This window comes from Pseudomonas sp. BF-R-19 (genome assembly GCF_019956445.1).
In the GTDB taxonomy this organism is placed as follows: Bacteria; Pseudomonadota; Gammaproteobacteria; order Pseudomonadales; family Pseudomonadaceae; genus Aquipseudomonas; species Aquipseudomonas fluorescens_BH.
This window is the reverse complement of the sequence record NZ_JAHBDN010000035.1, coordinates 1-57,671: the sequence shown is the minus strand read 5'-3', so window position 1 is coordinate 57,671 and position 57,671 is coordinate 1. Positions and strand designations below refer to the sequence as shown.

The 57,671-nt window shown below is 60.4% G+C and carries 50 protein-coding genes and 1 pseudogene; 34 read left to right on the top strand and 17 right to left on the bottom strand.

Going from position 1 to position 57,671, the window contains the following annotated elements; translation table 11 throughout:
- Positions 1-290: 290 nt before the first annotated feature.
- Positions 291-3,203 (bottom strand): aminotransferase, encoded by a 2,913-nt coding sequence (locus KGB28_RS05425; RefSeq protein ID WP_223443145.1) that lies wholly within the window; start codon positions 3,201-3,203, stop codon positions 291-293.
- A gap of 226 nt (positions 3,204-3,429) precedes the next feature.
- Between KGB28_RS05425 and rfbC the strand changes: the two genes are divergently transcribed.
- From rfbC to KGB28_RS05405, 4 genes are all read left to right on the top strand, one after another.
- A complete protein-coding gene (gene rfbC, locus KGB28_RS05420; RefSeq protein ID WP_223443142.1) occupies positions 3,430-3,975 on the top strand; it encodes a dTDP-4-dehydrorhamnose 3,5-epimerase in 546 nt (181 codons plus the stop codon).
- Positions 3,976-4,068: 93 nt separating this feature from the next.
- Entirely contained in the window at positions 4,069-5,877 is a 1,809-nt protein-coding gene (locus KGB28_RS05415; RefSeq protein WP_223443139.1) for an ATP-binding protein, read from the top strand.
- The gene (locus KGB28_RS05410) at positions 5,874-7,268 is read left to right on the top strand and encodes a sigma-54-dependent transcriptional regulator (protein ID WP_223443128.1); all 1,395 of its coding nucleotides are present in this window, start codon (positions 5,874-5,876) and stop codon (positions 7,266-7,268) included. Before KGB28_RS05415 ends, KGB28_RS05410 begins: the two co-directional genes overlap by 4 nt.
- A gap of 40 nt (positions 7,269-7,308) precedes the next feature.
- Positions 7,309-7,764, top strand: a complete 456-nt coding sequence (locus KGB28_RS05405) for a YiiD C-terminal domain-containing protein (protein WP_008003181.1) — start codon at positions 7,309-7,311, stop codon at positions 7,762-7,764.
- Positions 7,765-7,930: 166 nt separating this feature from the next.
- On the opposite strand, the gene cysQ is transcribed toward KGB28_RS05405, so the two are convergent.
- Both cysQ and nudE read right to left on the bottom strand, forming a co-directional pair.
- Positions 7,931-8,758: a 3'(2'),5'-bisphosphate nucleotidase CysQ gene (cysQ, locus tag KGB28_RS05400; protein WP_223443126.1), complete on the bottom strand. Its 828-nt coding sequence runs from the start codon at positions 8,756-8,758 to the stop codon at positions 7,931-7,933.
- Positions 8,755-9,321 (bottom strand): ADP compounds hydrolase NudE, encoded by a 567-nt coding sequence (gene nudE, locus KGB28_RS05395; protein ID WP_056726899.1) that lies wholly within the window; start codon positions 9,319-9,321, stop codon positions 8,755-8,757. The genes cysQ and nudE overlap by 4 nt, the downstream gene beginning before the upstream one ends.
- Positions 9,322-9,409: 88 nt before the next feature.
- Between nudE and yrfG the strand changes: the two genes are divergently transcribed.
- Entirely contained in the window at positions 9,410-10,072 is a 663-nt protein-coding gene (gene yrfG, locus KGB28_RS05390; protein ID WP_150755608.1) for a GMP/IMP nucleotidase, read from the top strand.
- 90 nt (positions 10,073-10,162) lie between these two features.
- On the opposite strand, the gene lysM is transcribed toward yrfG, so the two are convergent.
- The gene (lysM, locus tag KGB28_RS05385; RefSeq protein ID WP_150726478.1) at positions 10,163-10,603 is read right to left on the bottom strand and encodes a peptidoglycan-binding protein LysM; all 441 of its coding nucleotides are present in this window, start codon (positions 10,601-10,603) and stop codon (positions 10,163-10,165) included.
- Positions 10,604-10,731: 128 nt separating this feature from the next.
- Here lysM and KGB28_RS05380 point away from each other — a divergent pair, with 128 nt between their 5' ends.
- The 4 genes from KGB28_RS05380 (at position 10,732) to KGB28_RS05365 (ending at position 15,757) form a co-directional block, all read left to right on the top strand.
- Positions 10,732-11,619, top strand: coding sequence for a LysR family transcriptional regulator (locus tag KGB28_RS05380; RefSeq protein WP_223443123.1), 888 nt, complete (start codon positions 10,732-10,734; stop codon positions 11,617-11,619).
- 92 nt (positions 11,620-11,711) lie between these two features.
- Complete coding sequence (gene fdhD, locus KGB28_RS05375; protein ID WP_150726476.1) at positions 11,712-12,566, top strand: formate dehydrogenase accessory sulfurtransferase FdhD; 855 nt, start codon at positions 11,712-11,714, stop codon at positions 12,564-12,566.
- Positions 12,563-14,911 carry an FdhF/YdeP family oxidoreductase gene (locus KGB28_RS05370; protein ID WP_223443120.1) on the top strand — a complete coding sequence of 783 codons (2,349 nt, stop codon included), beginning with the start codon at positions 12,563-12,565 and terminating at the stop codon, positions 14,909-14,911. Before fdhD ends, KGB28_RS05370 begins: the two co-directional genes overlap by 4 nt.
- A gap of 354 nt (positions 14,912-15,265) precedes the next feature.
- Positions 15,266-15,757: a glycine zipper domain-containing protein gene (locus KGB28_RS05365; RefSeq protein ID WP_223443117.1), complete on the top strand. Its 492-nt coding sequence runs from the start codon at positions 15,266-15,268 to the stop codon at positions 15,755-15,757.
- A 65-nt stretch (positions 15,758-15,822) separates the two neighbouring features.
- Here KGB28_RS05365 and KGB28_RS05360 read toward each other — a convergent pair whose 3' ends face one another.
- From KGB28_RS05360 to KGB28_RS05350, 3 genes are all read right to left on the bottom strand, one after another.
- Positions 15,823-16,245 carry an acyl-CoA thioesterase gene (locus KGB28_RS05360; protein WP_223443115.1) on the bottom strand — a complete coding sequence of 141 codons (423 nt, stop codon included), beginning with the start codon at positions 16,243-16,245 and terminating at the stop codon, positions 15,823-15,825.
- Between the two features lie 176 nt (positions 16,246-16,421).
- The gene (locus KGB28_RS05355) at positions 16,422-17,648 is read right to left on the bottom strand and encodes a 3-hydroxyacyl-CoA dehydrogenase (RefSeq protein WP_223443112.1); all 1,227 of its coding nucleotides are present in this window, start codon (positions 17,646-17,648) and stop codon (positions 16,422-16,424) included.
- A gap of 246 nt (positions 17,649-17,894) precedes the next feature.
- Complete coding sequence (locus KGB28_RS05350) at positions 17,895-19,829, bottom strand: ATP-dependent DNA helicase RecQ (RefSeq protein ID WP_223443109.1); 1,935 nt, start codon at positions 19,827-19,829, stop codon at positions 17,895-17,897.
- Between the two features lie 540 nt (positions 19,830-20,369).
- Here KGB28_RS05350 and KGB28_RS05345 point away from each other — a divergent pair.
- From KGB28_RS05345 to KGB28_RS05335, 3 genes are all read left to right on the top strand, one after another.
- On the top strand, positions 20,370-20,660 hold the full coding sequence (locus tag KGB28_RS05345; protein ID WP_056726907.1) for a hypothetical protein: 291 nt from the start codon (positions 20,370-20,372) through the stop codon (positions 20,658-20,660).
- 434 nt (positions 20,661-21,094) lie between these two features.
- Positions 21,095-21,391 (top strand): hypothetical protein, encoded by a 297-nt coding sequence (locus KGB28_RS05340; protein ID WP_223443106.1) that lies wholly within the window; start codon positions 21,095-21,097, stop codon positions 21,389-21,391.
- 290 nt (positions 21,392-21,681) lie between these two features.
- On the top strand, positions 21,682-22,035 hold the full coding sequence (locus KGB28_RS05335; RefSeq protein ID WP_223443104.1) for a DUF1493 family protein: 354 nt from the start codon (positions 21,682-21,684) through the stop codon (positions 22,033-22,035).
- Positions 22,036-22,131: 96 nt separating this feature from the next.
- Here the strand turns inward: KGB28_RS05335 and KGB28_RS05330 are convergent, their stop codons facing one another.
- From KGB28_RS05330 to KGB28_RS05320, 3 genes are all read right to left on the bottom strand, one after another.
- Positions 22,132-23,673, bottom strand: coding sequence for a phosphoenolpyruvate carboxykinase (locus KGB28_RS05330; protein WP_223443102.1), 1,542 nt, complete (start codon positions 23,671-23,673; stop codon positions 22,132-22,134).
- A gap of 180 nt (positions 23,674-23,853) precedes the next feature.
- On the bottom strand, positions 23,854-24,756 hold the full coding sequence (hslO, locus tag KGB28_RS05325; protein ID WP_150726443.1) for an Hsp33 family molecular chaperone HslO: 903 nt from the start codon (positions 24,754-24,756) through the stop codon (positions 23,854-23,856).
- Positions 24,757-25,200: 444 nt separating this feature from the next.
- Complete coding sequence (locus KGB28_RS05320; RefSeq protein ID WP_223443099.1) at positions 25,201-25,608, bottom strand: RNA-binding S4 domain-containing protein; 408 nt, start codon at positions 25,606-25,608, stop codon at positions 25,201-25,203.
- A 234-nt stretch (positions 25,609-25,842) separates the two neighbouring features.
- Between KGB28_RS05320 and KGB28_RS05315 the strand changes: the two genes are divergently transcribed.
- Together KGB28_RS05315 and rimK are read left to right on the top strand one after the other, a co-directional pair.
- Positions 25,843-26,304 (top strand): ATP-dependent zinc protease, encoded by a 462-nt coding sequence (locus tag KGB28_RS05315; protein WP_191624865.1) that lies wholly within the window; start codon positions 25,843-25,845, stop codon positions 26,302-26,304.
- Positions 26,301-27,206: a 30S ribosomal protein S6--L-glutamate ligase gene (gene rimK, locus KGB28_RS05310; RefSeq protein WP_007972871.1), complete on the top strand. Its 906-nt coding sequence runs from the start codon at positions 26,301-26,303 to the stop codon at positions 27,204-27,206. The genes KGB28_RS05315 and rimK overlap by 4 nt, the downstream gene beginning before the upstream one ends.
- Positions 27,207-27,360: 154 nt before the next feature.
- On the opposite strand, the gene KGB28_RS05305 is transcribed toward rimK, so the two are convergent.
- Positions 27,361-28,674: an ATP-binding protein gene (locus KGB28_RS05305; RefSeq protein ID WP_150726446.1), complete on the bottom strand. Its 1,314-nt coding sequence runs from the start codon at positions 28,672-28,674 to the stop codon at positions 27,361-27,363.
- A 115-nt stretch (positions 28,675-28,789) separates the two neighbouring features.
- Positions 28,790-29,530 carry a two-component system response regulator OmpR gene (ompR, locus tag KGB28_RS05300; protein WP_007972873.1) on the bottom strand — a complete coding sequence of 247 codons (741 nt, stop codon included), beginning with the start codon at positions 29,528-29,530 and terminating at the stop codon, positions 28,790-28,792.
- Positions 29,531-29,890: 360 nt separating this feature from the next.
- Here ompR and KGB28_RS05295 point away from each other — a divergent pair, with 360 nt between their 5' ends.
- The 7 genes from KGB28_RS05295 to tauD all read left to right on the top strand — a co-directional run bounded on the left by KGB28_RS05295 (position 29,891) and on the right by tauD (position 38,294).
- Positions 29,891-32,215 carry a Tex family protein gene (locus KGB28_RS05295; protein WP_223443097.1) on the top strand — a complete coding sequence of 775 codons (2,325 nt, stop codon included), beginning with the start codon at positions 29,891-29,893 and terminating at the stop codon, positions 32,213-32,215.
- Complete coding sequence (locus KGB28_RS05290) at positions 32,215-32,598, top strand: PaaI family thioesterase (RefSeq protein WP_007972875.1); 384 nt, start codon at positions 32,215-32,217, stop codon at positions 32,596-32,598. Before KGB28_RS05295 ends, KGB28_RS05290 begins: the two co-directional genes overlap by 1 nt.
- A 258-nt stretch (positions 32,599-32,856) precedes the next feature.
- Entirely contained in the window at positions 32,857-34,440 is a 1,584-nt protein-coding gene (gene gshA / locus KGB28_RS05285; RefSeq protein ID WP_223443096.1) for a glutamate--cysteine ligase, read from the top strand.
- A 235-nt stretch (positions 34,441-34,675) separates the two neighbouring features.
- Positions 34,676-35,653 carry a taurine ABC transporter substrate-binding protein gene (gene tauA / locus KGB28_RS05280; protein WP_223443094.1) on the top strand — a complete coding sequence of 326 codons (978 nt, stop codon included), beginning with the start codon at positions 34,676-34,678 and terminating at the stop codon, positions 35,651-35,653.
- 15 nt (positions 35,654-35,668) lie between these two features.
- Positions 35,669-36,463 carry a taurine ABC transporter ATP-binding subunit gene (tauB, locus tag KGB28_RS05275; protein WP_223443092.1) on the top strand — a complete coding sequence of 265 codons (795 nt, stop codon included), beginning with the start codon at positions 35,669-35,671 and terminating at the stop codon, positions 36,461-36,463.
- Entirely contained in the window at positions 36,460-37,293 is an 834-nt protein-coding gene (gene tauC / locus KGB28_RS05270) for a taurine ABC transporter permease TauC (RefSeq protein WP_154910735.1), read from the top strand. The genes tauB and tauC overlap by 4 nt, the downstream gene beginning before the upstream one ends.
- Positions 37,294-37,451: 158 nt before the next feature.
- Positions 37,452-38,294, top strand: a complete 843-nt coding sequence (gene tauD / locus KGB28_RS05265; protein ID WP_223443091.1) for a taurine dioxygenase — start codon at positions 37,452-37,454, stop codon at positions 38,292-38,294.
- Positions 38,295-38,454: 160 nt separating this feature from the next.
- Here tauD and KGB28_RS05260 read toward each other — a convergent pair.
- Positions 38,455-38,715, bottom strand: a pseudogene (locus KGB28_RS05260) (aldo/keto reductase); the annotation flags it as partial.
- Positions 38,716-38,808: 93 nt separating this feature from the next.
- Complete coding sequence (locus KGB28_RS05255; RefSeq protein WP_223443089.1) at positions 38,809-39,699, bottom strand: LysR family transcriptional regulator; 891 nt, start codon at positions 39,697-39,699, stop codon at positions 38,809-38,811.
- Positions 39,700-39,832: 133 nt separating this feature from the next.
- Here KGB28_RS05255 and KGB28_RS05250 point away from each other — a divergent pair, with 133 nt between their 5' ends.
- A complete protein-coding gene (locus KGB28_RS05250; protein WP_223443087.1) occupies positions 39,833-40,573 on the top strand; it encodes an SDR family oxidoreductase in 741 nt (246 codons plus the stop codon).
- A 166-nt stretch (positions 40,574-40,739) separates the two neighbouring features.
- Positions 40,740-41,000 (top strand): hypothetical protein, encoded by a 261-nt coding sequence (locus tag KGB28_RS05245; RefSeq protein WP_223443084.1) that lies wholly within the window; start codon positions 40,740-40,742, stop codon positions 40,998-41,000.
- 8 nt (positions 41,001-41,008) lie between these two features.
- Here the strand turns inward: KGB28_RS05245 and betT are convergent, their stop codons facing one another.
- Positions 41,009-42,964 carry a choline transporter BetT gene (gene betT / locus KGB28_RS05240; RefSeq protein ID WP_223443255.1) on the bottom strand — a complete coding sequence of 652 codons (1,956 nt, stop codon included), beginning with the start codon at positions 42,962-42,964 and terminating at the stop codon, positions 41,009-41,011.
- Between the two features lie 393 nt (positions 42,965-43,357).
- Positions 43,358-44,284 carry a serine O-acetyltransferase EpsC gene (gene epsC, locus KGB28_RS05235; RefSeq protein ID WP_223443082.1) on the bottom strand — a complete coding sequence of 309 codons (927 nt, stop codon included), beginning with the start codon at positions 44,282-44,284 and terminating at the stop codon, positions 43,358-43,360.
- A gap of 190 nt (positions 44,285-44,474) precedes the next feature.
- Here epsC and KGB28_RS05230 point away from each other — a divergent pair, with 190 nt between their 5' ends.
- The 11 genes from KGB28_RS05230 (at position 44,475) to KGB28_RS05180 (ending at position 56,022) form a co-directional block, all read left to right on the top strand.
- Positions 44,475-45,467 (top strand): D-cysteine desulfhydrase, encoded by a 993-nt coding sequence (locus tag KGB28_RS05230; protein ID WP_223443079.1) that lies wholly within the window; start codon positions 44,475-44,477, stop codon positions 45,465-45,467.
- Positions 45,468-45,762: 295 nt separating this feature from the next.
- Entirely contained in the window at positions 45,763-46,563 is an 801-nt protein-coding gene (gene tcyJ / locus KGB28_RS05225; RefSeq protein WP_108216115.1) for a cystine ABC transporter substrate-binding protein, read from the top strand.
- Positions 46,563-47,228, top strand: a complete 666-nt coding sequence (gene tcyL, locus KGB28_RS05220) for a cystine ABC transporter permease (RefSeq protein ID WP_223443077.1) — start codon at positions 46,563-46,565, stop codon at positions 47,226-47,228. Before tcyJ ends, tcyL begins: the two co-directional genes overlap by 1 nt.
- Positions 47,229-47,232: 4 nt before the next feature.
- Positions 47,233-47,988, top strand: coding sequence for an L-cystine ABC transporter ATP-binding protein TcyN (gene tcyN / locus KGB28_RS05215; RefSeq protein ID WP_223443075.1), 756 nt, complete (start codon positions 47,233-47,235; stop codon positions 47,986-47,988).
- Between the two features lie 486 nt (positions 47,989-48,474).
- The gene (locus tag KGB28_RS05210; RefSeq protein ID WP_223443074.1) at positions 48,475-49,239 is read left to right on the top strand and encodes a hypothetical protein; all 765 of its coding nucleotides are present in this window, start codon (positions 48,475-48,477) and stop codon (positions 49,237-49,239) included.
- A gap of 267 nt (positions 49,240-49,506) precedes the next feature.
- Positions 49,507-50,739: an SfnB family sulfur acquisition oxidoreductase gene (locus KGB28_RS05205; RefSeq protein ID WP_223443072.1), complete on the top strand. Its 1,233-nt coding sequence runs from the start codon at positions 49,507-49,509 to the stop codon at positions 50,737-50,739.
- A gap of 38 nt (positions 50,740-50,777) precedes the next feature.
- Positions 50,778-51,971 (top strand): SfnB family sulfur acquisition oxidoreductase, encoded by a 1,194-nt coding sequence (locus KGB28_RS05200; RefSeq protein ID WP_223443069.1) that lies wholly within the window; start codon positions 50,778-50,780, stop codon positions 51,969-51,971.
- Positions 51,972-53,324, top strand: a complete 1,353-nt coding sequence (locus KGB28_RS05195; RefSeq protein ID WP_223443067.1) for an LLM class flavin-dependent oxidoreductase — start codon at positions 51,972-51,974, stop codon at positions 53,322-53,324.
- 130 nt (positions 53,325-53,454) lie between these two features.
- A complete protein-coding gene (locus KGB28_RS05190; RefSeq protein ID WP_223443064.1) occupies positions 53,455-54,264 on the top strand; it encodes a MetQ/NlpA family ABC transporter substrate-binding protein in 810 nt (269 codons plus the stop codon).
- 2 nt (positions 54,265-54,266) lie between these two features.
- On the top strand, positions 54,267-55,388 hold the full coding sequence (locus KGB28_RS05185; protein WP_223443061.1) for a methionine ABC transporter ATP-binding protein: 1,122 nt from the start codon (positions 54,267-54,269) through the stop codon (positions 55,386-55,388).
- Positions 55,378-56,022: a methionine ABC transporter permease gene (locus KGB28_RS05180; protein ID WP_223443058.1), complete on the top strand. Its 645-nt coding sequence runs from the start codon at positions 55,378-55,380 to the stop codon at positions 56,020-56,022. The genes KGB28_RS05185 and KGB28_RS05180 overlap by 11 nt, the downstream gene beginning before the upstream one ends.
- A gap of 75 nt (positions 56,023-56,097) precedes the next feature.
- On the opposite strand, the gene KGB28_RS05175 is transcribed toward KGB28_RS05180, so the two are convergent.
- Positions 56,098-57,671: RHS repeat-associated core domain-containing protein (locus tag KGB28_RS05175; protein ID WP_317853288.1), on the bottom strand; the 1,574-nt coding region annotated here is incomplete at its 5' end.

Sequence of the window (57,671 nt, the reverse complement as noted above, 5' to 3'; positions counted from 1 at the left end):
TCAGGACTCCGGAGTGACATTGATACCTGACAGAAATGGAAGCGCATTGGTACACGCCGTGGACTGGCCACTTTATATCCGATAAATATCGGCTTTTAAAGCACCTTACATCCAGAGTTACAAAAACAATTGATAAATAGCCGATATCAATCGAACTAAAAGCACCATTCATGTGGGAGCGGGCTTGCTCGCGAAAGCGGCATTCCAGGCGCAATATTTGCGTCGGATGTACCGGCCTCTTCGCGAGCAAGCCCGCTCCCACATTGGCCCGCATTTACAGGGGGATGTAGTTACAACCCTTCCGCGAGCACCTTCGACAGCATGTCCACGAAGAAATCCACGCTCTGGCGCGAGGTGACCATCGGCGGCTTGATCTTGAGGATGTTCAGGTAATCGCCGGTCGGCTGCATGAATATCCCCAGCTCGCGCAAGCGATCGCACAGTGCGGTGGTTTCTTCGGTGGCCGGCTCCAGGGTTTCGCGGTTGCGGATCAGTTCGACGCCCAGGTAGAAGCCGGAACCGTGCACCGCGCCCACTAACGGATGAATATCGATCAACGCTTCGAGGCGCCTCTTGAAGTGCCCGCCAACGACCTGGGCGTTCTCCCAGAGTTTTTCCTCTTGCATCACATCCAGCACGGCCATGCCGACCTGGCAACTGACCGGGCTGCCGCCGGCGGACGAGAAGAAGTAACCCTCGGCCTCCAGCGCCTCGGCGATTTCCCGGCGGGTGATGACCGCGCCCAGTGGCTGACCGTTGCCCATGCCCTTGGCCATGGTGATGATGTCCGGCACCACGCCCTGCTCTTCGAAGCCCCAGAAGAAATCGCCCATGCGCCCGTAGCCCACCTGCACTTCGTCGGCGATGCACACACCGCCCCTGGCCCGGACCATGGCATAGACTTGTTTCAAATAACCTGGTGGCAGCGAGATACCGCCGGCGTTGCCATACACCGGTTCGCAGATGAAACCGGCCAGTTGGTGTTTCTGCTCGGCGATTTTCGCGAGGTTGTGTTCGACGCTGCGCACATAATCCGGCGCGCTGTCTGGGCCGCGGAATTCACCGCGATAGGTGTTTGGCGCGGTCACCGGGTGCACCCAGTCCGGGCGGCTGCTCAAGGCCTTGGGGTTGTCGGCGATCGAGGTCGACACCGAATCTGCGCCCACCGTCCAGCCGTGATAGGCCTCCAGCACGCTGAGCATGTCGCGGCCGCCGCTGTAGGCCCATGCCAGGCGAATCGCCAGGTCGTTGGCCTCGCTGCCGCTGTTGACCAGGAACACGCGGTCCATGCCGTCAGGGGACAACTCCAGCAAACGTTCGGAGAACTCGGCCACGGCTGCGTAGTTGAAGCGCGAGTTGGTGTTGAGCAACGACCACTGGCGGCTGGCGACGGCGGCCATGCGCGGATGGCCGTGGCCCAGCACCGCCACGTTGTTGAGCATGTCGAGGTAGGAGCGGCCCTGCATGTCGATCAGATGGTTGCGCCAGCCGCGTTCGATGCGCGGCGGATCAACGTAATAGTGTTTTTGCGTGCGGGCGAAGCTGGCATCGCGCCGGGCCAGCAAGGTCGGGCCGTCGAGCTCGGCTTCGGCGTCACAGGCCAGCCCCAGCAACGCTGCCGGCGAAGGGCACAACGCTTGCCAGGCCGCCGCGCGCGAAGGCGTACAGAACAGCGGCGCATTGATCGACGCGCCACGGCACAACTGCACGATCAATGGCCCGCTGACCGAGCCCAGCACTTGGCCTTTGACCAGTGCCGCGCCGCTGTGCAGCGACGGCGTAACACCCCAAAGCCGCACGCTCAATTGCGGGCCGTCCAGTTGCAGCACGCCCGCCGATGGGTGATGCACCACCCCGGCAAACGGCGCTTCGACCGTTGTGCCCTGAGGCACACGCAACTCGACGTGCAACGGGCAAGTGTCCGGTTCAGCGGCGCTGTCCGGGCGGGTGTGGGACAGGCGGTATTGCCCGTAACGACTGGCCGCCAGGCCATGTGCCGCGGCCGCCTCATCCAGCAGGCGCTGATCGACGCCCTCCTGCTCCCAGTTCCCCGCTTCGAAATGCGGACTGAGCACGCCCAGGTCGATCAGCGCGAACTCACGCCCCACCAGGCTCGGCAACAGCGGCGCGAAGCCTTCGCTGCCGATGGTGGGCAGGTGCTGGCCGACGGCGGTGAGGATCGCCGCTTCCATCAGCGCCAACGGCACCGACGTGGCCACACGGAAGATTTCCCACTCATGGACCAGGTTGTCGCGGCTGTAGGCATTACCCGGATCGATGCTGACCTGCTGTTCGCCGCTGAGCACCAACACCGCCGCGCGGGCGACGATCAGCGGCCACAGCGCCAGCAGCTCTTCGTGCTGCAACGGGTTGACCGCGTGATAGGCCTGTATCGCCGGCAAAATGCAGAACGGATCGCCCTCGCCATGATGCAGCAGCGCGGCGCAGGTCACCGACAGATCGGTAATGCGCCAGGTGCGCACCAGGTCGCCGAAATCGATCACACCTTGCAACTGCCAATGGCGCTGAGCATCGCGCTGCCACACCACGTTGTCGTCGGTGATGTCCATGTGGATGGCCTGAACCGGCAGTTTGTCCTGCAATGGCTGCAAATGCCGCTCGGCTTGCCCGGACGCTTCGACGATCAGCTTGCGCTGGGCCTCATCCTTGATCACCGGCAGCAAGTGCGCGATCAGGGCGTGAGCATGGCGGGCGTCCCATTGCAGGGTTCGCACCAGCCCCGGATGGTCGAAATCCGCCAGGGCCAGGTCCATTTCACCGCACAGGCGACCGAAGCCGGACACCACCGTCGGGCTGAAATGACCGAGGCTCGTCAGCGGCTGGCCTTCGATGTAGTCGAGCAGGCGAACGTGCACCGCCTGGCCACCCACGTCCAGCGACAGCAGGTCTGCACCGTTTTTCGTTGCGATAACACGCGGCACCTGTACATCCGGGTGCTCGCCCAGATGCTTGAGCCCGGCATGTTGCGCCTGAAGTTCCAGTACCGAGTAGTCGCCACGGCAGATTTTCAGGACGAAACGTCCCCGCTCGCTGTCGACGCGGTAGTTCAGGTCTTGCTGGCTGCCAAGGGCCTGCAACCTGCCGCTGAACCCGTAATGCTCTTCAAGCAGCCCTAGCGCTTGCTCCGCAGACACCTGCGGGCTGGGCAAACTGGCGCGATGAATCAACGTGGCAAGCGGCATACAACGACCCCTGAAATTTTATTAGGCGCCTATATCGCCACTGGTTCGGGCGATACGCAACCCCCCCGGAAGCCGGTATGAGGTCATTTGTGGGACGGCACCGAATAGCGGTGACGAGTGGCATGGTGAAGACAGTTGCTCCCACAGGTTTTGTTCTGGTACTCGCCTCGATCAGCACTTTGCGCAAGAATGGCGGCCATCAAACGCCTGTTACTGGAGAAACACCATGAATGTAGTGACCACCGACCTGCCCGGTGTTCTGATCCTCGAACCCAAGGTCTTTGGCGACGAACGTGGTTTCTTCTATGAGAGCTTCAACGCCAGGGCTTTCAAAGAGGCCACCGGACTGGACACTGAATTCGTTCAAGACAATCACTCCCGTTCGCAGAAGGGCGTGCTGCGCGGTCTGCATTACCAACTGGAAAATACCCAGGGGAAACTGGTTCGCGTCACGGTCGGTGAAGTGCTGGACGTCGCCGTAGACGTCCGTCGCAGCTCGCCGCACTTCGGTAAATGGGTCGCTGTGCGCCTGTCTGCCGCCAATCATCGCCAACTCTGGGTCCCGGAAGGTTTCGCCCACGGGTTCGTGGTCTTGAGCGAATTTGCCGAGTTCCTTTACAAAACCACCGACTACTACACGCCATCGGCCGAGCGCAGCATTCGCTGGGACGACCCGGACCTGGCCATCGACTGGCAACTGGAAGGCACGCCGCAGCTGTCGGCGAAAGATCAGGCCGGAGTATTTTTCAAGGACGCCGACGTCTTTGCCTGAAAGGCCGGCTGAAGCTCGCCGATCAAGATGCAGCTGACCCAAGGCGGGCAAGCCTAGGCATAATGCGCCTGTACCCACAGGCGCATGCTGCTCATGAAACCGACTCTCCCTCCCAGACCCCGTTGGCGCAGCCTGGCCCTGCTGGCACTGTGCCTGGCGCCGTTGCTGTGGCCGCTGGAGCATCTCGCCGAGCGTTACTACCGCAGCGAGCTGGCCAGTCAGAATCGTCAGACCCTTGACCTCTACGTCGCCAACCTGCTGGGTACCCTGCACCGCTATGAAGTGTTGCCGCAGATCCTCGGCGACCTGCCGGCCTTGCGCGCCGTGCTCGGTGCGCCGGACGATGGTGTCACCCAAGGCAACGCCAACCGCCTGCTGAAAAACATCGCCACCCAGACCGGTGCCGAAGTCATGTACCTGATGGACGCCACCGGCAAGACCCTGGCCGCCTCCAACTGGGACAAACACGACAGTTTCGTCGGGCGCAACTTTTCCTTCCGGCCGTATTTCAGCGAAGCCATGGCCGGGCGGCTCGGGCGCTTTTTCGGCCTGGGCACGACCTCCGCCAAGCGCGGTTACTTCTTCGCCGCCGGCGTGCGCGCCGGCGAAAAAATCGTCGGTGTGCTGGTGGTCAAGGTCGACCTCGACCACACCGAAAGCCTGTGGGGCAAAACCCCGGAACAACTGCTGCTGACCGACCACAATGGCGTGGTCATTCTCACCTCGCGACCGGAGTGGCGATTCCGCTCGACCCGCCCGTTGAACGAAGAAGAAAGCAAAGCCATCACGGCGATCCAGCCCTATCCAACCCGCGATCCCAAACCGCTGAAGCTCAACCCCAATGCCTGGCTGACCCAGACCCAGCAAATCGCCGAAACCGGCTGGGACGTCAGCATCCTCGCCCCGCGCACCTTGATCGACCGCCCGGTGCGCACGGTGGTGGCCATCGGTGGCGCAGCGTTGCTGGTGTTGATGCTGCTGCTCGGCCTGATGATGCAGCGCCGTCGCCATTACCTCGAACGCATCGCTTTCGAAGCCAAGGCCCGTCGCGAGCTGGAAGGCCGGGTCGCCGAGCGCACCAGCGACCTCGAAGGCCTGAACCGGCGCCTGAAACAGGAAGTGCTGGAGCGCGAACAGGCTCAGCAGGAGCTGGTCCGCGCCCAGGATGATCTGGTGCAGGCCGGCAAATTGTCGGCACTGGGCACCATGTCGGCGAGCATCAGCCACGAACTCAATCAGCCGCTGGCAGCGATTCGCAGCTACGCGGAAAACGCCGAAGTGTTGCTCGATCACCAGCGCACCGACGATGCCCGCGGCAACCTCAAGCTGATCAGCGAATTGACCGGTCGCATGGCCTCGATCATCGCTCACCTGCGCGCCTTTGCCCGGCGCGATCGGCATGCTCCGGAAAGCGTCGCCCTGCAACCGGCGCTGGACGATGCCCTGGCCTTGCTGGCCAAGCGTCGACGCAGCATGGAAGTCGAGCTGATCCGCGACTTGCCCGCCGCCACCCTGTGGGTCGAGGCCGGGGAAACCCGCCTGCGCCAGGTACTCGGCAATCTGCTGGCCAACGCCCTGGATGCCCTGACGGAAAAAGGCCCGCCACGTAAACTCTGGCTGAGTGCCCAATCCACGGCCGATGGCGTCAACCTGTACATTCGCGACAATGGCCCCGGTTTTTGCATGGAAGCCCTTGGGCGCGCCAGCGAGCCGTTCTACACCACCAAGACCCGCACCCAGGGCCTCGGCTTGGGGCTGGCGATTTGCGAAACCCTGATGCGCGCCTTCGGCGGTGAACTGTCGTTCGCCAACCACAAGGAGGGCGGCGCCCTGATTACCCTGAAGCTGCGCGCAGGCGCACCGGGCGTGAGCCTGCAACCGTCCGAGGACCGAAGTGCATGACCATCGACAACCGCATTCAGGTCGTGTTGATCGACGACGATCCCCACTTGCGCCAGGCCTTGAGCCAGACGCTGGATCTGGCCGGCCTGAAAATCCTGCCACTGGCCGAAGCCAAGGGCCTGGCCGCGCAACTGGAGCGCGACTGGCCAGGGGTGGTGGTCAGCGACATCCGCATGCCCGGCATGGACGGCCTGGAACTGTTGACCGAACTGCACGCCCAGGACCCTGAGCTACCGGTGCTGTTGATCACCGGCCACGGCGATGTGCCGCTGGCGGTGCAGGCCATGCGTGCCGGGGCCTATGATTTTCTGGAAAAACCCTTCGCCAGCGACGCCCTGCTCGACAGCGTGCGCCGCGCATTGGCCCTGCGCCGTTTGGTGCTGGACAACCGCAGCCTGCGGTTGGCCTTGAGCGACCGCAACGAGTTGAGCACGCGGCTGGTTGGCCACTCACCTTCGATGCTGCGCCTGCGCGAGCAGATCGGTGCACTGGCGGCGACCAGGGCCGACGTGCTGATCCTCGGCGAAACCGGCGCTGGCAAAGAAGTCGTGGCCCGGGCGCTGCACGATTTATCCAGCCGTCGCAACGGTCCGTTCGTGGCGATCAACGCCGGTGCCCTGGCCGAATCAGTGGTTGAAAGCGAGCTGTTCGGCCATGAGCCCGGCGCCTTCACCGGCGCGCAGAAACGTCGCATCGGCAAGTTCGAATTCGCCAATGGCGGCACGTTGTTCCTCGATGAAATCGAAAGCATGAGCCTGGATGTGCAGGTCAAATTGCTGCGCTTGCTGCAAGAGCGAGTGGTCGAACGCCTGGGCGGTAATCAACTGATCCCGCTGGACATCCGCATCATCGCCGCCACCAAGGAAGACCTGCGCCAGGCGGCGGATCAAGGGCGTTTCCGTGCCGACCTGTATTACCGCCTGAACGTCGCGCCGCTGCGGATTCCACCGCTGCGCGAACGGGGCGAAGATGCGCTGATGCTGTTCCAGCATTTTGCCGATGAAGCCAGTGCCCGCCACGGCTTGCCGCCCCATGAACTGCAACCGGGGCAACGTGCCTTGCTGCTGCGCCACACCTGGCCCGGCAACGTGCGCGAGCTGCAAAATGCCGCCGAGCGTTTTGCCCTCGGGCTGGAACTGGAACTCGACCACAGCACGCCGGATGGTGGCGCTGGCAACAGGGTCGAAGTCGTCAGCGGCGGTTTGAGCGAGCAAGTGGAGAACTTCGAAAAAACCCTCATCGCCGCCGAACTGGCACGTTCGCACAGCTCTGTGCGCAGCGTCGCCGAAGCCCTCGGCATTCCACGCAAGACCCTGCACGACAAACTGCGCAAGCACGGTCTGAGTTTCACCGACAGTGGCGCCTCGGCCCACCCTGACGATCTCGACTGAGCTACCGTCCAATCATCCACTTCAAGCCAGAGGCCCCTGAATGAGCCGCGACAGTCGACAACTGGAATCCGTTCTTCATCACGACATTCCCCTCACCCGGGACATGGGCCTCAAAGTGCTCGACTGGCATGACCAGCAACTGCGCCTGCACTTGCCGCTGGAAGCCAACGTCAACCACAAGAGCACCATGTTCGGCGGCAGCCTGTATTGCGGCGCGGTCCTGGCCGGTTGGGGCTGGCTGCATTTGCGCCTCAAGGAAGAAGGCATTACCGACGGGCACATCGTGATTCAGGAAGGGCAGATCAGCTATCCGCTGCCGGTGACGGGCGATGCCAACGCCATTTGCCAGGCGCCGGACCCGGTGATCTGGAAGAAATTCCTGACCACCTTCCAGCGATACAGCCGGGCGCGGTTGACGCTGCATACGCGGGTCGTCAATGAAGGCCGTGATGAGGATGCGGTGAGGTTTGTCGGGCAGTACGTGTTGCACCGCTAAACCAGGGCCACCGCAAAACCTGTGGGAGCGAGCTTGCTCCGGGCGGCGCTCCGACGATGGGGTCGTCAAAGCCAACATTGAGTTGCCTGACACACTGCCATCGTCGGAGCGCCGCCCGGAGCAAGCTCGCTCCCACAAGGAGTTGCATCAGCGCTCGGGAACGATCTTATGCGCGTGCCAATTCCAGCAACTTCTGCCGCCAGGCCGCCTTCGCCGGCAATGCCAGGAAGAACGCGTTCAACAGCGACTCCCGCGCCGGATAGCTGAACGACTCACCACTCAACTCCAGCACCTCACCGCCTGCGCCTTCCAGCACACCTTGCGCTGCCGCCGTGTCCCACTGGGAAGTCGGTGCCAGACGCGGATAGCAATCCGCCGCCCCTTCGGCCAGCAGGCAAAACTTCAACGAACTGCCGATACTGGCCAGTTGCAGCTCGCCAAGGCTGGCGCTCAACCCGGCCAGCAAGCGCTCCTGCTCCGGGCTCGAATGACGACGGCTGGCCACCACGGTGAACATCTCTCCGGGCGCTAATGCATCACGCACCTTGATCGCCACGGGCGTACCACCTTTATCGCCGCGCCAGGCACCGAGGCCGACGCCACCGACATAGAAGCGCCCGTTGGTCGGCATCGACACCACACCGAACACCACCCGACCGTTTTCGATCAAGGCGATGTTGACGGTGAACTCTTCGCTGCCGTTGATGAATTCCTTGGTGCCATCCAGGGGATCGACCAGCCACCAGCGCTGCCATCCGGCCCGCTCGCTTTGGGGAATGTTGGCGTCCTCTTCGGAGAGCACCGGGATGCTCGGATCGAGCGCCGTCAGCCCGGCCAGAATCAGGTGGTGCGCGGCCAGGTCGGCAGCGGTCACCGGCGAGTCATCAGCCTTTGCCGTAACGGCCGTGCCTGTGCGCCAGAACGGCAGGATCGCGTCACCGGCCTGCAAGGCCAGTTCAATCACCGGCGCCATCAACGGATGCGGGAAATTCATGGCTGGAACGCTCCGCGCTGAGTCAACAGGTCTCGGGCCAGGTACAGCGCCGCCAAGGCACGGCCTTCGGTAAATTGCGGGTTTTGCGCCAGCGCCGAAAGCTCACGCAGATTGACCTTGTCCACTCGCATCGGCTCTGGCTCGTCGCCTTCCAGACGCTCTTCGTAGAGGTCGGTAGCCAGCACCACTTGAATCTTCTGGCTCATGTAACCGGGAGACAGCGACAACTCGGTCAGGTGCTCCAGTTGCCGCGCGCCAAAACCGGCCTCTTCCTTGAGTTCACGCTCGGCTGCCGCCAATACGTCTTCACCCGGCTCGATCAAACCCTTGGGCAATGACATTTCATAGGCATCCGTGCCGCCGCAATACTCCTCGACCAGCACTGCATGCTCGGCATCGAGCATCGCCACGATCATCACCGCGCCGTACCCGGCGCCCTTGCCGACCAGGCGTTCATACGTGCGCTCCACGCCGTTGGAAAAGCGCAGCTTCATCTCTTCCACGCAGAACAATCGACTGGTGGCGACAATTTCGCGGGCGAGTATGGTGGGTTTCTGGCGCATGCAAAGCTCCTTGGCGTGAACGCGCTACTATAACGCGGCTTTCCCGATTGTTTACGCCAGAAATCTTTCTACTGCCCGAGACGTTGCCATGCCTTCATTACCCTGGTCCGACATCGATACTGTTCTGCTGGACATGGACGGTACGCTGCTGGACCTGCATTTCGACAATCACTTCTGGATGGAGCACTTGCCCCAGCGTTACGCCGAACTGCACGGGGTCAGCCGGGCCATGGCCGAGATGGAATTGCAGCCGTTGTTCGAGCGCAATGCCGGCCAGTTGCAGTGGTACTGCCTGGACTTCTGGAGCGCCGAACTGAAACTGTCGGTGCGCGACCTGAAACTGGAAACCGCACACCTGATCGCCCTGCGCCCGGATGCCGACACCTTTCTGGCGGCGATCAAACGGGCCGGCAAGCGCGTGGTGCTGATCACCAATGCCCATCGGGATGCGCTGTCGTTGAAGCTGGAAAAAATCGAACTGGCGCCCTACTTCGAACGCTTGATCAGTTCCCATGACTACGGCTTCCCCAAGGAAAACCCGCAGTTCTGGGATGCGCTGCAAGCCGATATCGATTTCGATCCGGCGCGCAGCCTGTTCATCGACGACACCTTGCCGATCCTGCGTAGTGCACGGGACTTTGGCGTGGCACATTTGCTGGCCGTGCGCGAGCCGGATAGCCGCAAGGGGCCGAAGGATACGGCGGAGTTTGCAGCGGTCGGGGATTATCGGGATTTGATTGCGGGGCTCTAGACCGAGTTGCCTGCTTCGCGAGCAAGCCCGCTCCCACATTTGATTGTGGGAGCGGGCTTGCTCGCGAAGGCCATCACGCGGTTTGACGACTTACTCAGGAATCCGCAACGACTGCCCCGGATAGATCTTGTCCGGGTGCGACAGCATTGGTTTGTTGGCTTCAAAAATCTTGTTGTACTGGTTGGCACTGCCATACACAGCCAGGGATATGGCGCTGAGAGTGTCGCCCTTTTTCACGACCACGAAGCGCGCGGCAGCAACGACCGGCCCGGTCACGGTAATCTGATCATCCACACTGCCAACCCCGGCGATATTGCCCACCGCCAGCAGGATCTTTTCCTTCTCTTCCTGGCTCGCCACTTCGCCGGTCACCGTGACCTTGTCGCCATCGACCGTCGCTTGCACATTCGGGTTACCCAAGCCGACCTTGCTGATGTGCGCCTTCAGTTGCTCACTGGCATTGGCGTTGCCTGGCGTCAGCAAATCCAGCAATTTTTCGCCTGCTTCCTTCACAAAGCTCAAAAGACTCATGGTGCACTCTCCTTGGGTTTCGGGTTCCAGACGTCAAAGCCTAGACCACGGTCGTCACCTGCGAATCCAACCCGACCAATGACCCCGCTTGCGATAGAATCCGCACCTTCCCAACCCCTGGAGCGCAGATGGACATCAAGCAGCTGAAATTCCTCATCGCGCTCGACGAAACCCGCCATTTCGGCCAGGCCGCCGCACGCTGCCACATCACCCAACCAACCCTGTCCATGCGCCTGCGCAGCCTCGAAGAAGAACTTGACCTGCCGCTGGTCAATCGCGGCCAGCGCTTCGAAGGCTTCACCGCGCCGGGCGAGCGGGTGCTGGCCTGGGCGCGCACCGTACTGGCGGCCTACGACGGCCTATACGCCGAGGCGGCCGCCTGTCGCGGCAGTCTGGTCGGTACGTTGCGGCTGGGCATGGTGCCGCTGTCGAGCTTCGATCCGCTGCCGCTGCTGCAACGCTTGCACGCCGAACATCCGAACCTGCGTTTCGAACTCTCGGCACTGAGTTCCGAGCAGATCCTCGAACAGCTGGCGAACAATCGCCTGGACCTCGGTGTTTCCTACCTGGAACGCCTCGACACCGAACATTTCGACTCCCTGGCCTACAGCGAAACCCGCATGGGCCTGCTCTACGACCAACGCTTCTTCACCTTTGGCGAGGCGCCGCTGAGCTGGGAATCGTTGATCGAACTGCCACTGGGCATGCTCACCAGCGGCATGCACTTTCGCCAATCCATCGACCATAACTTCCACAGCCGCGGCCTCACCCCACAACCGCTGTTGCAGACCGACGCCGTCCATCAGCTGTTACAAGCGGTGCACGGCGGCCTGTGTTGCGCCGTGATGCCGCTGGACGGTGGCCTCGAAGGGCTGACCGAACACCTGCGCCTGCAACCGATCGAGAACGCCCAGACCCTTGGCCGACTGGGGCTGATCATGCGTCGCAGCGCACCGCGCTCGGCGCTGGCAGAAGCCTGTTTCGCGATCTATCAGCAATCGCTGATTGGTACTTGATCGACGGCATCTATCGGCAGATCAGTAATAGCGATTAGACGCGACAAGTTGTCACGCCTAGTCTTAAAGCTGACCAATCCGTCGGTGATGCCATGAACACCAAGCGCCCAGCCTGCGCGGCGCCTGCCCTCGAAACGCCCGCACCCGCCGCCAGCCAGACTTACAGTTACTGCAATCTGCGTCGTACCGAAACGGATAGCGCCGAATCGGCCAGCACCGCGCTGGCCGAGGAAGTCGCGCTGGCGATTGCCTTCAACGGCATCAGCCAGGCGGTCATGCTGGTAACGCCCACGGACCTGGAAGATTTCATCGTCGGCTTCAGCCTGGGCAGCGGCATCATCCAGGACGCCACGGACATCTACGACCTGCAACTCAGCGGCTCGGGTTCGGCGCAATACGCGCAAGTGACCATCGCCAACCGCGCGTTCTGGAACCTCAAGCAGCAGCGTCGGCAGCTGGCCGGCACCAGCGGTTGCGGGTTGTGCGGCGTGGAAGCGCTCGAGCAGGCGTTGCCGGACCTTCAGGTATTGCCCGGCGCCCCGTTGCCGCCAGTCGAATGGCTTGATGGCCTGCGCGAGCGCATCGGCGCCTTCCAGCCCTTGGGCCAGCATTGCGGTGCGGTGCATGCCGCGGTGTTCATGAATGACAAAGGTGAGTTGTTGCTCGGCCGCGAAGATATCGGCCGGCACAACGCCCTCGACAAACTGATCGGCGGATTGATCCGCCAGAAGATCCCGACCGCTGGCGGGCTGGCGATTGTCACCAGCCGCTGCAGCCTCGAATTGATCCAGAAAGTCTTGCGCGCCGGCATCCAGACCCTGGTCAGCCTGTCGTCACCCACCGGCCTGGCCGTGCAATGGGCCCGTCGCCACAACCTCAATCTCATCCATCTGCCACAGAAGAATGCACCGCGGGTCTACAGCCCAACGTTGGAGAATCAAGCGTGAGTCAACACCGTCAAGCCGATCAGAAACCCGTCCCTCGCTTCAAGCCCTACAAAGGCCCGGCCGGTGGCTGGGGCGCACTGATCAGCGTGGCCCAGGCCTGGTTGACCAGCGACAACGCGCTGAAAAACTTGCGCATAATGCTCAAGACCAACCAGAACGGTGGCTTCGACTGCCCGGGTTGCGCCTGGGGTGATTCTCCGGAAAAGGGCATGGTGATGTTCTGTGAGAACGGCGCCAAGGCGGTGAACTGGGAAGCGACCAAACGTCGTGTCGATGCCAAGTTCTTCGCCAAACACAGCGTCACGTCCTTGCTGGAGCAAAGCGACTATTGGCTCGAATATCAGGGCCGCCTGACCGAGCCGATGAGCTATGACGCCGAGACCGATCGCTACAAGCCGATCAGTTGGGACGCCGCATTCACCCTGATCGCCAAACACCTGAACGGCCTGTCGAGCCCGGATCAGGCCGAGTTCTACACCTCGGGCCGGGCGAGTAACGAAGCGGCGTACCTCTATCAGCTGTTCGTGCGCGCCTACGGCACCAACAACTTCCCTGACTGCTCGAACATGTGCCACGAGGCCAGCGGTGTCGCTTTGTCGCAAAGCGTCGGGGTCGGCAAAGGCACCGTGACCTTCGACGACTTCGAACACGCCGATGCGATTTTCGTCTGGGGCCAGAACCCCGGCACCAACCACCCGCGAATGCTCGAACCGCTACGCGAAGCGGTAAAACGCGGCGCGCAAGTGGTGTGCATCAACCCGCTCAAGGAGCGTGGCCTGGAGCGTTTCCAGCACCCGCAGCACGCGCTCGAAATGCTCACCAACGGCGACAAGCCGACCAACACCGCGTTCTTCCGCCCGGCCCTGGGCGGTGACATGGCGATCATGCGCGGCATGGCGAAATTCCTTCTGCTGTGGGAGCGCGACGCGCAGAAAACCGGTGCCCCGGCGGTGTTCGACCATGACTTCCTCAACGAGCACAGCGTCAACGTGCTGGATTACCTGGCCGTCATCGACGACACCTCCTGGGAGCAGATCGTCGAGCAGTCCGGCCTGAGCCTGGTGGAAATCGAGCAAGCCGCGCGCATGTACGCCAAAGGCAAGAACGTGATCATGTGCTGGGCCATGGGTATCACCCAGCATCGTCATTCCGTGGCGACCATCCAGGAAATCGCCAACCTGATGCTGCTGCGCGGCAACATCGGCCGGCCGGGTGCCGGCCTGTGTCCGGTGCGTGGCCACAGCAACGTGCAGGGCGACCGGACCATGGGCATCAACGAATGCCCTCCTGTTGCATTCCTCGATGCCCTGGAGCGTCGCTTCCGGTTCAAGGTGCCACGCGACAACGGCCACAACGTGGTCGAGGCGATTCATGCGATGGCTGAAGGTCGGGCGAAAGTCTTCATCGGCCTGGGCGGCAACTTCGCGCAAGCCACGCCGGACAGCCCGCGCACGTTCCAGGCCCTGCGAAACTGCGACCTGACCGTGCAGATCAGCACCAAGCTCAACCGCAGCCATTTGACCCACGGCAAGTACGCGCTGATCCTGCCGTGCCTGGGCCGCACCGACATCGATATCCAGACCGAAGGCCCGCAAGCGATAACCGTCGAAGACTCGTTCAGCATGGTCCACGCCTCCAATGGTCAGCTGCAGCCGCTGTCGAACCAGATGCGTTCGGAACCGGCGATCCTGGCCGGCATCGCTGCCGCGACCCTGGGCAGCCACCCTGTGGACTGGAACTGGCTGGTGGCCGACTACAGCCGCATCCGCGACCTGATCGCCGAGACCATTCCCGGCTTCAAGGACTTCAATGAAAAGGTCAAGAACCCGGGCGGTTTCTACCTGGGCAACAGTGCCGGTGCACGCAAGTGGAGCACCGCTTCGGGCCGGGCCAATTTCCGCTCGAACGCGCTGCCCAAAGACCTGGTGCACGAACGCACCCGCGCTACCGGTGTGCTGCCGGACCTGATCATGCAATCGATGCGCTCCCACGATCAGTACAACACCACCATTTATGGCCTCAACGACCGTTATCGCGGTGTGAAGGGTCAGCGGGATGTGTTGTTCGTCAACGAAGCCGACATCATTCGCCTGGGCTTCAAGCCGGGGCAAAAGGCCGACATTGTTTCCCTTTGGGACGATGGCGTGGAACGTCGGGTAAAAGGCTTCACGCTGCTGGCGTTTGATATCCCGGCCGGGCAAGCGGCGGCCTACTATCCGGAAGTGAACCCGTTGGTGCCGCTGGAAAGCATCGGCGATGACAGCCATACGCCGACATCGAAGTTCGTGGCGATCCGGTTGGAAGCGGCGAGTGAGACCGGGCTGATCATGGCCAGGTCTGCTTAATGTGTTGTCTGAACTGGCCCCATCGCGAGCAAGCTCGCTCCCACAGTCTTTTTCTGTTGTTCACATAATCTGCGTTCGACTGAAATCCCTGTGGGAGCGAGCTTGCTCGCGATGGGGCCAGACCAATCACCAAAAACTCCGGACCCTGCACTTTCCTTTCGCCCACAAAAAAGGCCGTTTCCTCATGAAAACGGCCTTTGCGAAGTAGTAAAAGACCGGCAAAAAAACGTTAAGTTCCGCCCAAAAAACAGTAACTTGCAATATTGTATACAGGTCGTGTTATTCGTCGGATTTCGATTGTCACGCCCATTCCAGAGCCTCAGGATCGCGCCGTCATCCCCTTGAGGTTCCTCCATGAAGTTCTCCTCGATTCTCTTGTTGTCCCTTGGCCTGGTCAGCGGTATCGCGTCTGCTGGCGGCACCACCGAAGCCGGTGTAGGCGGCGCATTGGGCGGGGTTTTAGGCTCGGTCGTCGGTCAGTCGTTAGGCGGCAATACAGGTTCCACCATCGGCGCGGCCCTGGGTGGCGCGGGTGGTAGCGCCGTCGGTGCAAACAAACACAGCCGTGGCGAAGCAGCCCTTGGCGGTGCGTTGGGCGCCGCGGGCGGTAACGTGGTCGGCCGCAGCGTGGGCGGCACCAGCGGCAGCCTGATCGGTGCCGCAGCAGGCGGCGGCGCCGGTGGCGCGCTGGGTAACTACATGGGCAAAGAGTACGATAATGATGACGACGATGATCGTCGTTCGTATCGCGGCCATGGTGATCGCCGTTACTACCGTGACGGCCATCCGGGCCGTGGTCATGCCTATGGCCATCGCAAGAAGCACCACAAGTACTACCGCGACTAAGGCCTCGAGCGCCTCGCTGGTAAGTACAACAAAAATCGCAGCCCAAGGGCTGCGATTTTTTTGCCTTAGTGAACCACCAGACGCTCCAGCGCCCCGCGCAACCCTGCTGGAATCGCCACGGGTTGATTCGACACACGATCGACAAACACATGCACGAAGCGCCCCGCCGCACAGGCCTCGTCTTCCCCTTGCTTGAACACGGCCAGTTCGTATTGCACCGAACTGTTGCCCAACTTGCCCACACGCAGACCGATCTCGATGCGGTCCGGGAAGGCAATGGAAGCAAAGTAATCACAGGCCGAGCTCACCACGAACCCCACCACCTCACCATCATGGATATCCAGGCCGCCGACTTCGATCAGGTAAGTGTTCACGGCCGTATCGAAGAAGCTGTAGTAGGTAACGTTGTTGACGTGACCGTAGGTGTCGTTGTCGTGCCAGCGGGTGGTGATGGGCTGGAAGTGGGGGTAGTCGGTGCGTTGGGGCATTGGCGTTGATTCCTGGAGTTGGTTCGCCAAGTCTAAGGCGAAAACCGCGTTATCGTTCTTCGCGAGCAAGCCCGCTCCCACATTGGATATCGGTCGTACACAAAATCTGTGTTCACCGAAGATCAAATGTGGGAGCGGGCTTGCTCGCGAAGGCGCCCTCACAGGCGCCGCATCAATCACTTGTCAGCAAAGCCCTTGCCAGCCGCCGCCAACTCGCCAATCAACCGCGCCGGTTGCCAGTGATCGCCCTGACGCGTCTCAAGGTCCATCAAGCGCCGGTGAATGTCCGCCAACCCTTGCTGATCCGCCCACGCCATCGGGCCGCCCTTGTCCGCCGGGAAACCGTAACCGTTGAGGTAGACCAGATCAATATCGTGAGCCGACCCGGCGATGCCTTCCTGCAGGATCTTCGCGCCTTCGTTGACCAGTGCCAGCAAGCAGCGCTCGAGAATCTCTTCTGGGCCAATCTCGCGGCGATGGAACCCTAGCCCTTCGCTGACCTCCAGCACCAGCGCATCCACCAGTGGGTCATGTTCGGCCTGACGACTACCCGGTTCATAGTGGTAAAAGCCGTTGCCACTCTTCTGGCCGAAACGTCCCTGCTCACACAAACGGTTATCCACCTGAACTTGCGGCGCATCCTGTCCAATGCCGGATAACTGGCGCGCGCGCCATTGCAGGTCGACGCCCACCACATCGAACATGCGGAACGGCCCCATGGCGAAACCGAAGCCCTGCAGCGCTGCGTCAACCTGGTAGGGATAAGCGCCTTCCAGCAGCATTTTTCGCGCTTCGAGCACATAGGTATTGAGCATGCGGTTGCCGATGAAACCGTCGCAATTGCCCGACACCACGCTGACCTTGCCCATGCGCTGGCCGAGCGCCAGTGCCGCGTCGAGCACCGCCGGCGCCGTCTGTGCACCACGGACGATTTCCAGCAGCTTCATGATGTGCGCCGGGCTGAAGAAGTGCAGGCCCAGCACTTGTTGCGGCCGGCGTGTGACCGCAGCAATGGCGTCGATGTCCAGCGCCGAGGTATTGCTGGCCAGAATGGCTTCGGGTTTGAGCAGGTCATCGAGCTCGCGGAAGATTTTCTGCTTGAGCTCAAGATTTTCGTACACCGCTTCGATGACCAGGTCGACATCGCGGATGGCCGTGTAACTATCTGCCGCCATAACGCGCGCGGCACGGGCATCGGCTTCGCTCTGATCAATGCGGCCCTGGCGCACGTTGTGGGCGTAGGTGTCCGCCACGGTGGCCAGCGCTTGCTCCAGCATTTGCGGATTGTTGTCGACCCACTGCACGGCCACTCCGGCGTTGGCCAGGCACATGACAATGCCACGGCCCATGGTGCCCGCGCCGATGACGGCGGCGCGCTGAATATTCGACGGTGTCTGGCTCATGTTTTGTTCTCTTGTTGGCGATCCGAAGACAGCCACCACCATAGTCAGCCACCGGGTTTTTTTGAAATTTATTCCTGTGATGAGCAACATTCAGCGGATGGATGTAGCCCTTTGAGTACACCGCAAATCCCTGTGGGAGCGGGCTTGCTCGCGAAGGCGATCCATCTATTTGCAGTGATGGTGACTGACCCTCCGCTTTCGTCGGATCGCCACCCGGAGCAAGCCCGCCCCCACACTGACCGTGTTTCAACCGAGTAGATGTTGCTCGGCCCACTCCCGCACCCCGGCATACGGATAATCTTCCAGCGCCGCAAACCCGGGAATCGACCGAGCCTTGAGCTTGGTGAACAACGGCACGCTGATCCCGCACAGAAACCGTGTCACGCGTTCGGCCGAAGGCAAGTTGCCCGTATGCTGCTCGTGCCTGTGGATAAAACCGCCACACAGCGCCTCGAAATTCTTATCCACAAGCGCCGGCAACTCCGGGGGTGCCGGTAGCCGCGCCACTTGCCCATGACACACCGAACAATGCCCGCATTGCTGCGGGGCATTGTGGTCACCGAAATACTCGGCCAGGCGATAACCCAGGCAGCGGTCGGTGGCGAACAGGTCCAGCATCGCGTGAATCCGCGCGACCTCGGTGCGCTCATGCCGAGTGAAACAGCCGTGCAGTTCCTCGCTCAACGCGACGTTGTCGAACCCGCTTTGCAGCACGCTGTAGACCTCGGTCATCTGCTTGCTTTCGAGCTCCACCCAACCCTTCTCCTGGAAGTAATCCAGCGCCTTGACCACCCGACTGCGCTCGGCCTGATGCTGCTCGTACAACGCCTCGAAATTCACCGTGGCCCAGGTCCGCGCACGGCTGGAGGTCTGGATGATCGCAGCGACAAAGTCCCTACGCTCGCCTTCGAAACGCGCCAATAGCGCCTCGGGTTCCTGCACATACTTGAAACGGTACTCGGCGTAGTACGCGTAGCGCGGGGCGATCAGCCCGCGCAATTCGAGTTGCACCAGCAAAGTCTTGAGCGGCAACTGGCGAATATTGCTCTGATCGGCCAATGGCCCCAGCAGAAACTCCCACTGCCCTTCAGTTGCCGCGGCTTGCATCTCATCAAGCACGCAACGGATGCCATCCAGCTCGGGCGTGTCGCCGTAGACGAAATTCTCCAGCACGTTGAGGCTGTCGCGGTTGGCCAACACCAGGCAGTCCGACGGCTGCCCGTCACGTCCGGCGCGGCCGATTTCCTGGCTGTAGTTCTCGATGGATTTGGGCAGGTCGAAATGCACCACGTTGCGGATGTCACTCTTATCGATGCCCATGCCGAAAGCGATGGTGGCGACGATGCAATTGGACTGCCCGCCCATGAAGCGACGCTGGATCGCTTCCCGTTGCTCATGGGGCAACCCGGCGTGATAAGCCTCGGCCTGAATGCCGTTGCGGTTCAGGTGTTCGGCGATGTGCTCGGCGGTTTTCTGCAAGGTCACATAGACGATGCTCGGCTGGTCCGGACGCTGGCTCATCCACTCGACCAGGCGCCTGCGCTTGTCCGCTCCGCGAACCGGCTCCACCAGCAAATTGAGGTTCGGGCGATAGAAACCGGTGGTCACCACATCGTCGGCGGCGATGGCGAATTTCGCCTGCATGTCGGCGATGACCTTGGGCGTCGCCGTTGCGGTCAGCAGCAACACCTGCGGGATGTTGAACTGGCGTTGATAGTCGGGAAGCTTGAGGTAGTCCGGGCGAAAGTTATGCCCCCATTCGGAAATGCAGTGCGCCTCGTCCACCACCAGCAACGAGATCGGTACTTGCTGCAAAAAATGCCGGAAGCGCTCGTTCTTCAGGCGCTCCACGGAGATCATCAGAATCTTCAGTTCGCCGGATTTTGCCCGGGCCATGACGTCACTGGCGTCATCGCGACTCTGCGCCGAATCGATACTGCCCGCCGAGATGCCGTGGCGTTGCAAAAACGCCAGCTGATCCTGCATCAACGCCAGCAGCGGTGAGACCACCAGCGTCAGGTGCGGCAGCAACAGCGCCGGCAATTGGTAGCAAAGGGATTTGCCGGAACCGGTGGGGAAAATCGCCGCCGCCGAGCGCCCCGCCAGCACGGCACTGACGGCCGCCTCCTGACCGGGTCGAAATTGTGGATAACCGAAAACCTGCTCCAGGGTGTTGTGCATAAGCTGTCACTCCGTTAACCGCTGCGGAGTCAAAAGCCTGGCCGGCGATCGCAGCGAGTCGAGAAAAGGTCGGGGGCAAAAACGATAGGGGATGATACAGCGGATGATTCAAAGGGCTTTAGGAATCGGGTAACTGGCAGATCGCTTTCGCGAGCAGGCTCGCTCCCACATTTGATCTTCAGCGCACAGGGTTCTGATGCTCAAACATAGATCAGTGTGGGAGCGAGCCTGCTCGCGAAGAGGCCAGCACACCCACCGCAAAATTCGAAATACCCGACAATGTCCGAGGCCCCCTCTACCGAGATTTACTGCGAAGCGGCTGAAAACGCTGTAAGCATTTTTACCTCTCGCCATTCCACGTTGAAAACCCAGCACCAACGTGTAGTCCCCTTCCTCAAAATATGACAAAACCCTTACAAAGCCTGTCGATCTCAGCCGTCTTGTCCCGTAACGCCATACCCTCCTATAGTTTCCAGCGCGGCTGAAAACAGTGTCTCGGCCTGCCGGGAACACTTGCCGATTTCGCACAGGACCCACTCAATGAAAAACCCCGACTCACTGACAACCCGCTACCACCCACTCAAGACCCGCTACAGCGAAACCCCGGTGCTGGTCATCGATACCGAGGCCGACCCCTTCGAGATCCTCGACGCCGCCCGACAACGCATCCACGCCGCCAGCGACCTGCTCGAAACCCTCTATTGCATGTGCTTCAAACAGGCCAATGCCAGCGACATCCCCAAGATCGTCAGCGCCCTGTACCTGCTGACCCAGGACGGCAATGACCTGCTCGACATCGCCCGGCAGCGTTTGCCGAAACTCACCGGCTGAAAAACACCACAACCGCCTGTGGGAGCGAGCCTGCTCGCGAAGAACGATAACGCGGTCCTTCTGAGGACATGCAAATGCTGGAAATTTCGCTGTGGATAACTCCGTCAGCAACGACCTATGGAAGCTTCAGCAAGGTCCTACAAAACAAGGCAACTTGTCGGCTATCGCCAGCCAGTGGCTCGAACATATAGTCCGGATTGTCGCTGCCAAATCAGCGATCAGGTTTGGTCACCTGAGAACAACGCACATAGTTGTGCCATCATTCGCGCCGCGGACATCTATGTCCTCGCAGTGCATTGTCATGGCGACTGTGTGCGGGACGCCTTCGGGCGAGCCGAGTTGTTGTTCTCGGTTGACCAAGCCTGCGCACAGTCCGCCTCCCATCGTTTGGTCACGGTGCTGGCGGTTAATTAACAACAAACCGAGTACATGCCATGTCAACTCTGAATCCGTTTCCAAAGCGCTACCGCCCACTTCACACCAACCTCACCGACACCCCGGCCCTGATCATCGACACAGAGGCCAACCCGCAAGACATCCTCGAAGCCGCCCTCCAGCGCATCCGGGCCTCCAGCGACCTGCTGCAAACCCTGCACTGCCAATGCTTCAAACACGGCGACCTCCAAGACATCCCGCACATCACCCATGCGCTCTACCTGCTGACCCAGGACGGCTGCGACCTGCTCAAGGTTGCCCAGCAACGCATGCTGAACTGGAAAGCGCCGGTCTGATCTTTAATGGAGATCGCTCCCACGCACTGCGCAGGAGCGATCAAGAAACAAGAATTGCTCCGATGGCAACAAACCACTCAATGCCCTCATCGGATACAGAAGGAAACCATGAGCAGTTTTTTTGATGAGCTAATGGAAAGCGTGCAACAAATGAACGAGATCCTACGGGGTGAACGTCGGCCCTCCGTGCAAACTGAAAACGCTGAGCCAGAAGCAATCAACTCAGCCGGCCCTTCCTCTCAAGTCCGACGACCAATAAGATCCGTTAAGGACCAAACGGATCTCCCCCAATGAACCTCGCCTCCAACCTCCCCGACGACCACTTGATGCAGCAACTCATGCAACTGCTGCATGAAGAACTCGGCTTCCCCGAACGCAAAACCATCAGCCTCACCACCTCGATCAACTTCGATCTTGGTTGCAACGGTGCAGACGCCCGGCATTTGATCGAAACCCTGGAAGACCACTTCGCCATCGATTTCGTGGATTTCGACAGCTATCGCTATTTCCAGCCCGACGGCTTTGACGTGAATCTAAAGCGAAAAGCCAAGGGTCGCGGCGAGAAGGTGCCTTTGACCATCGGCATGCTCTACCGGGCCATCAAGGCCCAACGCTGGGACACGGATGAGCTCGAGGGCCTGTAACGGCCCGACGCATTCTGACTTGCCCGAGAAAAACTGAATTTTGCGCACAAAAAAGCCGCCCCGAGGGGCGGCTTCTTCGTTAGCTCAATCCAACACTTACAGCTTTGGACCCGCAGCCTTGATCGCGTCGCTCACTTCGAACTTCTTGAAGTTCTCGATGAACAGGCCGGCCAGTGCTTTGGCGGCTTCGTCGTAGGATGGCTTGTCGGCCCAGGTGTTGCGTGGGTTCAGCAGGCCAGTCTCAACGCCCGGTACGGCCACTGGCACGTCGAGGTTGATGGTGTCCAGGTGTTCGGTCTCGGCACCGATCAGCGCGCCGCTCTGGATCGCTGCGATCACGGCACGGGTGGTCGGGATGTTGAAGCGCTTGCCGACGCCGTAGCCACCGCCGGTCCAGCCGGTGTTGACCAGGTAGACCTTGGAGCCGAAGCCGCGGATGCGCTTGATCAGCAGTTCAGCGTATTCGCCGGCCGGACGCGGGAAGAACGGTGCGCCGAAGCAGGTGGAGAAGGTCGACTTGATGCCGCTGCCCGAACCCATTTCGGTCGAACCGACCAGAGCGGTGTAACCGGACAGGAAGTGGTAGGCCGCTTGTTCTTCGTTGAGGATCGACACTGGCGGCAGTACGCCGGTCAGGTCGCAGGTCAGGAAGATCACAGCGTTTGGCTCGCCACCGAGGTTCTTCTCGGAGCGCTTGGCAACGTGCTCCAGCGGGTAGGCGGCGCGGCTGTTCTGGGTCAGGCTGACATCGGCGTAGTCGGCGTGCTTGGCGTCGTCGATAACGACGTTTTCCAATACCGCGCCGTGCTTGATGGCTTTCCAGATAACCGGCTCGTTCTTCTCGGACAGGTCGATGCACTTGGCATAGCAACCGCCTTCGATGTTGAACACAACGCCTTCGCCCCAGCCGTGCTCGTCGTCACCGATCAGGTAACGGCTTTCGTCGGCCGACAGGGTGGTTTTACCAGTGCCGGACAGACCGAAGAACAGGGTCACGTCGCCTTCTTCGCCGATGTTGGCGGCGCAGTGCATTGGCAGTACGTCGGCGGCCGGCAGCAGGAAGTTCTGCACCGAGAACATGGCTTTCTTCATTTCACCGGCGTAACGCATGCCAGCGATCAGCACTTTCTTCTGTGCGAAGTTGAGGATCACGCAGCCGTCGGAGTTGGTGCCGTCACGCTCTGGCACGCACTCGAAGTTGGCAACGTTGAGGACCTGCCACTCGTCACGACCCGCCGGGTTGTACTGAGCCGGGTTGATGAACAGGCAACGGCCGAACAGGTTCTGCCAGGCAGTCTGGGTGGTCATCTTCACGGCCAGATAGTGCTCGGAAGCCGCACCTACATGCACGTGGGAAACGAAATGCTCTTGCGCGTTGTTGAATGCCTCAACGCGAGCCCACAGGGCGTCGAACTTGTCGGCCGGGAACTTGCGGTTGATCGGGCCCCAGGCGATGGCGGCCTGGGTGTTTGGCTCTTCAACGATGAAACGATCGACTGGCGAACGGCCGGTACGGTGACCGGTACGAACAACCAGTGCGCCGGTATCGGCAAGCTCGCCTTCACCGCGGTTGAGGGCTTCTTTAACCAGATCATCAACACTCAGATCGGTGTACACGGCATTGTTGGCTTGCGTCATGAGGTTCCCCGTCGGCCAGTGGCCGAGTGCTCCAAACGTTTTTGTAGTAGAAAGTCGTGCACTACTACCGCGAAAAAAGTGGGCCGGATTATGCCAGAAAAGCCCAAAAAGAGTAGACCCCTCCTGTCGTAACGGCATTAATCCGGCGGCAGCCAGTGAATTTACCTGCGCTGAACCGTTTTAGTGACGAGTATCTGACGGCGTCTCGATACCCGCGCCGGCGAACAATTGAGTGACATCGGCGGCGTCAAACAGGTAGCGCTGGTTGCAGAACTGGCAATCGATTTCGATGTTGCCACCGTGTTCGACCACCAATTGCTGCGCGTCTTCCATACCCAGACTGACCAGCGCATTGGCCGAACGTTCGCGCGAGCAGCTGCAACGGAAGCGCAGCTTCTGCACATCGAACAGACGCACCTGCTCGTCGTGGTACAGGCGATGCAGCACGGTTTCGTTGTCCAGGCTCAACAACTCATCGGCGGTCAGCGTACCGCCCAGCGTGGTGATGTGCTGCCAGCTGGCGGCACGCTCGTCTTCGTCTTTCAAACGGTCCGCAGGCAGTTGTTGCAGCAACAGGCCACGGGCGCGACGACCATCGGCGCAGAGCTTGATGCGGGTGCCAATCTGCTGGGACATGACGAAGTAGTTGGTGAAGCAGTCGGACAACGTTTCGCCATCCAGGTCGACGACGCCCTGGTAGCGCTGGCCCCGTTTCGGGTCGACGGTCAACGTCAGCGAGCCATCCGGCATCAAGTCAGCCAGGGTAGCGTCGGGGGCAATCCGGTCCGCCTCGTAACGGGCCAGGCCCCGTATCTCGCGCTCGCTGGAGCACTCGATCATCAGCAGCGGGATCGGGCCTTCGGAGCGTGCCTGCAGAATCAGCAAGCCATCGAACTTCAACGTGCCGACCAGCAATGATGCGGCCGCCATCAGCTCGCCGAGCAATTGCGCGACCGGCTGCGGGTAGGCGTGTTTGGCCAGGACTTCGGCGTAGCTGAGCTCCAACGAGACCAGTTCGCCACGGGTGTCGCTGTCATCGAAGATGAAGCGTTGGGTGAAGTCGTTATCCGCGTGATCGGTCATAGGTCTGGGTATCTGAATTAGTGAAAAAGGTTACAGGAAACATGAAATTTACCCTGCGCCACCCCTCGGGTGCGCAACATTCAGCCATGAAAGGCATTTTATGAACAATCCGGGCCTGATCCAAGCAAGGTGGAACAAGCGCTGATGGGTTTTGGGTCGTTTCCCGCCCTGCACTGCCGGCAATGTGGTTATGGCCTACAGGTCAGAGACTGTGTGTGATTTTCGACGAGCGGCGATATCGTCCATGCGATGCACTGCTGGCGAAGCACCGATATGGATGCGCACCGGGTCAATTGCAAGTCTTGGCCTTATACGCGGTGAAAGCTGGCGAGTGCTTTGCACTCGATCGCGGGCAAGCCACGCTCCCACAGGAGTGGCACAAACCCTTGTGGGAACGGGCTTGCACGCGATAGCGGCCTGGCAATCGCCCGAGAAATATCTGAATTAGTCGTCGTTACTGCTGCCACGAAACTTGAACAAATCCCGCCGCTGTTTCTTGCTCGGCTTACCGTCGGTGCTCACGCCCAGGGCTCCGGCTTTTCTTTGCGCTGCGGCCTCTTCGCGTTTGGCGATGCTGGCCAGGGTTTCGGCATACAAGGTCTGCGCTTGCGGCGCGCCGCGGCGAACGATCGACAACGCCTGGACCACCACCGTGCGCTCCTCGAAACCGGTGCGAATCACAAACTCGTCACCGATGCGTGGCTCTTTACCCGGCTTGCAACGTTCGCCCCGGCAATGCACCTTGCCGCTTTCAATCGCCGCCTTGGCCAAGGCGCGGGTTTTGTAGAATCGTGCAGCCCATAACCATTTATCGAGGCGGACTTTGTCGTCCTCTTCGTTTTTTTGTGCCATGGAATTTCCTCATTCTGAAATATTGGTGAACTGTACTACCGTTTCTGTCGTACCAAGAATTACTCCGTCCCGGACTACAATGCTGACATTCCATAACCTCCTTGCGAGACTGGAAATCCGGGCTGTAGATATCTGTCGCCTTTTAACCATTATTCTGCGTGAATACCGCGAATTTGGCCGCCTGCGGCCACTGCGGTTTCTACCGGTTGAGCAATTTTGAAGACATTTGACCATTTGACCGTTGTCGGTCTGCGCGAGTGGGTGGCGCTCCCTGATTTGGGAGTCGCCGGCCTTCGGGCAAAAATCGACACCGGCGCCAGCACTTCCAGCCTGCATGCCACCGACATCGAGACATTTGACCGGGACGGTGAGCAGTGGGTGCGCTTCACGGCGCACCTGGGCACAGTGGTTCAGTTGCGTCACCGGCGCTGCGAAGCACCGCTGGTGACGAGGAAAACCATTAAAAGCTCAAACGGTCACGCGCAGGTGCGATACGTGATCAGCACCACCCTGGCCCTTGGTGATCGGGTCTGGCGGGTCGAGTTCACGCTCGCCTGCCGCAAGTCCATGCGTTATCGCCTGCTGCTCGGCTCCAAAGCCCTGATCCACGGCCAGTTGGTGGTCAATCCGGGCATCAAGTATGTACAAGACAAGCCGGTGTTCCCGGTATCTACCTCCTCCACAGGTGTTGCATGAAGATCGCTGTGCTGTCGCGGAATCCGCGTCTGTATTCCACCCGTCGTCTGGTCGAAGCCGGTACCGAGCGTGGCCATGAAATGGTGGTGGTCGACACCTTGCGCGCCTACATGAACATCGCCAGCCACAAGCCGCAGATCCACTACCGCGGCAAACCGCTGGAAGGCTTCGATGCGGTGATTCCACGGATCGGCGCATCCGTGACCTTTTATGGCTGTGCAGTGCTGCGCCAGTTCGAAATGATGGGGGTATTTCCGCTCAACGAATCGGTGGCCATCGCCCGTTCGCGGGACAAGCTGCGTTCGCTGCAGTTGTTGTCCCGTCGCGGGATCGGTTTGCCGGTGACCGGGTTTGCCCACTCCCCCGATGACATTCCCGACCTGATCGAAATGGTCAACGGCGCGCCGTTGGTGATCAAGGTGCTGGAAGGCACCCAAGGCATCGGCGTGGTGCTGTGCGAAACCGCCACGGCCGCAGAATCGGTGATCGAGGCGTTCATGGGCCTCAAGCAGAACATCATGGTTCAGGAGTACATCAAGGAAGCCGGTGGTGCGGACATTCGCTGCTTCGTCGTCGGTGACAAGGTGATTGCAGCGATGAAGCGCCAGGCCAAGCCCGGCGAGTTTCGCTCCAACCTGCATCGAGGCGGCAGCGCGAGCCTGATCAAGATCACGCCGGAAGAACGCATGACGGCGTTGCGTGCGGCGAAGGTCATGGGGCTGGCGGTGGCAGGTGTCGACATCCTGCGCTCCAATCACGGGCCGCTGGTGATGGAAGTGAACTCGTCGCCGGGACTTGAGGGGATTGAGACCACCACCGGGAAGAATGTCGCGGGGATCATCATTGAGCATCTGGAGAAGAATGGTGGGCCGAATATGACTCGGACCAAAGGGAAGGGTTAATCCTCGAGCCTTGTGGCGGCAGGGATGCCGCCTTCGCGAGCAAGCCCGCTCCCACAGTGATCTTCAGTGGACATAAAATTTGTGTTCAACACGATCATTGTGGGAGCGGGCTTGCTCGCGAAGAGGCCATTAGCCTCACCGAAGAACTACGGCCTTAAACGGCATCCCGCGGCAGCATCAACCCCAACGGCAACCTTACCCGCGCTTCCAGCCCACCGCCCGAGCGGTTACGCAACTCAACGTTGCCACCATGCATCGAAGCAATCCGCTTCACGATTGCCAATCCCAACCCGGTGCCCTTGCCACCCCGGGCACGATCACCGCGGGTGAACGGGTTGAAGATCGCCTCCAGCTCCGATGGATCGATCCCGGCACCACGGTCCATGACGCTCAGCACCACATACGGTGCGCTGGTGTCCCCGGATACATACGCCGCCACCTCCACACCACTACCGGCATGATGCAACGCATTGCCGATCAGGTTGTTCAGCAGTCGTTTCATCGACACACGACGCAACGGGAACGGCTGGATAGGCTCCAGGCGCAGTCGCACTCTCTCTTCATTCTGGTTATAGGGCGCGGCGACCTCACGGACCAGGTCACTCAGGTCGACCTCTTCCACCGACTCGTCACGCCCGTCGCGAATGAACGCCAGGAACTGATCGAGAATCGCGTCCATGTCTTCGATGTCACGCACCATGTCGTCAGTCAGGTCGGTGTGATCGCCCATCAGTTCCAGGGACAGGCGCAAGCGTGTCAACGGCGTACGCAAATCATGGGAAACCCCGGCCAGCATCAGTTCACGCTCGCGACCGGCCTGTTCGACGTCTTCGGCCATCTGGTTGAAGGCGCGGTAAACCTCGGTCATCTCACTCGGCGTATCGCTGATTGGCAGGCGCACGCTGCGGCCCTGGCCAAGTTGCCGCGCGGCATACACCAGACGCTTCAAAGGTTGATTGAGCTGGCTGACGAAGATCCAGGCCGAAGCGGTGGACAGCAGGCCAATAGCGAGGAACCAGCCCAGCACGTTCCAGATTTTCTGACCGCGCAACGGATGGGGATAAAGCGGTACCTTCAGCCAGCCATCGCCCAGGCTCGGTGCCCGAACCCACAGCGCCGGTGGCGAATGCATGCGTAACCGGACTTCAGTGTCGGCACCCAGCTCCGACTGCATCTGCCGCTGGTAGATCTCGCTGTAAGGCCAGTGTTGTTCGCCTTCCGGCACACCAGCACCCACCACCCGGATCAGGGTCGCGGCCTCGGCGATCTTGCCGCGGTTTTCTTCATCGGCAGCCCAATAGGCGCGCAGCGTCAGGGCGACGCCGTGGCTGTACTGGCGGTCCACCAGAACGTCTTCGTTCATCAGCAGATAAACCAGGGTCAGCGCCTTGGAGAAGAGTACGACGATGAGCACCAGCCAAAGGGTGCGGGAGAAGAAGCTCTGGGGAAACCAAACGGGGGTTTTCATGGATAACCGTTAAACACTTGCAGGAGCGAGCGATGCTCGCATATTGCGGATCGCGAGTCTGCGAACAGGATCGATTGACCCGCCGTCCGCATGACCCGCTCCTACAAATCGCCAATCACTTGGTGGCGGTACCATCCGGAACAAACACGTAACCCACGCCCCAGACAGTCTGGATGTAACGCGGTTTGGACGGATCGGGTTCGATCATCCGGCGCAGACGGGAAATCTGCACATCGATGGAACGCTCCAGGGCATCCCACTCGCGGCCACGGGCCAGGTTCATCAGTTTATCGCGGGTCAGCGGTTGACGCGCGTTCATCACCAGGGCCTTGAGTACAGCGAACTCACCGGTGGTGAGCATGTGCACTTCTTCGCCGCGCTTGAGCTCGCGGGTAGCCAGGGACAACTCGTAGTCACCGAAGGTCACGCTTTCGTCTTCGCTGCCTGGCGCGCCCGGCACCGGAGCCGACTGGCGACGCAAGACCGCTTTGACGCGAGCCATCAGCTCATCGGGGTTGAACGGCTTGGCCAGGTAATCGTCGGCGCCCAGCTCCAGGCCCTTGATGCGGCTCAGCTCATCGCCCTTGGCGGTGAGCATGATGATCGGAATCTGGTTGTTCGCGTTGCGCAGGCGGCGGCAGGCAGTCAGGCCGTCTTCGCCGGGCAACATCAGGTCGAGGACGACCAGGTTGAACACTTCGCGCGCCAGCAGGCGATCCATTTGCTCGGTGTTCGGTACGGCGCGGGCGCGGTAGCCCTTGCTGACGAAAAAACGCTCCAGCAGGCTGCTGAGCCCCGGATCGTCGTCAACGATAAGAATTTTTTCGCCTTCAGCAGTTTGTGCAGTGCTGCTCATTGGATGCTCCTTTGATCTCGGCGCGCATTATGGCGTAGCTGCCGTTATACGCACCGTGTGCATTGTTAGCAGATTTTTCCTTTAGTGCCAGAAAACCGCCCATTGCACCGGCAACCCGCAATGTCCCCGAATGCCGGAACGCTGGTTATAATGCGCGGCCTTTTGTGTCAGGCAACATCAGACAGGTACTACAGACGGACACCATTTTTTTCATGGCGTCGGCAGTAATTGTTCGATTTCACGGGTCAACGGGATACCTTTTGATCCAGGTAGCGGCGCAGGCCAGGCCGCTCAACCAGACTCGCCGAGGCCCTATCCCTGCGCCTGCGAGCCTGCTTTCACAATTTGTCAGGTGGTTTTATGGACAGCATCAACAGCCGCATCGCCGAGGAACTCGGTGTACGCCCACAACAGGTCGAAGCGGCCGTCGCGCTACTCGATGAAGGCTCTACCGTTCCCTTCATCGCCCGTTACCGGAAAGAAGTGACCGGCAGCCTCGACGATACGCAATTGCGTCATCTGGAAGAGCGCCTGCGCTACCTGCGAGAACTCGACGAACGGCGTATCAGCATCCTCGCCAGCATCCAGGAGCAGGGCAAGCTGACCCCGCAACTGGAACGCGACATCAAGCTCGCCGACACCAAGACCCGTCTCGAAGACTTGTACCTGCCGTACAAGCAGAAGCGCCGCACCAAGGGCCAGATCGCCCTGGAAGCCGGCCTCGGCGAGCTGGCCGACGGCCTGTTCAACGACCCGTCCCTGAGCCCGGAAACCGAAGCCGCACGCTTCATCGACGCGGAAAAAGGCGTGGCCGATGTGAAGGCTGCCCTCGAAGGCGCCAAGTACATCCTGATGGAACGCTTCGCTGAAGACGCCGGCCTGCTGGACAAGCTGCGCAACTACCTCAAGCAGGAAGCCACCCTCAGTGCCCGCGTGATCGCCGGCAAGGAGGAGGAAGGCGCCAAGTTCCGCGATTACTTCGAACACGACGAACCGCTCAAAAGCATGCCGTCGCACCGCGCGCTGGCAATTTTCCGTGGCCGTAACGAAGGCATCCTCAGCTCCGCGCTGAAAGTCGGCGACGAACTGCCGGGCACCATGCACCCGTGCGAAGGCATGATCGGCCAGCAATTCGGCATCCAGAACCAGAACCGCGCCGCCGACAAATGGCTGGGCGAAGTGGTGCGCTGGACCTGGAAGGTCAAGCTCTACACCCATCTGGAAACTGATCTACTGGGCGAGCTGCGCGATGGCGCGGAAACCGAAGCGATCAACGTGTTCGCCCACAACCTGCACGACCTGCTGCTGTCGGCCCCGGCCGGCCCGCGCGCCACTCTGGGCCTCGACCCGGGCCTGCGCACCGGTTGCAAGGTCGCCGTGGTCGACTCCACCGGCAAGCTGTTGGATCACGCCACGGTTTACCCGCACGTGCCGCACAACAAGTGGGACCAGACCCTCGCCGTGCTCGCCGCCCTGTGCGCCAAGCACTCGGTGGACCTGATCGCCATCGGCAACGGTACCGCCAGCCGCGAGACCGACAAGCTGGCCGCTGAACTGATCAAAAAATACCCGGCCATGAAGATGACCAAGGTCATGGTTTCCGAGGCCGGTGCATCGGTTTACTCGGCGTCGGAGCTGGCTTCCAAGGAATTCCCGGACCTCGACGTGTCGATCCGTGGCGCGGTGTCGATTGCCCGTCGCCTGCAAGACCCGCTGGCTGAGCTGGTGAAGATCGATCCGAAATCCATCGGCGTCGGCCAGTACCAGCACGACGTGTCTCAGCTGAAACTGGCCCGTGGCCTGGATGCAGTGGTCGAGGACTGCGTGAACGCCGTCGGCGTCGACGTGAACACGGCTTCCGTGGCGCTGCTGGCACGGATCTCCGGCCTCAACGCGACCCTGGCGCAGAACATCGTCAACCACCGCGACGAGCACGGCGCGTTCAAGACCCGCGCCGCGCTGAAGAAAGTCGCGCGGCTGGGCGAGAAAACCTTCGAACAGGCCGCCGGATTCCTGCGCGTCATGAACGGGGAAAACCCGTTGGATTCGTCGGCGGTTCACCCGGAAGCCTATCCGCTGGTTCAGCGCATCGCCGCCGAAACCGACCGTGACATCCGCTCGCTGATTGGCGATGCCACGTTCCTCAAGCGTCTCGATCCGAAGAAGTACACCGATGAAACCTTCGGTCTGCCGACCGTGACCGACATCCTCCAGGAGCTTGAAAAGCCTGGGCGCGACCCGCGCCCCGAGTTCAAGACCGCCGAGTTCCAGGAAGGTGTCGAAGACCTCAAGGACCTGCAACTGGGCATGATCCTCGAAGGCGTGGTGACCAACGTGACCAACTTTGGCGCGTTCGTCGATATCGGCGTGCATCAGGATGGTTTGGTGCACATCTCCGCACTTTCGGAGAAGTTCATCAAGGATCCACGGGAAGCGGTGAAGGCCGGTGACGTGGTGAAAGTGAAGGTCATGGAAATCGACATCCCGCGCAAACGCGTGGGCCTGTCGATGCGCATGAGCGACACCCCGGGCGAGAAAATCGACGGCGCTCGCGGCGCGCGTCCGGGGTCGGCGCCACGCCAGTCCCAGAACACCGCACCGCGCAAGGAAACCACGGCGGCAGCACCGAGCAACAACGCCATGGCTTCGCTGTTCGCCAATGCCAAGCAGTTGAAGAAACGCTGATGGACATTCCCGCCGGGCTGACCGAAAGCGCGTTTTTCAAGCTGCTGGGCTGCCGCTTGCACAGTCTGGAAACCGGGGTGGCGCAAGTCGCCCTGGCGCTGGAACCGGAGCTGCGCAATCGCGGCGGCAAGCTGCACGGCGGGGCGCTGTTCAGCCTGGTGGACATTGCCATGGGGCTGGCCTGTTCCAGCACCCACGGCTTTGACCAGCAGAGCGCGACCATCGAGTGCAAGATCAATTACATCCGCGCCGTCTCTGACGGCGAGGTGATGTGCACGGCGCGGGTGATCCACCCGGGTCGCCGCACATTGGTGGTCGAGGCCGATGTGATGCAGGGCGACAAACTGGTCGCAAAAGCACAAGGCACGTTCGCTGTCCTGTAGCTAGATGTCATCGATTTGAGTTAATTTCGGCGCTGTGACCACAGTGTCGGAATTTCCTGTGGGAGCGGGCTTGCTCGCGAAAGCGGTGTGTCAGGCAATTTATTTGTTGGCTGACACACCGTCTTCGCGAGCAAGCCCGCTCCCACATCGATTGCGGCGAGTTCCAAAACCAGGCGAAAACGCCAGTTTTAACTTCACCCTTGTAGACCGTCTTGCCCACCCCCATATTGGGGCGACTGACGCGTGAAGGAATCCAACTTGAGCGAACTTCTCAACCGCCGCCTGGCTCTGCTCGGCGAGCGCGCTAACCTCTCTCTGCTCGAACAGTGCCTTCACGGCATCGAACGTGAATGCCTGCGCGTGACCGATGAAGGTCGCCTGGCGCAAACGCCGCACCCGGAAGAATTGGGTTCCGCGCTGACCAATGAACAGATCACCACCGACTATTCCGAGTCGCTGCTGGAGTTCATCACCCCGGCCCTGCCCGATCCTGCCGATACGCTGGCGAGCCTGGACAGCATTCACCGCTTTGCCTACAGCAAGCTCGGCAACGAGTACCTGTGGAGCCCATCGATGCCGTGCCCGTTGCCGGCCGAGGAAGACATCCCGATCGCCTATTACGGCACGTCCAATATCGGGCAGCTCAAGTACGTCTACCGCAAGGGCCTGGCCCTGCGTTACGGCAAGACCATGCAATGCATTGCCGGCATCCACTACAACTTTTCCCTGCCGGAAAAACTCTGGCCGCTGCTCAAGCAGGCCGAAGGCTTTGTCGGCACCGACCGCGATTTCCAGTCGTCGTCCTACATCGCGCTGATCCGTAACTTCCGCCGCTACAGCTGGCTGCTGATGTACCTGTTCGGTGCTTCACCGGCACTGGACGCCGGGTTCCTGCGCGGTCGCTCGCACCAGTTGGAACAACTGGACCCGCAGACTTTGTACCTGCCGTACGCCACCAGCCTGCGCATGAGCGACCTGGGCTACCAGAGCAACGCCCAGGCCGGCCTGACGCCGTGCTACAACGATCTGAACAGCTACACCGACAGCCTGCGCAAAGCGGTGGCCACGCCGTATGCGCCGTACGTCGAAGTCGGCACCCACCAGGATGGCGAGTGGGTACAGCTCAACACCAACATCCTGCAGATCGAAAACGAGTACTACTCCAACATCCGCCCGAAACGCGTGACCTACACCGGCGAACGTCCTATCCAGGCGCTGATGGCCCGTGGCATCCAGTACGTCGAAGTGCGCTGCCTGGACATCAACCCGTTCCTGCCGATGGGCATCGATCTTACCGAGTCGCGCTTCCTCGATGCGTTCCTGCTTTACTGCGCGCTCAACGACAGCCCGCTGCTGACCAACACCAGCTGCGGCAACGCAACCTCGAACTTCCTCAGTGTGGTCAAGGAAGGTCGTCGTCCAGGCCTGCAACTGCAGCGGGATGGCCAGCCGGTTGACCTGAAGGAATGGGCCGGCGAGCTGCTGGAAAAAATCGCGCCTCTGGCGGCGATGCTCGACCAGAGCCATGGCGGCGATGCGCACAGCAAGGCGCTGGACACCCAGATGGCCAAGGTCCAGGACCCATCCCTGACGCCATCGGCACAGGTATTGGCGGCGATGGCCGAACACAAGGAAAGCTTCGCCCAGTTCTCCCTGCGTCAGAGCCAGGCCCATGCCGAGTTCTTCCGCAGCGAGCCGTTGCCGGCTGAGGAGCAGGCGAAGTTTGAAGAGCGGGCGCGTTCGTCGCTGGCTCAGCAGGCTGAGCTGGAGCAGAACGAAGTCGGTGATTTCGATGTGTTTGTCGGGGCGTATCAGGCGAGCATTCTGGCGATCAGCAACTAAGCAGCCAAAGCAGGTCCCCTGTGGGAGCGGGCTTGCTCGCGAAGAGGGAGTCTCAGCCAACATCAATGTTGACTGGGACATCGCCTTCGCGAGCAAGCCCGCTCCCACAGAGGCTGCTCTCCCCCAGAATATTCCCCTCATAAGCTAATTCTAAAAAGTTATTTATTTTATAATTCTTAGATCATTTAGTCTCTTTTTCACGCCGACATTCGGTCGCCTGACAAGGAGCTTTCTGATGAAACTGACTTTCCCTCTTCGCTTGCTGGCGGCCGCTTCCTTGGCTACTGCGAGCTTTTTTGCCCAGGCGGCCGACTTCACCGTCGCCTACCAGACCACCGTTGACCCGGCGAAAGTCGCCCAGGCTGACGGCGCCTACGAAAAGGCCACCAAGGCCGATATCAGCTGGCGAAAATTCGACAACGGTGCCGATATCATTGCCGCCATCGCCTCCGGCGACGTGCAGATCGGCTATCTCGGTTCCAGCCCTCTGACCGCTGCGATCACCCGTAAAGTCCCGGTCGAAACCTTCCTCATCGCCACCCAGATCGGCGCCGCTGAGGCACTGGTCGCCCGCGACGGTTCCGGGATCAAGACCCCGCAAGACCTGATCGGCAAGAAGATCGCCGTGCCGTTCGTTTCCACCGGCCACTACAGCCTGCTGGCCGCGCTGAAGCACTGGAACATCGATCCATCGAAAGTGACCGTCCTCAACCTCGCTCCGCCCGCAATCATTGCTGCCTGGAAACGCGGTGATATCGACGCCACTTACGTCTGGGATCCGGCCCTCGGTGTCGCCAAGGAAAACGGCAAGGTACTGATCACCTCTGGCGAGCTGGCCAAGTTCGGCGCACCGACCTTTGATGCCTGGATCGTGCGCAAGGATTTCGCCGAGAAGCACCCGGAAATCGTCACCGCGTTCGCCAAAGTGACCCTGGACGCCTACGCCGATTACCGCAAAGACCCGCAAGCCTGGCTCGCCAACCAGGGCAACGTCGACAAGCTGGTAAAACTGTCTGGCGCCAAGGCCAGCGACATTCCATTGCTGCTGCAAGGCAACGTCTACCCGCTGGCGGCTGACCAGGTGCTCACCCTCGGCGCGCCAACCACCAAAGCCATCACCGACACCGCGGCGTTCCTCAAGGAACAAGGCAAGGTCGAGGCGGTGCTGCCGGACTACGCGCCGTACGTCAGCGCCAAGTTCATCACCCACTGATCGGGAGTCAACGCGATGGCCTTGCTACAGCTGGAGCGCATCAGCGCACAGTACCCCGGCAACCCGGAACCGGTGTTGGCGGATATCTCCCTGAGCCTGGGGCCCCGGCAGTTGCTGGTCGCCCTCGGCCCGTCCGGCAGTGGCAAGACATCGCTGTTGAACCTGATTGCCGGTTTCGTCGAACCCAGCGCCGGGCGCATCACCCTCGATGGCGTGCCCGTCAAAGGCCCGAGCGCCGAGCGCGGCGTGGTGTTCCAGGACGACGCGCTGCTGCCGTGGCAAGACGTGTTGGCCAACGTCGGGTTCGGCCTTGAGCTGGCCGGTATCGCCCGGGACAAACGCGAAGCTCGCGCCAGGGAAATGCTCACCCTGGTCGATCTGTCCGGTTTTGAACAGCGCCGCATCTGGCAGCTTTCGGGTGGCCAGAAGCAGCGTGTCGGCCTGGCCCGCGCCCTCGCCGCCGACCCGCGCGTGTTGCTGATGGACGAACCTTTCGGCGCCCTCGACGCCTTCACTCGCGAGCAAATGCAGGAGTTGCTGCTGCAAGTCTGGCAACGCACCGCCAAACCGGTGTTCCTGATTACCCACGACATCGAAGAAGCCGTGTTCCTCGCCACCGACCTGATTCTGTTGGCGCCCAACCCGGGGCAAATCGTCGAGCGCCTGAGCCTCGATTTCGGTCAGCGTTATGCCGCCGGTGAGTCGGCCCGCTCGATCAAGTCCGACCCGCGTTTTATCGAAACCCGCGAACACGTACTCGCCAAAGTGTTCTCCCAACGCAGCGCCGCCCAGCGGCAGGAGCGCGCATGAGCAGCTACGAAATTCCCGTCGCAGCGATAACACCAGGCTCAGCCGTGATTCCGGCAAGTCGCCGTTTGAGCACTCGCTGGATCAGTGTGCTGACACTGGTCGTTCTCGTTGCTATCTGGTGGGCCGTGACGGCGACCGGCTTGATCGAGCCGCTGTTCCTGCCGCCGCCCTCCGCCGTGCTGCAAAAAGGCTGGCTGCTGGCGACCTCGGGTTACATGGATTCAACCCTGTGGCAGCACCTCGGCGCGAGCCTGAGCCGTATCGGCCTGGGCCTGGGCTTTGCGATTCTCACCGCCGTGCCGGTGGGAATCGCCATCGGCGCCAACCGTATCGCCCGTGGTGTGCTCGACCCGCTGATCGAGTTCTACCGGCCGATTCCGCCGTTGGCTTATCTGCCACTGATCGTGATCTGGTGCGGCATCGGTGAATTGTCGAAAGTGCTGCTGATCTACCTGGCGATCTTCGCCCCGATTGCCATCGCCACCGCCACCGGAGTGCGCACGGTGGACCCGGCCAAATTGCGTGCCGCGCAGTCGCTGGGCGCAACGCGCGTGCAGTTGATTCGCCACGTCATTTTGCCGAGTGCCTTGCCGGACATTCTGACCGGTGTGCGCATAGGCCTCGGCGTGGGTTGGTCGACGCTGGTCGCCGCCGAATTGATCGCCGCCACCAGCGGTCTGGGCTTCATGGTGCAATCGGCCGCACAGTTTTTGGTCACCGATGTGGTGGTACTGGGGATTCTGGTGATCGCATTGATCGCCTTCGCGATGGAACTGGGCCTGCGTGCCCTGCAACGCAAACTGGTGCCATGGCATGGCCAGGCCCACTGAATAATTTCCCTGTGAGAAACCCTGAGGGAGCGAGCTTGCTCGCGATTGCAGAGTGTCTGACACCACTGTTGTGACTGACAAATCGCTATCGTCGGAACGCCGCCCGGAGCAAGCTCGCTCCCACAGTGGTCAACACCCCCGGATTTAAGAGAACCACCATGAGCCAGTTGACCATCGTCCCTTTAAGCTCCGCCCTTGGCGCGAAAATCAGTGGCATCGACATCAGCCAGCCGCTGAACCTGGAGCAGCGCGATGCAATCGAACAGGCCCTGCTCAAGCATCAGGTGCTGTTCTTCCGCAACCAGCCGATCACGCCACAGCAACAGGCGCGATTCGCCGCGAATTTCGGCGACCTGCACATTCATCCGATCTACCCGAATGTGCCGGAGCAACCCGAAGTGCTGATCCTCGACACCGCCGTCACTGACGTGCGCGATAATGCGATCTGGCACACCGACGTCACCTTCCTGCCGACCCCAGCCATGGGCGCGGTGCTCAGCGCCAAGCTGCTGCCGGAGTTTGGCGGCGACACGTTATGGGCCAGCGGGATTGCGGCGTATGAAGCCCTGTCGGCGCCGCTGAAAACCTTGCTCGAAGGCCTGACCGCCACCCATGATTTCACCCGTTCGTTTCCGCTGGAACGCTATGGCAACACGCCCGAGGCGTTGGCCCAGTGGGAAGAAGCACGACGCAAGAATCCGCCGCTGTCGCATCCGGTGATCCGCACCCATCCAGTGAGTGGGCGCCGCTCGCTGTTCGTCAACGAAGGTTTCACTTCGAAGATCAACGAGCTGTCGGAAACCGAGAGTGAGGCGATTCTGAAGTTCCTGTTCGCCCATTCAACGCGGCCGGAATTCACCATTCGCTGGCGCTGGCAGCAGGACGACATTGCGTTCTGGGACAACCGCGTGACCCAGCATTACGCGGTGGACGATTACCGGCCGGCGCGGCGGGTGATGCAGCGGGCGACGGTGTTGGGGGATGTGCCTTTCTTTCGCTGAGTTCTGAGTTCTTTACTGGCTGTACTGGCCTCTTCGCGAGCAAGCCCGCTCCCACAGGGTCGGCGGTGTTCACAGGATTTGTGTACGACACGGACACTGTGGGAGCGAGCTTGCTCGCGATGGCGATCTAATAGGCGCCGAATAATCCGGCGCCAACTACTTATTCAGCAGTAGAAGGCTTCTCCCAAAGATTGATCCCGCCCTCCTGGGCGAACCGGTCAATCTCCGCCAGTTCCTGCGCACTGAAGCTCAGGTTCTTCAACGCCCCGACGTTCTCGATGATCTGCTCCGGCCGGCTCGCGCCAATCAAGGCCGAAGTGACCCGAGGATCGTGCAGGGTCCAGGCCAGCGCCAGTTGCGCCAGGCTCTGGCCACGACGCTTGGCGATTTCGTTGAGTGCCCGCACCTGGGCAATGTTGGCCAGCACGTACTTGCGCGAGCCACCTTGTCCGTAAGAGCCGGGCCACATGCCCCAATCGGGCTGAAACGTTTCATGTATTTCCCCACTAACAAGCTATTGTGCCCCCGCAAACACCTCCCCCAACCAGTCCACAAACACCCGGACCCTGGGCGACATGTGTCGGTTGTGCGGGTACAGCACCGAAACCGGCATCGATGGCGGTGGAGTGTCGACGAGGACTTCCTGCACCAAACCTTGGGAAATCTGCGTTTCCATCCGGTAGTGCGGGCACTGGATCAGGCCCAGCCCGGCAATCGCCGAGGCGGCATAGATTTCTGCACCGAACACCGAGACCGCACCGTCGATGGCCACTTCCTTGAGTTCACCGTCCACCATGAATTCAAACGGGAACAACTTGGCTGTCGTGCGCGAAACGTAGTTCACCGCACGGTGCCGGCTCAGGTCGGCGAGGCTTTTCGGTTCGCCGTACTTGCGCAAATAGGCGGGGCTGGCGCAGGTGATCTGACGCAGGTTGGCGACACGTTTGCCGATCAGCGTGGAGTCGCCCAATGTTCCCGCCCGCAACACGCAATCGATACCTTCGCTGATCAGGTCGACCTGGCGGTCAGCCTCGCTGATGGACAGCTCGATGTCGGGATAACGCGCCATGAATTGCGGCAAAGCCGGGATCACGAAGTGCTTGGCCAATGTCCCGTGCAAGTCCACCCGCAGCCGCCCCTTCGGTGCCACACCACGAAACGCTAATTCCGCTTCTTCCAGCTCTGCCAGCAGTTGCACGCAACGCAGGTAGTACGCCTCGCCATCCAGCGTCGGGCGCACTTTACGCGTGCTGCGCTCCAACAAACGGGTACCCAGCCAGGCCTCGAACTGATTCAAGGTGTGGGTCAGCGTCGCGCGTGGCAGGTTCAGGTCATCGGCCGCCTGCGTGAAGCTGCTGCGCTCGTAGATCCGCACAAAAACCTTCATCGCCTTGACTTGGTCCACAGCTCACTCCAGGCACTCGATTGTTGGTGATTATTGAACAGTCAAGGCAACTCTCGTGCATTTATCACCCTGAGTAAACATGTGAAATTGGCGTCACCCCAGACAAACACCTTCACTCAAAGGAATCATCGCCATGACTGCTCAAACTCCGAAAGTTGCCATCGTGACCGGCGCCTCCCGCGGCATCGGCGCGGTCATCGCCAAACAACTGGCCAGCGAAGGTTTCGCCGTTGCCATCAACTACGCCAGCAGCGCCACCGAAGCCTCGAAACTGGTGGTAGAGCTGCGTCAGGCCGGCCACCAGGCCATGGCGATCAAGGCCGACGTGGCCAATGCCGACGACGTGCGCCGGATGTTCGACGAGACGGAAACCCAACTGGGCAAGGTCGATGTTTTGGTGAACAACGCCGGCATCCTCAAAGTGCTGCCGCTGGCGCAACACAGCGATGAACTGTTCGAGCAGAACTTCAACATCCACGCTCGCGGTACCTTCAATACCCTGCGTGAAGCGGCGACCCGCCTGAACAGCGGTGGCCGGATCATCAACTTCTCCAGCAGCACCGTCAGCATGAACCTGCCGGGCTACGCGGTGTACATCGCCAGCAAAGCGGCAGTGGAATCCCTGACTCAGGTATTCGCCAAGGAAATGCGCGGGCGCAACATCACCGTCAATGCGGTGGCCCCGGGCCCCGTGGCCACCGACCTGTTCCTGCATGGCAAAAGCGAAGAACAGATCCAGACCTTCGCCAGGATGGCGCCGCTGGAACGCCTGGCTCAGCCAGAAGACATTGCCCAAGTCGTGTCCTTCCTCGTCGGACCGGATTCGGCGTGGGTCAACGGGCAGATTTTGCGGGTCAATGGTGGGTTGGTTTAACTATGCTCAGACAAACACCGCAGTGCCCCCAATCGCGAGCAAGCTCGCTCCCACATTGATCTTGGTCGCTCACAAAATTTGTGCTCAAAGGAGATCTCCTGTGGGAGCGAGCTTGCTCGCGATGGCTGCCTCCAAAGCAATGCACATCTGAAGGGCGGGACAGTTCATGCACACCACCATCATCATCACCTTCGGCCTGATCCTCCTGGCGTTGATGCTCTACATCGGCGAGAAAATCGGCTTCACCCGCCAGACCGTGGCCTACAGTTTTATCGTGCTGTGGCTGGCGCTGACGCTGATCAACGGCGCAGTCGGCATAGTGCATGCCGGCCAGCCGTTGAGCACCGAACTGGTGGTCGGTAGCGCCGTGTTCGGTGTCCCGGTGGCGGCGCTGGTGTTGTTCATGGTGTTGACCACCGAGACGTGAGGCCTTGATCAACGCACCAGATGCAGGAACTGCATGTGCCGTTCGTACTGGTCGAGGATGTCGTTGATGATCTGCTCTTTGGTGTAGCCGACCAGATCGTAATCCTGACTGCCCTCGCTCAAATGCACTTCGGCCCGGTAGTAGCGGCGATTGTTGAGTTGCTTGGAACCCATGCCGCCACGGGCAAACGATGGCGTGAAGTAACCGCGCATCTGCACCTGATAAACGAACGGATGCTGGTCGCCATGACCGATTTCCAGGCTGACGCTGTCATTGGCCGGGTCCGGGTGTGTCGCTACGTGCAAACCCTTTTCGATGAACACGGCAGACACTTCTTCAATCGCCGGGCGCACCGTCGTATCGAGGAAGCGATAGACCTCATCCCGCGACGGGAAATGCACCGCCTGACTCAGGCGCTGGCGCCAACCGCCCCGCCGTGAACCCGACACCGGTGCCAAGGAATGCATCTGCGCAATCTGCTTCTGCGATTCCAGATAAAACGCCTTGTGCAGCCCCCACATCATCAACAGCAAGATCAGCGAGAACGGCAGCGAGGTCAGGACCACCGCCGACTTCAACGCATCGATGCTGCCGGAAAACAGCAGCGCGCTGGTCACCAATGCGGTCATCGCGCCCCAGAACACTCGCAGCCATTTCGGCCCGTCTTCATCGGGGTTGCCGCCCTTGGCGGACAGCGTCGACAGCACCACAGTGCCGGAGTCGGCGGAGGTGACGAAGAACACGAAGCTGATGAACACCGTGACCGCGATGACGGTTTTGCTCCACGGGTAGGTTTCCAGCAGCAGGTAGAGCGTCATCGACGGATTATCGATAGCCGACATGCCGAGCGCACTCATGCCGTGGTTGAGCACTTGATCGATGGCGCTGTTGCCGAAAATCGACATCCACGCCAGGGTGAAGCCGAGGGGAATCAACAGCACGCCGAAGACGAACTCACGGATGGTACGGCCACGGGAAATCCGTGCGATGAACAAGCCCACGAACGGCGACCATGCAATCCACCAGGCCCAGTAGAACACTGTCCAGCCACCCAGCCAGTCGCTGGGTTTGTCGTAGGCATAGAGGTCGAAACTCTTCATCGGCAAGGCGCCGAGGTAGTCGCCGAGGTTCTGGATCAGGGTGTTGAGCAAGTGCTGCGTGGGGCCGGCGAACAACACGAACAACAGCAGCGCGCAGGCCAGCAGCATGTTGATGTCGGACATGACCCGCACGCCCTTGTCGACGCCGGATACGGCAACGATGATCGCAGCGCCCATCATCAAGGTGATCAGGCCGACCTGAATCCATTGGGTGTGGGCGATGCCGAACAGGTAGTCCAGGCCCGAGTTGAGGTGCAACACACCGAAGCCCATATCGGCACCGAGGCCGAACACCGTGGCGATGATGCCGAAGCCATCCACCGCGTAGCCGATGGGGCCGTTGATACGCTTGCCAATCAGCGGGTACAGCGCCGAACGCAGGGCCAGTGGCAGGTTATGCCGGTAGGCAAAGTAGGCCAGCGCCATGCCGACAAAGGCGAACACGCCCCAGCCATGCAGGCCCCAGTGCAGAAACAGAATCTGCATCGCCTGGCGCGCCGCCTCCGCCGTACCGGCCTCGCCCTGGGGCGGTTGCAGCATGTGGGTCAGCGGCTCGGACACGCAAAAGAAAAACAGGGTGATGCTGATCCCGGCGGCGAACAGCATGCCGGCCCAGGACAAATAACTGAATTCGGGTTCGTCGTGGTCGGCACCGAGCTTGATCTTGCCGTAGCCGGACAAGGCGGTGACCACCACGAAGACCAGATACAGGGTCATCGCCAGCAGGTAATACCAGCCGACCGTATTGGCCGCCCAGTTTTGCGCCGCCAGCAACCAGGCACCGGCCTGTTCGGGCATGGCGATGACAACGACACCAAACAACAGGATGAAACTCGCCGAGAACCAGAACACCGGCGGATTCATGCGGATCAGGCCGCTTGGAGGGATGGACGATGCACTCATGTTCGGTGCACCTCGAAGGGGTAAAACGTGGCTGTAGAAATCGGACTCAGCAAAGGCAAGCCTCCTGTTGTGAGCGGGCAGCGAACCGCCGTTTTAACTTGAATGAACGTTCAAGTTAAACATGGATAGGGGGCTAAGGACTAATCGTAGGGCTCGGCGGTGGTGTTCTTACGCTAGCTCAAGGGGAGAAATGTGCTGAAGACCAACAACTCGATTCGGCTTGAAATCCAATCGCGAGCAAGCTCGCTCCCACAGTGGATCCGGGTTGAACACAAAAGCTGTGAACGACAGAAAACCCTGTGGGAGCGAGCTTGCTCGCGATGAGGTCAGACCAGTCAACGGAGATTCAAAGGCCTATTTCTGCGCCCCATCATCATGCTGCAAATTCGCCTGGGTCAGGTTGCTGCCCGCCGGCACGCTGCGGGTCAGCCAGACATTGCCGCCAATGGTCGAGCCCTGGCCGATGGTGATCCGCCCCAGAATCGTCGCCCCGGCATAAATCACCACGTCATCCTCGACAATCGGATGCCGAGGCTGGCCCTTCTGCAGCTGACCGTCTTCGTCCGCCGGGAAGCGCTTGGCGCCCAAGGTCACCGCCTGATAGATCCGCACCCGCTCGCCGATGATCGCCGTTTCGCCAATCACCACACCCGTCCCGTGGTCGATGAAGAAACTGCGGCCGATCTGCGCACCGGGGTGAATGTCGATGCCGGTGGCCGAGTGAGCGATTTCCGCACTGATCCGCGCCAGCAGCGGCAACCCGGCGCGATACAAATGGTGGGCCAGACGATGGTGAATCACCGCCAGAATCCCCGGATAGCACAACAACACTTCATCGACACTGCGCGCCGCCGGGTCACCGTGATAGGCCGCGAGCACGTCGGTGTCCAACAGGCTGCGCAACCCGGGCAAAGCGAGGGCGAAGTCCTGAATGATCTGGATGGTCCTGGCTTCGACTTCAGTCTCGGCCTGGGCACTGTGGCGAGCGGCGTAGCGCAATTCGAGTCGCGCCTGGGCCAACAACGCATTCAGCGCCACATCCAGGGTGTGGCCGACGTAGAAGTCTTCACTCTCCTCACGCAAGTCCACCGGCCCCAGGCGCATAGGAAACAACGCACCACACAGCGCTTCGAGAATGTCCGCCATGGCTGCGCGGGAAGGCAATTCACGACCGCCCTGCTCGCCGGTGGCCCGGCCGTTTTGTGCACGCCACTGTTCACGTGCCGTGCGCAGCTGACTGACGATGGTCTGCAATTGCCAATGGCTGGAACGCTCACTCACGGTAAAAACTCCTCACGGGCGGCCGGACTGTCTGGCCGCACTGACCGCGATTACTTTACGGCAAGGGCCGCGAGGCAAATTAAGAACCAATAGTGCTGTGCTCAGTTCGATTGGCTATAAGCGATTGACGGTTGCCCCAACTTTTTGGCGTGCCTATAGTCCTGAGATCTTCAACCGCCAGTACGGACTCATGATCAAACAACAGCTCGCCCGCTTTAACCGCCTCGACCTGCTCGGTCAGCCCACCGCCCTGGAAAAACTCGAACGCCTGTCGACCTGGCTGGGCCGCGACCTGTACGTCAAGCGCGATGACCTGACGCCGCTGGCGATGGGCGGCAACAAGCTGCGCAAACTCGAATACCTGGCCGCCGATGCCTTGGCCCAGGGCGCCGACACCTTGATCACGGCGGGCGCACTGCAATCGAACCACGTGCGCCAGACAGCCGCCATTGCCGCAAAGTTGGGCCTGGGTTGCGTAGCCCTTCTGGAAAATCCTCTCGGCACTGGCGACAGCAATTACACCGGCAACGGCAACCGCCTGCTGCTCGACCTGTTCGATGCCAAGGTCGAACTGGTGGAAAACCTCGACAACGCCGACGAGCAACTGCAAGCCCTGGCCAATCGACTGCGCAGCAACGGCAAGAAGCCGTACCTGGTGCCGATCGGTGGTTCCAATGCACTGGGTGCCCTGGGCTACGTGCGCGCCGGGCTGGAACTGGCCGAACAGATCAAGGACACCGGCCTGAAGTTCGCCGCCGTGGTCCTGGCCTCGGGTAGTGCCGGTACCCACAGTGGCCTGGCACTGGCCTTGAGTGAAGCACTGCCGGATCTGCCAGTGATCGGCGTGACGGTTTCACGCAGCGATGAAGATCAGCGGCCAAAGGTTCAAGGCCTGGCCGAACGTACCGCCGAGTTGCTGGGCGTGAATCTGCCGGAAGCTTTCAAGGTCGAGTTGTGGGATGAGTATTTCGCCCCGCGTTATGGCGAGCCGAATGCCGGAACACTGGCAGCGGTGAAGCTGCTGGCGAGTCAGGAAGGCTTGCTGCTGGACCCGGTCTACACTGGCAAGGCCATGGCGGGCTTGCTGGACGGGATCGGACGTCAGCGTTTCGACGAGGGTCCGATTATCTTCCTGCACACTGGCGGGGCACCGGCGTTGTTTGCCTATAAGGATTTTCTGTAAGCGATTCAGAAGATCAAAAGATCGCAGCCTGCGGCAGCTCCTACAGGTGCATGCCGATCCATGTAGGAGCTGCCGCAGGCTGCGATCTTTTCCTATGAAACACATATTCAATTAACGAATAACAAATAGAATATTTATTATTTTCCTATCTAAAGGCATCATCTTATAGTCACGCCGCAGGCGAATTTGCAGCGAGACGCATAAGCTGCTTTAGGGCAGGATATCGCAGTCGTCAAAATCCCGAATTTGCCAACTTTCCTAAAGCGTCTTCCATAAGAAAACACAGGGGCTTGTCATGAATTTTTCCGCACTACGTCGCAATCTGCTGGTGGGTTCGCTCGGCCTGGCACTGAGCGCCGGCCTGATTGGCCAGGCGGTTGCCGGTGAGCAACTGCAACAAATCAAGGACAAAGGCGTGATCAACGTCGGCCTGGAAGGCACCTACCCACCGTTCAGTTTCGTCGACGCCGACGGCAAACTGGCCGGCTTCGAAGTCGAGTTCTCCGAAGCCCTGGCCAAAGAGCTGGGCGTGAAGGTCAAGCTGCAGCCGACCAAATGGGAAGGCATCCTCGCCGCCCTGGAATCCAAGCGTCTGGACGCAGTGATCAACCAGGTGACCATCACCGAAGAGCGCAAGAAGAAGTATGACTTCTCCGAGCCGTACACCGTTTCCGGTATTCAGGCGCTGGTGCTGACGAAAAAGGCCGCCGAGCTGAACATCAAGTCCGCCGCCGACCTGTCCGGCAAGAAAGTCGGCGTAGGCCTGGGCACCAACTACGAAGAGTGGGTAAAGGCCAATGTGCCGACTGCTGACATCCGCACCTACGAAGATGATCCGACCAAGTTCCAGGACCTGCGTGTCGGCCGTATCGACGCCATTCTGATCGATCGTCTGGCTGCGCTGGAGTACGCCAAGAAGGCCAAGGACACCACCGCCGCCGGTGATGCGTTCTCCCGCCAGGAAGCCGGCATTGCCCTGCGCAAAGGCGAGCCTGAACTGCTGGCCGCGGTGAACAAGGCCATCGACAAGCTGCGTGCCGACGGTACGCTGAAAAAGCTGTCGGAAAAATACTTCAGCGCTGACGTCACTCAATAATGGGAGAAGCTTTCCAACTCGCACTGGACTCCACGCCCTTTCTGCTCAAGGGCGCGTATTACACGGTCATCCTCAGCTTGGGCGGGATGTTCTTCGGCCTGGTGATGGGGTTCGGTCTGGCGCTGATGCGCCTGTCGCGCTTCAAACTGATGAGCTGGATCGCCCGCATTTACGTGTCGTTCTTTCGCGGCACGCCGTTGCTGGTGCAACTGTTCGTGATCTATTACGGCTTGCCGCAACTGGGTGTGGAACTGGATCCGCTGCCGGCGGCCCTGATCGGCTTCTCGCTGAACATGGCCGCCTACGCCTGTGAAATCCTGCGTGCCGCGATCAGCTCCATCGAGCGCGGCCAGTGGGAAGCGGCTGCCAGTATCGGCATGACCCGCGCGCAGACCCTGCGCCGGGCCATCCTGCCGCAGGCGATGCGCACCGCATTGCCGCCGCTGGGCAACAGCTTCATTTCGCTGGTCAAGGACACTGCGCTGGCCGCTACCATCCAGGTGCCGGAACTGTTCCGTCAGGCACAGCTGATCACCGCTCGCACCTTCGAAATCTTCACCATGTATCTTGCCGCCGCACTGATCTACTGGGTCCTGGCCACGGTGCTTTCGCACCTGCAGAACCAGTTGGAAGCGCGGGTCAATCGGCACGACCAGGAGTCCTGACCCAATGATTGTCGTGGAAAAACTGACAAAGCAGTTCAAGGGTCAAGTCGTGCTCAACGGCATCGATCTTGAGGTCAAGGAAGGCGAGGTGGTCGCGATCATCGGCCCTAGCGGCTCGGGCAAGACCACCTTCCTGCGCTGCCTGAATTTTCTGGAAGAGCCCACCAGCGGCCGGATCAAGGTCGGCGATATCGAAATCGATACCAGCCGTCCCCTGAACCAGCAGCAGAGCCTGGTGCGGCGCTTGCGTCAGCACGTAGGTTTCGTGTTCCAGAACTTCAACCTGTTCCCCCATCGCACCGCCCTGGAAAACGTCATCGAAGGCCCGATCATCGTCAAGAAGATCGCGCACGCCGATGCCGTTGCCCTGGGTAAAAAGCTATTGGCCAAGGTAGGCCTGGCGGGCAAGGAAGACGCCTACCCGCGTCGCCTCTCCGGTGGTCAGCAACAGCGCGTGGCGATTGCCCGGGCACTGGCGATGGAGCCGGAAGTGATCCTGTTCGATGAGCCGACCTCGGCCCTCGACCCGGAGCTGGTGGGCGAGGTATTGGCGACCATCCGCGGCCTGGCCGAAGAGAAGCGCACCATGGTGATCGTCACCCACGAAATGGGCTTTGCCCGGGACGTGGCCAACCGTGTGGTGTTTTTCGACAAGGGCGTGATCGTCGAGCAAGGCGAAGCGAAGGCGTTGTTTGCCAACCCGAAAGAAGAACGAACCAAACAGTTCCTGAGTAAGTTCCTGAATAACGCTCACAACTAATAACCCTGCGCAACAACGGTGTAACCTTCCACGGATGGAAGTTACCCACCTCTAGAAATACGCGCCATCAATATCAAACTAAACCTATCTATTCGAGATGCATATCTTGTGCGCGCACGCGGCACATACATATGCATCGCCACAATTAAACAGTGCCAATCCAATCAGATCACCCATCGCAAGACAGTGCTTGTGACTTGCACAAACCCGCCCGTATTTACCCGATTTCAGCGGATAAATTCGACGCAACGGCGTGGTTTACTTACTTGAGAGCGTAGGAACTTTCTGAATAACACCACACACCGCCAACAACTAACAAATCTTATTGACACCTGATCTTCCTGGCTCTTATCTAGCCTCCAGCCAGCGGCACTCATCACGCTTGAATCATTATTTAAACTCAAAGTAATGAACAGTTTTTCTGTTCGATTATTGGTTTTTGATATTCCAGAAACGGACTTCGTTGCAAGACTTCAAGGAGACTTCATGAACAACACCTCGAACAAATCCGGGCTTGTGGCCCCGACCCTGGCGCAATCCAACAAGACCGGCATCAACGTCACTTGCGCGGCGCACCTGCTGATCGAGGTAGCGCCCTACCCCGCCATGGACGAAGGCGACCTGATCGAACTGTTCTGGGACAACTGCTACGTGGCCTCCCGCGTGCTGACCGCCAGCGATGTCGGCCAACCGGTGCAGCTGCGGGTGCCTGAAAGTTTTGTCGCCAACGGTACCTCGTGCATTCACTACCGGGTCATGCAAGTTGGTCGAAGCCCGACGATATCGGCCAGCCGAAACGTGCAGATCAAACTCGACTGCCCGGGCGGCCAACCCTCCGCGCTGTGCGGTGATGAAAACCAGTGCCTGGCACCGGTGAGCATTCCCGAGGCGATTCGCCGTCAGGGGGTCAATCCGAGTCAGGTCAAACGCGGTGTTCCGTTGACCATCGAGCCGTACCTGAACATGGCCGTCGACGACGAAATCACCCTGCGCTGGGGCGATGTGCGCATGGATCTGCCACGGCTCAAGTCCGCCGATGTGGGTCAGCCGATTCAGGTCTGGATACCGCCGGCCATCATCCTCGAAGCCGGCGAAGACCTGCGGCTGGAAGTGACGTACTGCATTCTCGACCGTGTGGGCAACAACTCCCGCTGGGCGCCGGCCCGTACGCTGAAGATCGGTTGTGCAAGTACTTATCTGAAGGCCCCGAAGAAACATCCCCTCAAGGCTGCTGAACCCCGCGAAAAATGATCACACCCCCTGTGGCGAGGGGGCTTGCTCCCTCGCCACAGGGGTCGGTGCACACCAGCGGAATCATCCTTCTATGCATATTCCTAAAAGTTAGTTCATAAAAAATTTATACACGTTTAGGGTATATACACCGGACCACCGGACATCCTTGTTTTCATGCGCGGCCACAAGCGGCGCTTCCATAAGATGTGAGGTAGGTATGGTCCGGAACACAATCACCCCAGTGCAGATCGCCAGGGCATTGCGTGCAGCCAAGGAGCGGCACTGATGTCCAGTCTGGCAGATGCAATCGTCCAGAGTGACCTGGACATCGCCCCGCCGTTGTTGCCCGCACAAGTCTTGCGCAACGATGCTCAAGCCATCAAGGCGGCCCACGAACTGGCGCAAGTCGCCCGTCTGCAAGCGGCCAAACGTGACCGGCAGCGCAAGCTGCCGTGGGCGGAAATCGAACAGTTCACCCGCAGCGGCCTGGGCAGCATTTCCATTCCCTGCGAGTACGGTGGCCCGCAGGTTTCGTTCGTTACCCTGGCCGAGGTTTTCGCGATCATTTCCGCGGCCGACCCGGCGCTTGGGCAGATCCCGCAAAACCAGTTCGGCATTCTGAACCTGGTACTCGGCAGCGCCACCGAAGCACAGAAAAATCTGCTGTTCAAAAGCATCCTGGATGGCTGGCGCATCGGCAATGCCGGGCCGGAACGCGGCAGCAAAAACACCCTGGAACTGAAGGCACGCATCACCGCTGACGGTGTTCTCAATGGTCAGAAGTTCTATTCCACTGGCGCACTGTTCGCCCATTGGGTCGCGGTCAAAGCGTTGAACGATGACGGCAAACAAGTGCTGGCGTTCATCCGTCGCGGCACACCGGGATTGCGCATCGTCGATGACTGGTCCGGGTTTGGTCAGCGCACCACCGCCAGCGGCACGATTTTGCTCAACAACGTGCAGGCCGATCCCGAACTGGTGGTGGATAACTGGCGGATCAACGACACACCGAACATCCAGGGTGCCGTCTCGCAGCTGATTCAAGCGGCCATCGACGCCGGTATCGCCCGAGGCGCCATCGACGACGCCATCGACTTCGTGAAAACCCGCGCCCGGCCGTGGATCGACGCCAAGGTCGAGCGGGCCAGCGATGACCTTTACGTGATCGCCGATATCGGCAAGCTGAAAATCGAATTGCACGCCGCCGAAGCGCTGCTGCGCAAGGCCGGGAAAGTGCTCGATGACGTCAGCGCCGCACCCTTCACCGCCGAGTCCGCCGCCCGTGCCTCGATTGCCGTGGCCGAAGCCAAAGTGCTGACCACCGAGATTTCGTTGCTGGCCAGCGAAAAACTGTTCGAACTGGCCGGCAGCCGCGCGACCCTCGCCGAATTCAACCTCGACCGCCACTGGCGCAACGCCCGGGTGCATACCCTGCACGACCCGGTGCGCTGGAAGTATCACGCGGTCGGCGCCTATCGCCTCAACGGCACGCTGCCTAATCGCCATTCCTGGATCTGACGACCAGAACACTTTTTACCAGAGCTCTGGAGAAACACATGACAAGTTCTCACCACGTCGCGGTCATCACCAGCGATGAACAAGCCCTGATCGTCGCCAGCGACCTTGCCGAAGACTTCAAACGCGACAGCGCCACACGCGACCGCGAGCGCCGTTTGCCACTCCCGGAACTGGAAGTGTTTTCCCGCTCGGGCCTGTGGGGCATCAGCGTGCCAAAGGAATACGGCGGCGCCGGTGTTTCCAACGTCACCCTGGCCAAGGTCATCGCCTTGATCGCCCGGGCCGACGGCTCATTGGGACAGATCCCGCAGAACCATTTCTATGCCCTCGAAGTATTGCGGGTGAACGGCAGCCACGAGCAGAAACAACGCCTGTACGCCGAGGTTTTGGCCGGTCAGCGCTTCGGCAATGCGTTGGCCGAACTCGGCACCAAAACCGCACACGATCGCGTCACCAGCCTGACTCGCGACGCCAGCGGCTATCGCATCAATGGTCGCAAGTTCTACGCCACCGGCGCGATCTACGCCCAGCGCATTCCCACCTCGGTGGTGGATGAAAACGGCGTGCAGCAACTGGCGTTCGTGCCGCACAACAGCAAGGGCCTGAGCGTGATCGACGACTGGAGCGGCTTCGGCCAACGCACCACCGGCAGCGGTTCGGTGGTGTTCGAAGATGTCTTTGTTGCCGCCGAAGATGTCATCCCCTTTCAAAGCGCTTTCGAGCGCCCGACCCCGGTCGGCCCGCTGGCGCAGATTCTCCACGCCGCCATCGACACCGGCATCGCCCGCGCCGCGTATGAAGATGCGCTGCACTTCGTGCGCACGAAAACCCGGCCGTGGATCGACGCCACCCACGAAAAAGCCACGGACGATCCGCTGACCCTCAAGAGCTTCGGCCACCTGAGCATTCGCCTGCACGCCGCCGAGGCGCTGCTGGAGCGTGCCGGTGAATACCTCGACCAGGCCCAGGCCGACACCCATGCCCAGACCGTCGCCGCCGCGTCGATTGCCGTGGCCGAAGCCCGCGCCCTGAGCACCGAAATCTCCCTGGCCGCCGGCAGCACACTGTTCGAACTGGCCGGCAGCCAGGCGACCCTGATCGAACACGGCCTCGACCGCCACTGGCGCAACGCCCGGGTGCACACCCTGCACGACCCGGTGCGCTGGAAGTACCACGCCGTCGGCAATTACTACCTCAACGATGAAAACCCGCCACTGCGGGGGACCATCTGAATGGCCAAGAAGAAAATTCTGCTCAATGCCTTCAACATGAATTGCATCGGGCACATCAACCATGGCTTGTGGACGCACCCGCGCGACACATCCACCCAATACAACACCCTCGAATACTGGACCGAACTGGCGCAGCTGTTGGAGCGCGGGCTGTTCGACGGCCTGTTCATCGCCGACATCGTCGGGGTCTACGACGTCTACCAGAACTCGGTGGACGTACCGCTGAAAGAGTCGATCCAGTTGCCGGTCAACGATCCGCTGCTACTGGTTTCCGCGATGGCGGCGGTGACGAAAAACCTCGGTTTCGGCCTGACCGCCAACCTCACCTACGAAGCGCCGTATCTGTTCGCCCGCCGCCTGTCGACACTGGATCACCTGAGCCGTGGGCGGGTCGGCTGGAACATCGTCACCGGCTATCTCGACAGCGCAGCCAAGGCCATGGGCCTGAGCGAACAGGTCGAGCATGACCGCCGCTATGACCAGGCCGACGAGTACCTGGAGGTGCTCTACAAACTCCTGGAAGGCAGTTGGGAAAACGGTGCGGTACTCAATGATCCACGGCAACGGATCTACGCGCAGCCGGACAAAGTGCACAAGGTCGAGCACAAGGGCGAGTTCTATCAGGTTGAGGGTTATCACCTGTGTGAACCCTCGCCGCAGCGCACGCCGGTGCTGTTCCAGGCCGGCAGTTCGGATCGCGGCTTATTGTTCGCCGGGCGACATGCCGAGTGCGTGTTCATCAGCGGCCAGACCAAGGCATCGACCAAGGCGCAGGTGGACAAGGTGCGCGCCAGCGCCGTCGAAGCCGGGCGCAATCAAGAGGACATCAAGGTGTTCATGGGCCTGAACGTGATCGTTGGCGCCACCGAAGAACTAGCCTGGGCCAAGCACGCCGAGTACCTGAGCTACGCCAGCGCAGAGGCCGGTGTTGCGCACTTTTCGGCGTCCACCGGGATCGACTTTTCCCACTATGAAATCGACGAGCCGATCCAGTACGTGAAGAGCAACGCGATCCAGTCCGCCACCAAACACCTGCAAAACAACGACTGGACCCGACGCAAATTACTGGAACAACACGCCCTCGGCGGTCGCTACATCACCGTGGTCGGCTCACCGCAGCAAGTGGCGGATGAACTGGAATCCTGGATCGCCGAAACCGGGCTGGATGGCTTCAACCTGACCCGCATCGTCACGCCGGAAAGCTACGAGGACTTCATCGAGCTGGTGATTCCCGAGTTGCAACGGCGGGGCTCGTACAAGACGGCCTACGACAGCGGCACCTTGCGGCAAAAGCTGTTTCAGCGAGAGGCGCATTTGCCTCAGCAGCACACCGGCTCGACTTTCCGACGCTGAAAGCATCGCGAGCAAGCTCGCTCCCACAGTGGATCTCGGGTGTTCACAAAACCCCTGTGGGAGCGAGCTTGCTCGCGATGAGGCCCGAACAGACACCACAAACTCTATGCACTGACTGGAAAACCTGATCATGAAAAAGAACTACCTCTCCCACCCAGTCAAAGCACTGGCCCTGGCCCTCGGCCTGTTCAGCTCGGCGACCTTCGCCGCTGACGCGCCACTAAAAATCGGCACCACCGCCGCCTTCGCCATTCCCCTTGAAGCGGCCGTCGAAGAGGCCTCCAAACAAGGCCTGAAAGTCGAACTGGTGGAGTTCAGCGACTGGATCGCGCCGAACGTCAGCCTGGCTTCAGGTGACATCGACGTGAACTACTTCCAACACATCCCGTTCCTGGAAAACGCCAAGGCTGCATCAGGTTTCGATCTGGTGCCGTTCGCGCCCGGGATCATCAACAACGTCGGCCTCTACTCGAAGAAATACAAAAGCTTCGACGAGCTACCAGAAGGCGCCAGCGTGGCCATCGCCAATGACCCGATCAACAGCGGTCGCGGCCTGCAACTGCTGGCCAAGGCCGGTCTGATCACCCTCAAGCCCGGCGTCGGCTACAAGGCCACCGAAGAAGACATCATCGCCAACCCGAAGCACATCAAGATCCTCCAGGTCGAAGCCGTGCAACTGGTACGCGCCTATGACGATGCCGATCTGGTGCAGGGCTATCCGGCCTATATTCGCTTGTCGAAAACCTTCGATGCGGGCTCCGCACTGCTGTTCGACGGCCTCGATCACAAGGAGTACGTGATTCAGTTCGTGATCCAGCCCAAGAGCAAAACCGACCCGCGCCTGATCAAGTTCGTCGACATCTACCAGCACTCACCGGCTGTGCGCGCCGCGCTGGATAAAGCCCACGGCAAGCTCTATCAAGCCGGTTGGGAAAGCTGAACATGACCGCCGCCATCCAACGGCGACTGGAGCTTCCAGAGCCTCAACGTGCTGAACAAACCGAGCTGCATCCTGAGCTCAATCGTGCTCATGTGCGCTTCATCAATCTGGGCAAGACCTACAACGGCCAGCAAGGCCCGGTGGCCGCGTTGCATGGCATCGACCTGGCGATCCAGCGCGGCGAAGTGTTCGGCATCATCGGTCGCAGCGGCGCCGGCAAGTCGTCGCTGATCCGCACCATCAATCGCCTGGAACAACCGAGCAGCGGTCGGGTGCTGATCGATCTAGTGGACATCGGCGAGTTCGACGAAGACCGCCTGGTGGCGCTGCGTCGGCGCATCGGCATGATTTTCCAGCACTTCAACCTGATGTCGGCCAAGACCGTTTGGCAGAACGTCGAGCTGCCGCTGAAAGTCGCCGGCGTGCCCAAGGAACAACGCGAACAGAAGGTCCGTGAACTGCTGGAACTGGTGGGCTTACAGACCAAACACAAGGCTTACCCGGCGCAGTTGTCCGGCGGGCAGAAACAGCGCGTGGGCATTGCCCGGGCGCTGGTGCATGACCCACAAATCCTGTTGTGCGACGAAGCCACCTCGGCGCTGGACCCGGAGACCACGCAGTCGATCCTTGGCCTGCTGCGCGAGATCAATCAGCGCCTGGGCCTGACCATTGTGCTGATCACTCACGAGATGGCGGTAATCCGTGAGATCTGCGATCGCGTGGTTGTCCTGGAACACGGGCGCATCGTCGAGCAAGGGCCGGTGTGGGAAGTGTTCGGCAATCCACAGCATGAGGTCAGCAAGACATTGCTGGCGCCGTTGCAACACGCATTGCCGAAAGAGCTGCAAAGCCGTTTGCAGGCGCAGGCAAAGTCCCCGGACGATGCCGTGGTCCTGCGCTTGCAGTTCACCGGCAGCCAACGCGACGAACCGGACCTGGCGGCACTGTTCAGCGCCCTCGGAGGTCGTGTGCGATTGCTGCAAGGCGGCGTGGAACGGATTCAGGGCCATGCCCTTGGGCAACTGCTGCTGGCGGTGACCGGCTCGACTCTCGGTGCCGAGGAATTGCGTCAACGCGCCGGCCATTGGGCGCAACAAGTGGAGGTACTGGGTTATGTGGTTTGATCGCTTGCTGCAGGGTTTCATCGACACGTTCTTGATGGTCGGCGTGTCGTCGTTGATCGCGCTGTTGGCGGGCATTCCGCTGGCGGTGATCCTGGTCACCAGTTCCAAGGGCGGCATCTACCAAGCCCCGGCGCTGAACCGCGCACTGGGTGCGTTCGTGAACCTGTTTCGCTCGATTCCGTTTCTGATTTTGATGGTGGCGCTGATTCCGTTCACCCGATTGATCGTCGGCACCACCTACGGCGTGTGGGCGGCCGTGGTGCCGCTGACCATCGCGGCTACACCGTTCTTTGCGCGCATTGCCGAGGTCAGCTTGCGCGAGGTCGACCATGGATTGATCGAAGCGGCGCAAGCCATGGGCTGCCGGCGCTGGCACATCGTTTGGCATGTGTTGTTGCCGGAGGCGCTGCCGGGGATTGTTGGTGGGTTCACGATTACGCTGGTGACGATGATCAACTCATCGGCCATGGCCGGGGCGATTGGCGCCGGTGGGTTGGGGGACCTTGCGTATCGGTATGGGTATCAGCGGTTTGATAGCCAGATCATGCTGACGGTGATTGTATTGCTGGTGGCGTTGGTGGCGGTGATTCAACTCAGTGGGGATCGGTTGGCGCGGGGGCTGAACAAACGTTGAGATCACAATGCCTAACCCTCGACAAACGAGGAGCCGAACGTCGATTGCCGAAGTACATGTGGCAGCGGAGTTACATCATGGATTGAAGCTCACACTAGTGGATTTACCGCTATAGTTCTTAGCTGCTAGATCAAGATATTCGAGTCTTGGGGGCATGAGTGGACTTATATTCCGAGGCTGCACAGGACCTTTAATGTGTAACTCATTAACTACAACAAAGCCATCAACTATTCGATCGCGCAACTTATCGAATAGATAGCTCTCAAAAGCTTCACGTCCTATTTTTTTGTATTTATTCGTTGACATATACTCCTCTGACTTCCGTTCAAACAGCAACCTGGAAACCTCTCCAATAAACTTATCCCCCGTCACTGTAAATCCACGATAAAAATCAAAGTATTCCATACCCGCAAGTGAAATCTCATATAAAAACAGAGGGGTTTTTTTACTTGCTACCTTTTCCAAACTTTTTCGATATATATCAGCTCCTGTCCGAAGGGTAGAAGTAAAAACAGTCCGACTACCGTACCGGGCAAAGGCGTGCTTATCAGAATTGGTTCCCTCAAATCCGCTTTTCATTATTTTCCCGGGGGAACGGAAGTCATATCGGTACACTGTACTTATTTCCCGAACAGAGTTGCTTCTTCTGGCTCCTCGCCTGTCAGCTCTCATTACACTTCCCCCCGGCATTTCTATTGACGCTTCACCCCCTGAGTTCTCTACAACTGCCAGGCTTTCAGCGTTGTGCGCTATCGCTGATACATAGGGTTCTGTTGCGTTTGCAGATGACTCAGAATTATCACCAGCCGTAATCAATTTATTATTCGGCTTTCCAAATGGCATTCGCCCATCTACATCTTGAAGTATCACCGGATTATTTCTAACCATTTTGAACAGATTAACTCCGTCTACGTCCCACGCCGGATCCGGGATTATCCAGCGTTGCAACCACGGCGCGTAATACCGATAGCCGTAGTAATACAGCCCGGTCGCATCCCGCTCCTTACCCGAGTAGCGAATAGTCTTGTACTGCGCCACCAACGCACTTTTCCCCGCCCAGCACGCCGTGCCACCAAAGGGGTAATAGTGTTCCTCGGTCAGCACACCGGCCTCGTCGTCCAGTTCCAGGGTGCTGGAGCCGAGGTGATCGCTGAGGCTGTAGCGCAGTTGGTCACTGTGCGCACCTTCGGGCCAGTGCAGCGCCCGCACGTTACTGCGCCCGGCTTCGACGCTGATGACGTGATGTTCTTCGCCGTCGGCCTGACGGTGGATTTCCAGACCGGGGAGGTAACGGACTTCGCTGCGCAGGGTGCGGCCACTGCTGTGGGCGAATCCCGTTTTGCGCAAGCGATGGCCGGGGCGGTCGTAGCGGTAGCATTCGTAGTCGTCGGGCTCGGTATCCCGGTTGACCAACGTCACGCGGCTCAATTGATTGCGACTGTCCCAGAGCATGGCTTGACCACGTTGCAGTTCCTGTTGATTGCCACCGGCATCGAAACCCAAAGCGATTTCAGGCTCGCCCGGCAGCGAGCCGTCATCGCGCTGCGCGAGGCTACGGTTGCTTCGTGCCGAGGTGAACATCGAGAAGCCGGGCGCACCGCTGCGCTGGCGGCTGATCAAGTTCCCGCCCCGGTCGTACTCGAAGCGCT

Bases quoted from the DNA above. Each gene is read 5' to 3' on its own strand.
- KGB28_RS05425 (WP_223443145.1), bottom strand. From the start codon at position 3,203: ATGCCGCTTGCCACGTTGATTCATCGCGCCAGTTTGCCCAGCCCGCAG.
- rfbC (WP_223443142.1), top strand. From the start codon at position 3,430: ATGAATGTAGTGACCACCGACCTGCCCGGTGTTCTGATCCTCGAACCC.
- KGB28_RS05415 (WP_223443139.1), top strand. From the start codon at position 4,069: ATGAAACCGACTCTCCCTCCCAGACCCCGTTGGCGCAGCCTGGCCCTG.
- KGB28_RS05410 (WP_223443128.1), top strand. From the start codon at position 5,874: ATGACCATCGACAACCGCATTCAGGTCGTGTTGATCGACGACGATCCC.
- KGB28_RS05405 (WP_008003181.1), top strand. From the start codon at position 7,309: ATGAGCCGCGACAGTCGACAACTGGAATCCGTTCTTCATCACGACATT.
- cysQ (WP_223443126.1), bottom strand. From the start codon at position 8,758: ATGAATTTCCCGCATCCGTTGATGGCGCCGGTGATTGAACTGGCCTTG.
- nudE (WP_056726899.1), bottom strand. From the start codon at position 9,321: ATGCGCCAGAAACCCACCATACTCGCCCGCGAAATTGTCGCCACCAGT.
- yrfG (WP_150755608.1), top strand. From the start codon at position 9,410: ATGCCTTCATTACCCTGGTCCGACATCGATACTGTTCTGCTGGACATG.
- lysM (WP_150726478.1), bottom strand. From the start codon at position 10,603: ATGAGTCTTTTGAGCTTTGTGAAGGAAGCAGGCGAAAAATTGCTGGAT.
- KGB28_RS05380 (WP_223443123.1), top strand. From the start codon at position 10,732: ATGGACATCAAGCAGCTGAAATTCCTCATCGCGCTCGACGAAACCCGC.
- fdhD (WP_150726476.1), top strand. From the start codon at position 11,712: ATGAACACCAAGCGCCCAGCCTGCGCGGCGCCTGCCCTCGAAACGCCC.
- KGB28_RS05365 (WP_223443117.1), top strand. From the start codon at position 15,266: ATGAAGTTCTCCTCGATTCTCTTGTTGTCCCTTGGCCTGGTCAGCGGT.
- KGB28_RS05360 (WP_223443115.1), bottom strand. From the start codon at position 16,245: ATGCCCCAACGCACCGACTACCCCCACTTCCAGCCCATCACCACCCGC.
- KGB28_RS05355 (WP_223443112.1), bottom strand. From the start codon at position 17,648: ATGAGCCAGACACCGTCGAATATTCAGCGCGCCGCCGTCATCGGCGCG.
- KGB28_RS05350 (WP_223443109.1), bottom strand. From the start codon at position 19,829: ATGCACAACACCCTGGAGCAGGTTTTCGGTTATCCACAATTTCGACCC.
- KGB28_RS05345 (WP_056726907.1), top strand. From the start codon at position 20,370: ATGAAAAACCCCGACTCACTGACAACCCGCTACCACCCACTCAAGACC.
- KGB28_RS05340 (WP_223443106.1), top strand. From the start codon at position 21,095: ATGTCAACTCTGAATCCGTTTCCAAAGCGCTACCGCCCACTTCACACC.
- KGB28_RS05335 (WP_223443104.1), top strand. From the start codon at position 21,682: ATGAACCTCGCCTCCAACCTCCCCGACGACCACTTGATGCAGCAACTC.
- KGB28_RS05330 (WP_223443102.1), bottom strand. From the start codon at position 23,673: ATGACGCAAGCCAACAATGCCGTGTACACCGATCTGAGTGTTGATGAT.
- hslO (WP_150726443.1), bottom strand. From the start codon at position 24,756: ATGACCGATCACGCGGATAACGACTTCACCCAACGCTTCATCTTCGAT.
- KGB28_RS05320 (WP_223443099.1), bottom strand. From the start codon at position 25,608: ATGGCACAAAAAAACGAAGAGGACGACAAAGTCCGCCTCGATAAATGG.
- rimK (WP_007972871.1), top strand. From the start codon at position 26,301: ATGAAGATCGCTGTGCTGTCGCGGAATCCGCGTCTGTATTCCACCCGT.
- KGB28_RS05305 (WP_150726446.1), bottom strand. From the start codon at position 28,674: ATGAAAACCCCCGTTTGGTTTCCCCAGAGCTTCTTCTCCCGCACCCTT.
- ompR (WP_007972873.1), bottom strand. From the start codon at position 29,530: ATGAGCAGCACTGCACAAACTGCTGAAGGCGAAAAAATTCTTATCGTT.
- KGB28_RS05295 (WP_223443097.1), top strand. From the start codon at position 29,891: ATGGACAGCATCAACAGCCGCATCGCCGAGGAACTCGGTGTACGCCCA.
- KGB28_RS05290 (WP_007972875.1), top strand. From the start codon at position 32,215: ATGGACATTCCCGCCGGGCTGACCGAAAGCGCGTTTTTCAAGCTGCTG.
- tauA (WP_223443094.1), top strand. From the start codon at position 34,676: ATGAAACTGACTTTCCCTCTTCGCTTGCTGGCGGCCGCTTCCTTGGCT.
- tauB (WP_223443092.1), top strand. From the start codon at position 35,669: ATGGCCTTGCTACAGCTGGAGCGCATCAGCGCACAGTACCCCGGCAAC.
- tauC (WP_154910735.1), top strand. From the start codon at position 36,460: ATGAGCAGCTACGAAATTCCCGTCGCAGCGATAACACCAGGCTCAGCC.
- tauD (WP_223443091.1), top strand. From the start codon at position 37,452: ATGAGCCAGTTGACCATCGTCCCTTTAAGCTCCGCCCTTGGCGCGAAA.
- KGB28_RS05250 (WP_223443087.1), top strand. From the start codon at position 39,833: ATGACTGCTCAAACTCCGAAAGTTGCCATCGTGACCGGCGCCTCCCGC.
- KGB28_RS05245 (WP_223443084.1), top strand. From the start codon at position 40,740: ATGCACACCACCATCATCATCACCTTCGGCCTGATCCTCCTGGCGTTG.
- betT (WP_223443255.1), bottom strand. From the start codon at position 42,964: ATGAATCCGCCGGTGTTCTGGTTCTCGGCGAGTTTCATCCTGTTGTTT.
- KGB28_RS05230 (WP_223443079.1), top strand. From the start codon at position 44,475: ATGATCAAACAACAGCTCGCCCGCTTTAACCGCCTCGACCTGCTCGGT.
- tcyJ (WP_108216115.1), top strand. From the start codon at position 45,763: ATGAATTTTTCCGCACTACGTCGCAATCTGCTGGTGGGTTCGCTCGGC.
- tcyL (WP_223443077.1), top strand. From the start codon at position 46,563: ATGGGAGAAGCTTTCCAACTCGCACTGGACTCCACGCCCTTTCTGCTC.
- tcyN (WP_223443075.1), top strand. From the start codon at position 47,233: ATGATTGTCGTGGAAAAACTGACAAAGCAGTTCAAGGGTCAAGTCGTG.
- KGB28_RS05210 (WP_223443074.1), top strand. From the start codon at position 48,475: ATGAACAACACCTCGAACAAATCCGGGCTTGTGGCCCCGACCCTGGCG.
- KGB28_RS05205 (WP_223443072.1), top strand. From the start codon at position 49,507: ATGTCCAGTCTGGCAGATGCAATCGTCCAGAGTGACCTGGACATCGCC.
- KGB28_RS05200 (WP_223443069.1), top strand. From the start codon at position 50,778: ATGACAAGTTCTCACCACGTCGCGGTCATCACCAGCGATGAACAAGCC.
- KGB28_RS05195 (WP_223443067.1), top strand. From the start codon at position 51,972: ATGGCCAAGAAGAAAATTCTGCTCAATGCCTTCAACATGAATTGCATC.
- KGB28_RS05190 (WP_223443064.1), top strand. From the start codon at position 53,455: ATGAAAAAGAACTACCTCTCCCACCCAGTCAAAGCACTGGCCCTGGCC.
- KGB28_RS05185 (WP_223443061.1), top strand. From the start codon at position 54,267: ATGACCGCCGCCATCCAACGGCGACTGGAGCTTCCAGAGCCTCAACGT.
- KGB28_RS05180 (WP_223443058.1), top strand. From the start codon at position 55,378: ATGTGGTTTGATCGCTTGCTGCAGGGTTTCATCGACACGTTCTTGATG.